Source organism: Mesorhizobium sp. LNHC232B00 (assembly GCF_000502435.1).
GTDB lineage: Bacteria > Pseudomonadota > Alphaproteobacteria > Rhizobiales > Rhizobiaceae > Mesorhizobium > Mesorhizobium opportunistum.
In genome coordinates this window covers 1-55,567 of record NZ_AYWP01000034.1, presented here as the reverse complement: position 1 = coordinate 55,567, position 55,567 = coordinate 1, and the positions used below count along the sequence as shown (strand labels likewise).

Genomic DNA, 55,567 nt, shown 5'->3' with positions numbered 1-55,567 from the left:
CCGCTGCGGCCGCTGGTGCCAGCGGCGATACCGACAAACCTGCTGACGCCATCGACGGTGGCGACGCCGGCGGCGATGCGGGCGCCGCCCAGTAAGACGAAGAAGGCTGGAAGGGCGACAGCCCCGACATTTGAAGCAACGCCACGCGTCCGATTTCAACGTCCCGCGGCGTGATCATTTTTAAGCAGCATTTGCCCTGTCCGGAATGGTTTCGGGGCAATGCGCCAAGGGTGTGCAGGCGACATGAATTTGCAGAGCATGACCGGATTTGCCCGTGCCGTCGCCGAGCATGAAGGGACCTCGGTCGCCTGGGAGGTCAAGTCCGTCAACGGCAAGAGCGTCGAGGTGCGGCTGCGGCTGCCGCAAGGATTCGAGCGGCTGGAGCCGGCGGTCAGGCAAACGCTGCAGAAGCGTTTCGCCCGTGGCAATTTCCAGGCGACGCTGACCATCGGCCGTGCCGCCGGCACGCAGGCGCAGCCAGTTATCAACGAGGCGTTCCTGAAGGATCTGGCGGGGCTTGCCAAGCGGCTGCAGGAACAATTCGGCGTTGCTCCCGCGACGGCCGACGGCCTGCTTTCGTTGCGTGGCGTGCTCGACATTCCCGAAACCGTCGAAACCGAAGAGGTGCGCGCCGCGCTCGATACGGCCATCATGGCGGCGCTAGACGTGGCGCTGAAAGGGCTCGAACAGGCGCGGCACGGCGAGGGTGCTGCACTGGCGCTGCTTTTGTCCGGCCATATCGATGCCATCGAGGCCTTGACGTTGCGCGCCGAGGCGGATCCGTCGCGCGATGCGGCGGCGATCCGTGAACGCATCGCCGAGCAGGTCAGGCTGCTGATGGACCCGTCCGCCAATCTGGATGCGAGCCGGCTGCACATGGAAGCGGCGTTTCTTGCCACCAAGGCCGACATTCGCGAAGAGATCGACCGGTTGAAAACGCATGTCGCGTCTGGCCGGGCGCTGATCGAGGGCGGCGGCGCCGTCGGCCGCAAGCTCGATTTTCTGGCACAGGAATTTAACCGCGAATCGAATACGCTGTGTTCGAAGTCGAACGCCGCGGCCGTCACCGCGATCGGGCTGGAACTGAAGGCCGTGGTCGACCAGTTTCGTGAACAGGTCCAAAATCTGGAGTAGCCGATGGTTGCCAAGGAACCGATGGTTGCCAGGGATTTGGGCTCCCGCATTCGTCGCCGGGGGCTGATGCTCGTCCTGTCGTCGCCGTCCGGCGCCGGCAAGTCGACCATCGCGCGCAACCTTCTGGAAAGCGACTCCAGCCTCGAACTGTCGGTCTCGGTCACCACCAGGCCGCGTCGCGGCAGCGAGATCGAAGGCGTTCACTACCATTTCCGCACGATGCGCGACTTCGAACGGTTGCGCGATTCCGATGCGCTGCTCGAGTGGGCCGAGGTGCATGGCAACTGCTATGCGACACCGCGCGAACCCGCCGAACTGGCGCTGGCGCAAGGTCGCGACATGCTTTTCGACATCGATTGGCAAGGCGCCCAGCAGCTCAAGGAGAAGATGCGCGCCGATATTGTCTCGATCTTCATCCTGCCGCCGTCGATGAAGGAATTGAAGGCACGCCTGAAGCGCCGCGCCGAGGACCAGGAAGCGGTGATCGAGACGCGGCTCAAGAACGCCCGCAACGAGATCGAGCACTGGAAGGAATATGATTTCGTCATCGTCAATGACGATCTGGATCGCGCCTTCGCCGAAGTGCGCGGCATCGTCGTCGCCGAGCGGCTAAGGCGCGATCGCCGGCCTGGTCTGTTCGATTTCGTCTCTGGCCTGTTGGACGAAAAGACCGGCTGACCGGTTTCAGGATGCCACGCCGTCGACCAGGATCAGATTGCGGCTGAGCGCGGCGTCGCGCACGTCCAGTGCAGCCGCATACTCAGCCGAAGCGTACCAACGCCTGGCCCGTTCCATGTCAGGAAATTCGACGACGATCAGCGGCCCGGGATGCCACTTGCCTTCCAGCGCCTCCACCTGGCCGCCACGCACCAGATAGCGCCCGCCGTGCTGTGCGATGGAGGCAGCGGCACGGGTTCGGTAGATCTCGATCGCCTCTTCGTCGCGGGTGGTGACATCGGAAATGATGTAGGCGGGGCATTTGGTTCTCCAGCATGTTTGCCAGATTATCTATGCCGTGAGCGAGGCGTTTCCAGGCCTGCTGATGCTAGAGCATTTCACCGTTTCACGGAAACGGCGAACCGCTCTATCTCTTTGTTTTTACGCAATTCCGGACGGAAAACCGTGTCACACTTTTCCTGGAATTGCTCTAGCCGCNGCGCATCCCGAACAAGATCGGCTAGAGCATTTCACCGTTTCACGGAAACGGCGAACCGCTCTATCTCTTTGTTTTTACGCAATTCCGGACGGAAAACCGTGTCACACTTTTCCTGGAATTGCTCTATACCAAATTGGTCAGCCGCACGAACTCCTCGACGCTGAGCGTTTCGGCACGGCGGGTCGGATCGATGCCTGCGCGCTCGAGCAGGGCCTCGCCACCAAGGCCTTTCACGCTCTGCCGCAACATCTTTCGGCGTTGTCCGAAAGCGGCTTCCGTGACGCGGCCGAGTTTTTTCACGTCGGCGGGCAGGGGTGTCGCGCGCGGCTCCAGATGCACCACCGAAGAGGTGACCTTGGGCGGCGGCGTGAATGCCTGGGGCGGCACGTCGAAGGCGATCCTGGCCTGGGTACGCCAGCCGGCCAGCACGCCAAGCCTGCCATAGGCATCGCTGCCGGGCGCGGCGACGATGCGCTGGGCAACCTCACGCTGGAACATCAGCGTCATCGAGGCATAGAAGGGCGGCCAGTCCGTGACCGTCAGCCAGCGGATCAGCAACTCGGTGCCTATGTTATAGGGCAGGTTGGCCACGATCTTCGTCGGCCCGCCGGCGGCGAGCGCGGCAAAGTCCGTTTTCAGCGCATCGCCGGCAATAATCTCCAGCCGGCCCGGATAATGTTCCGAAACCTCGGCCAACGCCGCCAGGCAGCGTTCGTCGCGCTCGATTGCAATGACCCGTCGGGCGCCGTTGAAAAGCAGCGCCCTAGTTAGGCCGCCGGGCCCCGGCCCAACCTCGATTATCGTGGTGTTTGTCAGGTCGCCCGCGGCACGCGCAATCTTGCTGGTTAGATTGAGGTCGAGCAGGAAATTCTGGCCGAGCGCCTTTTTCGCCTGCAGCTCATAGCGCTCGATGACGTCGCGCAGCGGCGGCAACCCGTCGATACTCATGCCGGAAAGCCAGAAGGGGGAGCACTCATGCGGCCGCGGCCCTTGCGTCGGTGTCAGCCAGCTTCCTGGCCAGCTTCAACGCAGCGATCAGGCTGTCGGGACGCGCAATGCCCTTGCCGGCGATGTCGAAGGCGGTGCCATGGTCGGGCGAGGTGCGGATGAAGGGCAGGCCGAGCGTGACGTTGACCGCCTCGTCGAAGGCCAATGCCTTGGCCGGGATCAAAGCCTGGTCGTGATACATGCACAGCGCCGCGTCGTAGCCCGCCCGCGCCCGGGGATGGAACAATGTGTCGGCCGGCAGGGGGCCGAAAGCGTCGATGCCCTCGGCGCGCAGGATATCGACGGCCGGGCGCACGATACGCTCGTCCTCCAGGCCCATGGAGCCGCCTTCGCCGGCATGCGGATTGAGGCCGGCAATGGCAAGCCTCGGCCTGGCGATGCCGAACCGGCTGGCGAGGTCGGCGGCGGTAATGCGTGCGGTGGCTACGATCAACTCGGTGGTCAGGGCCTTCGGCACCTCGGCCAGCGCGATGTGGATGGTGACGGGGACCGTGCGCAGGTCAGGGCCCGCCAGCATCATCACCGGCAGCGCCTCGACGCCGGTGTGCCGGGCCGCCAGATGCGCCAGATATTCGGTATGGCCGGGAAAGCGGAATCCGGCATCGTAGAGCGGCTTCTTGGCGATGGGGCACGTGACGACGGCGGCGGCGTCACCGGCAAGGCAGGCAGCGACAGCGCGATCGATGGCTTCGACGGTGCCGGCTGCATTGGCCGGATCCGGCCGGCCCGGACTGTCGACGCAGCGCGCCGTCAGCGGAACGATCGGCAGGGCCTGGGCGAATGCCTGTGTCGATTGCGCGGGCGTTGTCTCGATGATCGGCACCGACAGGCCGAGCTGGCCTGCCCGCGTGGCGATCAGTGCCGGATCGGCAAGCAGATAGAAGGCAGGCACGCCAAGAGCTTCACGCGCCATGAAGGCGGCGATGGCGATTTCGGGGCCGATGCCGGATGGATCGCCAGCGCTCAACGCCAGCGCGGTCACCGCATCGTCCAAGTCAGCGCCATTCACGTCAGCGCCGCTCACGTTAGCGCTTGACGATGTGGGCTTTCGCCTTCAACTCTTCGACATATTTCTTGCTGAGCTCGTCGGCATTCTTGTCGCTGGAGCCTTCGCTCTGGAACACCATCTGCGCGGTCTTGTCGTCGGACACTTCACGCGACGAGCAGATGCCGATGAACTCGACGCCGCGCTCGGTCTCGCGCGTGACGGTGGCGCCGCCGACCTTGGTCGCCTTGATCTGCTCGGCCCAGTCCGGCGGCAATTGCGGCGCCAGCACCCGGCCCAGGTCGCGAACGGTGACGTCGATCAAGCCCTTGGCGAACTCGCGCGTCGTGGTGCAGCCGTTGAAACGGGCGCGCATGGCGTCGGCCTCGCGCTTGCGCTTGGCCAGCGTGGCGCTGCGCTCGGACGCCGGCACGACGAAGATGACCTGCTGCAGCATGTATTCGGTGGCGCTTGGCTTGGCGCCACCCTTGTCGAGCATGCGCCTGACCGCATCCTGCTCGGTCACACTGCCGCCCTCACCGGAACGGTAGCGCGCGCTCAAGGCTTGGTTCCAGGCCATCTGGGCGCGGATGAACTCCTTGAAGTGGTCCTTGCCGACGCCGGATTTTTCCATGACGCCGTTAAGCTGGCTGAGTTGCATCTTGTTGCTGGTTGCAAAGCGCTGATAGGCCGCTTCGACCTGGGCGTCGCTGATGCGGATACCAAGCCGTCTGGCTTCCGCGAGGCGCAGCGTCTGGTCGATCATTTCCTGGGCGGCATCGCCCTTCTTGCGCTGCAGTTTCAGGAAGGCGGCACGATGCGCGATATCACCAGTGGTGATCGGTACGTTGTTGACGACGTATTTGATCTCACTGGCGAAAGCCGGCGGCATCATGACGGTCATCGACACGGATGTCGCCGCCACAAGCAGCGCAAACCCTGCTGAAAAGAGGTACTTCCTCATCGTTGGCATCCCAATTTTATCATCCCGGCTCCGCCCGATTTCGTCCTCATCCGGGTGCGCGAATCCGTGCCAGCCCTATGCGGCGAAACGATGTCGCCGACTACTGGATGGTGTCGATGGCGCTGGTCGACGAGCCGAAGTCGCCGAGCGTACGGAACGACAGGTTGAAGCCGATGCTCTGCGTCACCTCCCTGGTGTTCAGGTCGCGCGACTGCGAGTACGTCATCAAATAGGTGAAGCAGGAATCATTATAGGCAAAGCCCACCCCATCCTTGACCAACAGGCTTTCCTGCAGGTCGTAGGTTCCCGTGCCGAAGACGCGCCAGTTCTCGGCAAGATGCGTCGAGGCACCCAGCGTGACTTCGTGACGGTCGGTCGTGAAACCGTAGAGCGGCTGGGCCTGGATGAAGGCGTATTTGGCGCTCAGGGATACCGGCAGCCCCGAATAGGCGGCTTTGAACTCGGCGCGGCGAATCTCGAAGGTCTGTTCGTCGAAGCGACCGCTGACCGAGGCCGCGAAACCATTCGGGCTGTTGATGCCAAACAGGCCGACATAGTCGGACTTGGTTTCCTGAAGACCCGAATAGGCGCCGACATTGACCAGATCCGGCGCCGCGAAGGAGTTCTCGCCGCCAATCTGATAGGACTGGCCGAAAATGGCGTTGGTGCCCCAGCCGTTCATATAGGAGCCGGAATAGCGGAAGCCGACATTGGCCCGCGAGCCGCCTTCCACACGGTCGTAGCCGGAGAACTTGTCGCGTTCGAACAGGGTGGTCGCATCGAACACCATGCTCTGGGCGTCTTCGTTCGGAATGGCGAGGCCGCCGACATACTGTTCGTTCGGACGCACAAAGAGCTGTGCCATCGGCTCGATGACATGGCTGGACCCGCTGGCCATCGAAAACAGCAGCGGCCAGCGCATCTCCAGCCCGGCGGTTGCCATGTAACGGGCAAATGACGAGCGCATATCGTCCTGCTCGCCCAAATTCGTCGCCATCTGGTTGACGGCGGCGAGCGAAGCCGATGACGCATTGAGATAGTCGACGTCGCCCTGCAGCGCCAGCAACGGCGTCAGCACCAGCCCGTCATCGGTAACGAACGACCGTTTCCACTCGGCCTCGGCGGTCAGGCGTCCGGATTCACCTTCGATGCCGCGCACGCGCTGGGTACCCGAGCCGGGCACGTAAGGCGTGAAGTAGGTTTGATCGAGTTCATCGCGACGGAGAACCCGCGCGTTGACATTGAGCGACAACTGGCCGCCGGCGACCGCCACGTCGGGGATGTTTGTATAGTCGAACGACGGCAGCACCCAGGGCTGCTGGTCGCTTCGCGCGGAGATATAGTTGTTGGGCGTGTTCTCCTGCACATCGAAGTGCATGGCGCGCACGTCGAAATAATTGCGGCCGTTGAGACCAGTCAGGTAAACCGTCGACTGGTGGACGGCGGCATTGTACTTGTCGATGTTGTAGGTGCTCGAGAAATTCTTGTCGGTCTGCAGCAGAACGTCCCAGCCGAAATTCCAGCGTTCGTTGATCGCGAACTTGCCCTGCGTGCCCATCATGCCGCGGAACTTGTTCGGATCGCCCGCCGCGCCCGAATCGATGTTGTGGCCGCCGGTCGAAGGGAAAGCGGCGCTATCAAGGAAGGCATCCGGGTCCTGCTGCTGGATCCCGGCGATCTTCAAACTGTATTCGCCGTTGTTGAAACGTTGGCGCCACTCGGCCTCTCCGAGGAAGCCCTGCTTGGTGTAGCCGCTCCCCGACACCGTCAGGTCATAGGTCGGCGACAGTGCGAAATAATAGGGAACCTTGACGCTGTAACCCAGGTGGCTGTTGTAGCTGATGCTGGGGATCAGGAAGCCGCTCTTGCGCTTGACCGTCGGGTCGGCAATCTCGAACGCCGGCAGGTAGGCGAGCGGGAAGCCAAAGAACTCGAAATTCGCGTTCTCGAAGCGAACCGTCTTCTTCTCGCCGTTCCAGATGATCTTCCTGGCCTTCACGCGCCAGGTCGGCGCTTTGTTGGGCTTGTCCTCGCACGGCTCGCAGGCGGTGTAGACGCCATTGTGGAACGTGGTCAGCACGCCGCCCATGCGTTCGGCGCTTTCGGCGGCGAAATAGGCCTTGTCGATGGTCTCGACGCGCAGCGCGTTGACGAAACCGTCGGCGAAATCGTCGGTTATGTCGATATGATCCGAATTGATCTTGGTGCCGTCGCTGTTGATGACTTCGACATTGCCGCTGGCGACCATCCGCTTGGTGTTGCGGTCGTATACGACTTTCTGGGCAACCAGGCGGTTGCCGCCATAATCGATCTGCACGCCGCCGACGGCGGTCACGGTCTGGTTGTCGTTGTTGTAAACCAGCGTGTCGGCGGCCAGCAGCATTTGCGAGCCGGACGGAACCTTGGCCGCAACGTCACCGACCTCCTGCGCGACCGCAGGCAGCGGGACGGCGCAGGCAAACAAGCATGCCAAGGCGCTCGCCGCATAAAGGCGCGCCAAATGGGCCTGCCTGCTGCTGGGCAAAACCGCTTCCCTCACTAGCCGTCTTCCTTGTATAGCAGGAAAGTCACCCCGAAGAACATAGCTACCACGACCGGCACCCAGGCGGCTACGGCAGTCGGCACGAATCCCGCCACGCCGAATGCCTTCACCAGCACCGAAACGACATAAAGCAGAAAGCCGGCAACGACGCCACCCAGAATCATCGTTGCCGATTGTCCCATCCTCGCAAATCGCATTGAAACTGTTGCAGCAATCAGCGTCATGGCGACGAGGAGGAACGGCAACGCCACCAGCGAATCAAACTGCATGGCAAAGGCATTTGCCTTGAGGCCGAAGGAACGGGCAACCTCGATTTTTCCGGGCAGGTCGTAGAAAGGAATGGTTTCCGGGCGCGCCAGCCGCTCCTGCACGAATTCCGGCTTCAGATTGGTCGGCACGCGATCGTTCGCCGCAGACTGGATGACGCCGTTCCTGAAGGTCTTGACGTCCTGCAATTCCCAATACCCGTCCCGCAGGTAGGCACGCGCCGCATCCTTGCGCTCGGCGATATTGCCTTGCTGGTCGAGGATGAAAAAGACGGCGTCGGACATCTCCAGGCCCTGGTTGAGGATAGCCCGCGCGCCGATGATGGTGTCGCCGGAACTGGTTTTCTGGCGTATCCAGGGCGCCGCGTCGGCCGAAACCGTGTTTGATTTTCCGGAGCGCAACTGGGTCTCGATCTGTTCGGACAAAGAGAAGGCGTGCGCGGCGAGCGGGTTGATGATCCCGACCGATACGACGCCGAACAGCAGCGCTCCGATGCAGCACGGCAAAAGGAATTGCCAGGCGGAGACGCCGGCCGAACGCGCAATGACCAGCTCATAGCGCCGGTTGAGCGATACCAGCGTCGCCATCGCCGAGAACAGGCCGACGAAAGGCACCGTCTGCAGCATGATCATCGGCATCCGGAGGCCCGAAATGGCCATCGCCGTCCCATAGGTGAAGCCGGGCAAGCCGGTGGTACGGCCGGACAGTTCGGTGAAATCGATCAGGAACACCAGCGCCAGCAGGCCGAGGAAGAACCAGATCGTGATCGCCACGTAGCGGAAGAAGAAATATCGGCCCAGCGTCCAGCCCATCAGCCGACCCTCTGACCTGAAGTGTCGCGCCTCGACAAACGCAGTTTCAGAGAATTCCAGCCGTCACCGATGCGGCTGGCCAGATTTGTCATCCAGTCCGCCCAGGCCACCGGCAATTCCATGGTCCGGTTGGAGACTATGAACCAGATCGCCACTGCCGAAGCCACGATGGGCACGCCATAGACCATATACCCGTATTGCGGGATCTCATCGGCCTTGCTTGCGGCAAAGAAGCCCAGCCAGCGCACGAACAGCGATATTGCAATGGCCGTGATCAGCGGATTGACGCGCGCCTCCCGGTGCGAGCGCGCGTCGCCCGCGACCGCCAGTGCGATCAATGCGAAGACCATGGAATAGGTCCACTCTGAAAACCTCTGGTCGATCTCGGCCCGGTACTCCTGTGGATTTTGCTGATAGTTCTTGTCGTTGGCGCTGGGATTGAGCAGGTATTGGGTGGTCTGGTCCTTCGGCAGCAGCGTTACTTGATTGGCCGCCGACATGAAGGCCGACATGTCAAAGGCATAGGAGGTGAACCGGATGACACTGAGGTCACCGGTCAGCGTTTTGCGATGGATGACGCCGTCATTCATCATCAGCACCTTTTCGCCGCCGCGTTCGATGATGCTGCCGGTCTTGGCATAATAGACGAGATTGACGCCTTCCTCGCGCGAATCGGCGACGAAGATGCCACCCAGCTTATTGTCGGGAAGCCGCTCGCCGATCTGCAGGAACAGCCCGTCCTCAATCTTTCGGAAGGTGCCTTCCTGGATGATCAGCGACAACAGGTCGGAGCGCGACTCCGCCACCAGGGCGCGGTTTTTCTGCCGCGCATAGGGATCGATGCCGTTGTCCACTGCGAAGGAAAAGACGCTTGCGGCCAGCGCCAGAAGCATGATCGGCCGCACGATCGTCCATCGCGAGGCGCCCGAGGCGTTGACGACCGCGAGCTCCGAATCCGAATTCATGACGCTGAGTGTCTGGGCGACAGCCACAACCAGCGCGAAGGGCACGACGATCGGGATGATCGAGGGCAAGATGAGGGATGCGACCTCGAAGAAGGTCAGGGCGGACTGGCCGCTGTCGGTGACCAGATCGATCTTGGCCAGCACCTGCGTCGTCCACACGATGGCCAGCGTCCAGACCAGCGCCGCCATGAAGACCACGAAAGCGCGGCGCATGATGTAGCGTTCAACGACCGTCATGAAGGCTTTACTCGGTTTTCTCGAACGGCATCATGCCACCAAACTAAGGGTAGCTGTCCGGCGACGACCGCACAACTGGCTCCGATGGGCTCGATCAGGCAGGCGATCCGGTTCCCGTCCCACCTCGCGTGCCGCTGTGGACCGGAGTGTCGGCGGCAATGGATAAGAAAGGGCGAACATCGATGGTTAACAACAGGTTGCGGCATGAAGCGGGGCCGTGCCGCGACGAATCGCCATCGATTCCATGTGTCATATGGGTAGCCATTTTGGCAAAGTCTTGCCAAATGCCGGAAAACGACCAAATGTCGCGGATTGCTTCAAACCGCTTCGCGCACAGTCAAACACTCCCCGAAAGCAGGACATGATGAACCCGAGACCGTCGATCGCCTTTGCAAAATTCGCCGCGCCCCAGACGGCGGCGAGCAGGAAGGGCACCGTCCTCGTGCTGTCGGCGGATGACGGCGGCTTGACCGATGCTGCCAAGGCTTACGATCCCGGCAAGACGCTGGAGCGCGCTTTCCCGGTGGCCGAGTTCACCGGCAAGTTCGCCGGCGTCGTCGAAATTCTGGCGCCGGAGGGATCCTCGCTCGACAGGTTGGTCGCGATCGGCGCCGGCAAGGCGTCGGGGCTCGACGAATATGCCTGGCTGAAACTCGGCGGCACGATTGCGGCGTCGCTGCGCAAGGCAACCGATGTGGCCGTGGTGCTCGACCTGGCGGGCGCCTCGCCCGATGGCAAGGATGCCGCCAGCCTCGCGGCGGGCATTCTCCTGCGCAGCTATTCCTTCGACAAGTACAAGACCAGGAAGGACAAGGATGACGCAAAGGCCGATCCCAGGAAGCCGGCCAAGGTCACCATCCACACCGCCGACCCGGCAGGCGCCAAGAAGGCCTTCGCGGATGCCGAGGCGGTGATCGACGGCGTGCTTCTGGCGCGCGACCTGGTCAACGAGCCGGCAAACGTGCTGGGACCGGTCGAGTTCGCTGCCCGCGCCAAGGAACTCGAGGCGCTCGGCGTCAAGGTCGAGATCCTGGCCGAGAAGGAGATGAAGAAGCTCGGCATGGGCTCGCTGCTCGGCGTCGCGCAAGGCTCGCCTCGCGGTGCCCGCATGGCCGTCATGCAGTGGAACGGCGGCAAGCCCAAGGACAGCCCTGTCGCCTTCGTCGGCAAGGGCGTCACCTTCGACACCGGCGGCAATTCGATCAAGCCGGCGTCGGGCATGGAAGACATGAAGGGCGACATGGGCGGTGCCGCTGCGGTCACCGGCCTGATGCATGCGCTGGCCGCCCGCAAGGCGAAGGCCAATGTCGTCGGCATCATCGGCTTGGTGGAAAACGCCGTCGACGGCCATGCCCAGCGCCCCGGCGACATTGTCACGTCCATGTCGGGGCAGACCATCGAGGTGCTCAATACCGACGCGGAAGGGCGCCTCGTGCTGGCCGACGCGCTGTGGTACTGCAACGACCGCTTCCAGCCGAAATTCATGGTCAATCTGGCGACGCTGACCGGCGCCATCATGGTCGCGCTCGGTGTGCATTACGCCGGCCTGTTCTCCAACAATGACGAGTTGGCGCAAAGGCTGACGGCGGCGGGCCAGTCGACGCAGGAGCGGCTGTGGCGCATGCCGCTCGGCGCCGAATACGACAAGCTGATCGATTCCAAAAACGCCGACATGAAGAACATCGGCGGCCGCTACGGCGGCGCGATCATCGCCGCGCAGTTCCTGCAGCGCTTCGTCAAGGACACGCCCTGGGCGCATCTCGACATCGCCGGCACGGCGATGGGCTCGCCGTCGAACGAGATCAACCAGTCGTGGGCCTCGGGCTTTGGCGTGCGGCTGCTCGACCGCCTGGTGCGCGATCATTACGAGAGCTGACCTCGATTCATGGCCGAAGTGCTGTTCTACCATCTGACCGAATCGACGCTGGAGGATGCGCTGCCGGGTCTGCTCGAGCGCAGCGTCGATCGCGGCTGGCGCGCCGTGGTGCAGACCGGCGCCGAGGAGCGGCGCGACGCGCTAGACCAGCACCTGTGGACCTTCCGGGACGATTCGTTCCTGGCGCACGCGACCGATCGTGAGGCCTATCCCGGCGAACAGCCTATCCTGTTGACCACCGGCGACGGCAATCCCAACGAAGCCAAAATAAGGTTCCTTGTCGATGGCGCGGCGCCGCCCGACCTCAGCAGCTACGAGCGTGCCGTGTTCCTGTTCGACGGCCATGACGCCGCCCAGGTCGATGCGGCCCGGGCGCATTGGAAGACGATGAAGGACGCGGGCCACGCCGTGACCTATTGGCAACAGACGCCGGACCGGCGCTGGGAGCGCAAGGCTTAGCCCTGCGGCTATTGCCCGCCCATTTCCTTCTTGAATGTCGCGAAATCGACCTGCATGCCATTGAAGATGGTGCTCCAGTGGCGGGTCAGCGCGGACATCGCCACCGCTTCCTGGATCTCCTCTTCGGTGGCGCCGGCTCGCTTGGCGTCCCGCGTGTCCGACCATATGCAGTAGTTGCACGGAATCTGCGCCGCCACCGCCAGTGAGATCAGCGACTTGACCTTTGGCGGCAGCGCCGTCTTGTCGCTGAGCTCGATGGCCTTGACCTCGGCCCAGGCACCGGGCAGACCGGCTTTTGGAAACTGCTTCACGAAGCTGGGCACGCCGCCCATGGTCGACTGGATATCCTTTATCGTCACATCATAGTCGTCGGCGTACACTGGCGCCGTGGCGAGCGAGAAGATGCAGGCCGAAGCGGCGAGCGCCTGCGCGACGGCGCCAACGCAAGCTAGTTGTCCGGCAAGGTGCGATTACAAGGTGATTGTCCGAATGCGCTTTCTGTTTGTCCTGATCCTGCTGGCCGGCGCCGGCGTCGGCGTCATCTATCCCTGGGCGATGACCAATTTTTCCGGCCGCGAGATCGGCACCTGGCGGGTCTATGAGCAGGGCCGCTTCAGACCGCTGACCGTGCCACTGAAGAGCCGCGATGCACCGGTGCGGGTGCTTGTCGACCTGACCGCGAGGGCCGAACGCATCGTTTCACAGCAGCGTACGGTGCTGACGCTGACCGCGGCCACCAATGGGCGCACCGTGCTCGCCTCGACGCTGCAGTTCAACCACGTGGACAACCCGCGCCAGGCCAGTCCGCAACTGCCCGACAAGATCTTTCGCGACGAGGCCGGACTGATCCCGGCGGTCAGCACCGGTTCCTACCTCTTCACCGTCGGCCCGGGCGATGCCGAGGACATACCGATGCGGGCGGTCGACCTGATCTTGCGCTCCGGTGTCGGCGAAACCGACAGCCGTGCGCGGCCGGTCGGCTTCTCCCTGATGGCGGTCGGCTTGATCGGCCTCCTGCTGTCCCTGCGCTTCGGCGGCGGCCGGCCGGACAATCCGAACTCGCAGCCGCCACCGCCGCGCTGGGGCAGGGGGGCCACGTGAACTACCGTCACGCCTACCACGCCGGAAATTTTGCCGACGTCGTCAAGCATGTCGTGCTGACGCGCCTGCTCGAATACCTGAAGCAGAAGGACAAGGCGTTTCGCGTCGTCGATACCCATGCCGGCATTGGCCGCTACGATCTGTCGTCAGTCGAAGCCCAGAAGACCGGCGAATGGCAAGACGGCATCGGCCGGCTGATCGACGCCTCGTTCGATGCCGGGGCGGCGGCGCTGCTGGCGCCCTACCTGGAGACGGTGCGGTCGCTCAATCCCGAGGGCGGTGTGAAGAAATATCCAGGCTCACCGCTGCTCGCACGCGATCTCCTGCGCAAGCAGGACCGGTTGTCGGCGATCGAACTCCACCCCAAGGACGCCGGGAGGCTGAAGGCGGAATTCGCCGGCGATTTCCAGGTGAGGGTGATGGAACTCGACGGCTGGCTGGCGCTCGGGGCGCATGTACCGCCGAAGGAAAAGCGCGGCCTCGTGCTCATCGATCCGCCATTCGAGGAAGAGGGCGAGTTCGCCCGCCTCGTCGACGGGCTCATAAGGGCGCACAAGCGCTGGCCCGGCGGCATCTATGCGCTGTGGTACCCGATCAAGGACCGCAAGGCGATCATCGCCTTCAGGAAAGCGCTGAAGCAATCCGGCATCCCGAAAATCCTCGATATAGAATTCGAGATCAGGCCGGCCTCATCGGAACCCAGTCTCGACGGCAGCGGCATGGTGGTGGTCAATCCGCCCTTCACGCTGGAAGCCGAATTGCGAACCGTGTTGCCGGCACTGCACAACTTGCTCGCCGTGGCAAAGCCGGCGCACTGGACGCTGGAGTGGCTGGCCGGGGAATAGGTCAAGGTTTCAAACTGGGAAACCATTGTTTCGGCAACCGCTTGACCGACGCCAAGCGAATCCGCACAGTGCGCGCAATCGACCTTGAGAGGCTGTCATGACTCGCTTCGCCAAATCCGCACTTGCTGCCCTGATTTCGCTCTGCACTTCGCTCGCCGCGCCCCTCGGTGTCACCCAGGCTGTGCAGGCGGCCGACCTTGTCGGCGTCTATCCCGATGACGATGGCGGCGTCTGCGGCGAGCCCTGGGTGCTGAACAAGATCACCCACCGCTTCTCCTACCAGGTGCATCACGTGCCGCACCTGCCGGATGTGCAGATCACCGATTTCCGGCGCATCCACCAGCACCGCTATCTGCCCGCCAACGACACCTGGCCGATCGGTCGCCGCTATTGCGGCGCCACCGTCAGCCTCTCCGACGGCCGTGACCGGACCATCTGGTATCTGATCGAGGAAGGCCAGGGCTTCGCTTCGATCGGCGACAATGTCGAATTCTGCGTTTCGGGCTTCGACCGCTGGATGGTCTACAACGGCCGCTGCCGCGTCCTGCGCTGAACGCAGCCTTCCTTTCGCGATCCCTTTTCGCGCCCGCAGCCTGATCGGCTGCGGGCGCTTTCGCGTACTGTGTTGACAGGCTGTGCGATCCATCTCGCCATCGTTGCGCTCGGCGCCGTCTGCCCCGGCTACCAACCATGACGACAAGGGACGTGCCGATCGAACCGGGCGGCAGCAGCGCCACGATCGACAAAGGATTGCTTGCCATACTCGCCGTCACGATGCTCGGTCCCCCTAGCGCGCCAGTTCACCCTGGCGGCCGGCGCGGTGCCGGTGCCTCCCGTCGTGACTCGGTTGGCAGTACCGTCGAGGCCGTGGTGATTGGCGGACGCGTCATGCTTGCCGGTCGAGCCCGCAAACTGTTGCGCACGCCAGGCATCGTGCGTCGCGTCGACCGCGCGGCTGGCGGCGTGATGATTGGCGCCGGCGTCGCCGTGGTCGCCACACACTGAAAGCGTTGCCGGCCGCGACCGATGGCCAATGATCTACGAAGAGCGCCGCCGCGTTCTGGGCTGAGGGCGATCCGCCGCCGGTTCCGCTTCATCGAGGATGGCCCGAAGCCAGGCGGCATGACTGCGAAAGGCGCGCCGCCCCATCGTTGTTGCCCAGACCCGCGTTTGCGGCCGCCGCTCGACGAAAAGCTTTTCGACATCGACGTAGCCGGCCCTTGCAAGCGTCTCGATGTGCGCGCCGAGATTGCCGTGCGTGGCTTCGACCATGTCCTTTAATCGGGTGAATTCAAGCGCTTCGCGCCTGTCCAGCGTGTGCAGGATGGCCATGATCCTGAGCCGCGTGCTTTGATGGATGACCTCGTCGGCGCTCATGAATTGGCTCCGGCATGAAAAGGCCGCGGGTGATCGACGGCGATGCCGTCGCCATGGAGCGTCACCCCCGCGTTTCCCCACAGCGACGGCGTCCTTTCCTCTTCTGCGATCGGCATCGAAACAGCCCTTTGTTTTGCACAGAATACTCTGTCATGCAGAGTAGTCTGTCAACTGGTCAAAAGGTGAGACGATGGAATCAAGCTTGACAAGGTGATGGACAGATCGGTCATCGCATTGCTCTCACGGTCTGCGTAGATCGTGCAGCCACCAAAGATGATTGTATCGACGAAGCATTGGCTCGTGATGTTCGCGGCTGACGATCGATGCGCGAGGCTGGTTGTTGATCTTCGAAGCTTCACGCCACGAATGGTCTCGCTGCACGCGAAGAATGCCGATATCAAATTGCTGGCGATGTCTGAAGATCAGCGGCGAATTTTTGCGATGACGAGTGAGATCGTGTGTGGATCTCAACCAAAATTTAAGCTGACAAAATCATACCATTGCTTCGCTGGCTAGCGAGCCGCGAGTCAGATATGCATTGCGCGCCGGGGTCATTCACGGCCATCGGCATAACGTGAAGGGGCATGACATGGCTAAGCAGTCATCTAAAGCGCCGGCATCCAAGGCACCGGCAAAGAAAGCACCCGCAAAAGCAGTCGCGGCGAAGGCCGCAACGGCAGTGAAAAAAGCAGCGCCTGCGAAGGCGGCGGCAAAGCCCGCAGCGAAGGCACCGGCGAAGAAGCCCGTGGCCAAGGCTGCGGCGAAACCGGCAGTGAAGAAGGCAGCGCCGGCCAAGGCAGCGGCAAAGCCGGCAGCCAAGGCAGCACCGGCGAAGAAGCCTGCGGCCAAGGCGGCGGCGAAACCCGCGGCCAAGGCAGCGGCAAAACCCGCGGCCAAGAAGCCGGCACCGGCGAAGAAGCCTGTGGCCAAGGCCGCGGCAAAGCCTGCTATGAAAGCCGCGGCAGCCTCGACCAAGCCCGCGGTGAAGAAAGCCGCGCCGAAGGCCAAGGCAGCGCCTGCGAAGGCGAAGGCTCCGGCCAAGAAGTAGACCGGCCGTTGGGGCGTCGCGCGTCCTTCGGGACTCGGCAAGGACGCTCTGACGCTCTGGATCGAACTATCTCGGCAACGGCTTCGGCCCCGGTGGCTGAACGTCGGGGAAGGGCAGAGGGCAAGCAAAGCGAGGCGCCGGTTGGCTGCCTCGCTCGCCTGCCTGATTGTCTCCTTGCCGCGCTTGGCGGAGGGTCCCGATGCAATGCTCGGGACCTATGAAACGCGAACGCAGGTATGAGTCCCATCAGCCTGCCGTCGACGTCCGCCCGTGTTTTCCAACGTACCAATCCGTAGCTTGTCGAGATGCTTTGGGCAGGAACCGCAATCGGTTCCTGGCTGCTATTTTTTCGCGTTCTGGCGGTTGATCGCAAGAACCTGTCAGTCGACAGTGGACGTCTGCAAACAGGAAACCGATCATGCCGAAACTGCTCTACGCATCCACCTCTCCTTACAGCTCCAAGGTAAGGATGGCCGCGGCCTATGCCGGGATCGCGATCGAGCAGGTTCCGGTCAAGACCGAGGACCGGCCGGCCGACCTGATCGGCGCCAATCCGCTTGGCAAGATTCCGGTGCTGGTGCTCGACGACGGCCGTTCCATTCACGATAGCCGCGCCATCACCCAGCATCTCAACCGGATTTCGAAGAACGTGCTGTTCCCGCGCAATCCCGACAAGCGGTTGGAGGCCGAGGTGCTGGAGGCGCTGGCCGACGGCATTTGCGACTGCGCGCTGTCGATGGTCTATGAGCGCCGCACCCGGCCTGAGGAGATGGTCTATCAGCCCTGGCTCGACCGCCAGTGGGCGAAGATCACGGCTGCTCTCGATCAGCTCAATGCCAACCCGCCCAAACTGCCGAAGAAGATCACCGCCGGGCAGATGGCCTTGCGGGCCTGCCTTGGCTATCTCTCCTTGCGCTTTGCCGGGAAGTGGGAAAAGGGCCGTGGCCGGCTCACCCGCTGGGCCGCGCGCTTCGACGAAAAATTCCCGGAACTGAAACCTGCGGTTCCGGGCTGACGGGGCGGGCTTGTCGTCGACAATGGAGATTAGCGAAGCCGAGGCGACGAACCAATCTCCCCCCTTGCGGGGAAGATGCCCGGCAGGGCAGAGGGGTGCTGGCGCGGCAGCGTGGACAATAAAAAAGCCGGGCACGAGGCCCGGCTTTTTCGTGTCGTGGCTTGAACGACTTAGAACTTCATACCGAGGCCGAAGGTCACGCGGTTGTCGGTGGCCTTGACCTTGCCAATACCGCCGTCGAAGCTCTTGCTGCCGAAGTCGGTGTAGCGGTACTCGACGCGGCCGAACACGTTGTCGGTCAGCTTGATGTCGGTACCGACGCCGGCGGTCCAGCCGAGCATGGTGGCGGTATCGCTGGTGGCGAGGACGCTGTCCTCAACCTTCAGGCTTCTGCCGGCGAGACCGCCGGTGCCATAGAGCAGGATTTCCGGGGTCACAGCGTAGCCGAGACGGGCACGCAGCGAGCCTTCGAAGCCGCCCTTGGAGTGGATGCCGTTGTCGTCACCCTTGACGCCGTTATAGCCGAGTTCGGCTTCACCGCCGTACACGAAGTTCTCCTGCTGCCACTGATAGCCGCCGAAGACGCTGCCGACGAAGCCCTTGGTGTCGGTCGAAACGCCGAAATCCTTTTCCTTGGTACGGCCGCTGAAGCCATAACCAAGATTGATACCGGCATAGGGGCCGGCCCAGGAGGCGACGGGCAGTTCGGCAACCGGGGCGGGTGCCGGCGGCTCTTCCTGGACGACGTCTGCGGCATAGGCAGTTCCGCCGAGGGCGAAGAGCCCGAGCGCGACGGCCAGCGGCCGTGCGAATTTGAGATTGGCTTGCATTGTTCTTTACTCCTTAAGCCACAGGACACAGGCTTGTTTCTCACGATCGCCATCAACCCGTCCGGGGGGTGAAACGGATCTGGCGTTCGTCGGTTCCAAATGTCGTGTCAAAATGCGGCTGAACCGAACCTGAACTTGGGTCATTCCCCGGCACGAATGAGGCAGAACCTTGACGTTGCATCTTCGCAACAGCGAAATGTCAGCAGCCCGGTCATGTTGCGCTGCACACCGCTTGGTGCAAGGAGTCCAGCGCCCTATATTGGAGTGCTGCCGGCCTCGGGAACACGGCGAGTCGGAATACCCGCCGGGCGGTTTCGCCACAATGCTGCCCCAGGTGCAAACGCTGTTTAACGGATGGCAGGCCATATTTTGCCGGGCACCGTTTTTCGTGCCGAAATTGAGGATTGACAGAAGATGAGCAAAGCCACCGCGGCGCTGGTGACCGGCGGGGCGAAACGGATCGGCAAGGCGATCGTCGAGGATCTCGCCGGCCATGGTTTTGCAGTCGCCATCCACTCCAACCGCTCGCACGACGAGGCGGACGCGTTGGCCGCGGGGATTAACCGGTCTGGCGGCCGCGCCGCCGTGGTCGCGGCGGACTTGACCGACATGGACGCCGTCAGCGACCTCGTCGGCCAGGCGGAAGCAGCGCTTGGCCCGATCTCGCTGCTGGTCAACAACGCGTCGCTCTTCGTCAACGATTCGGTTGAGGATTTCGACTGGCAGGCCTGGGACCGCCACTTCGCCATTCACGTGAAAACCCCGGCGCTGCTGGCGCGGAATTTCGCCCGCGCCTTGCCGGAAGGGCGCGAGGGGCTGATCGTCAACATCATCGATCAGCGGGTCTGGCGGCCGACCCCGCGTTATTTTTCCTATGCGCTGTCGAAGTCGGCACTATGGACCCAGACCCAGATGCTGGCACAGGCGCTCGGCCCCCGCATCCGTGTCAACGCGATCGGTCCGGGCCCAACGCTGAAGAACCTGCGCCAGGACGATTCCGATTTCGATGCGCAGGTCGCCGGCCTGATCCTGAAGCGCGGCCCGGAATTGCCGGAATTTGGCGCCACAATACGCTATCTCTGGGAGGCGCGCTCGGTCACCGGCCAGATGATCGCGCTCGATGGCGGCCAGCACCTTGCGTGGCAGACGCCCGATGTGACAGGCATGACGGAATGAGTCCTTTGGATCACAAGAACAAGGCGCGCGGCGGCGCCGAAGATATTCCTCCCGAAATCGACATCGAGGACGAAGCGCTCGAGGAGATCGTCGAACCCGCCGGCCCGGATGTCGCCTTCACGGCGATCGACTGGACGCCACATGCCGGCGACGCCGAAGGCATGGTCGGTGCCGAGGTGATCCAGACGCTGGTCAAGCGGTTGCCCAATGCGCCAGGCGTTTATCGCATGATGAACGCCGCCGGCGACGTGCTCTATGTCGGCAAGGCGCGCAGCCTGAAGAAGCGCGTCACCAACTACGCGCAAGGCAGGTTCCACACCAACCGCATCGGCCGCATGGTGCGCGAAACGTCGACGATGGAGTTCGTCGTCACCCGCACCGAGATCGAGGCGCTGCTGCTTGAAGCCAATCTTATCAAGCGCTTGCGGCCGCGATTCAACGTTCTGATGCGGGACGACAAGTCGTTTCCCTATATCCTTTTGACCGGCGACCATGTCTCGCCGGGCATCTACAAGCATCGCGGCGCGCGCTCGCGCAAGGGCGACTATTTCGGGCCCTTTGCCTCGGCGGGCGCTGTCGGCCGCACCATCAATTCGCTGCAGCGCGCCTTCCTGCTGCGCAGCTGCACCAACTCCTTCTACGAGAACCGGACGCGGCCCTGCCTGCTCTACCAGATCAAGCGCTGCGCCGGTCCGTGTACGGGAGAAATCTCGCATGAGGGCTATGCCGAACTGGTCGAGGAGGCGAAGGATTTTCTCTCCGGCCGCAGCCAGAAGGTGAAGACCGAGATTTCGGCCGCCATGCAGCAGGCTTCGGAAGCTCTCGATTTCGAGCGCGCGGCCATCTATCGCGACCGGCTGGCCGCGCTGTCGCACGTGCAGAGCCATCAGGGCATCAACCCGGCGACGGTCGACGAGGCCGACGTCTTCGCCATCCACCAGGAGGGCGGCCAGATCTGCATCCAGGTGTTCTTCTTCCGCACCGGCCAGAACTGGGGCAACCGCGCCTATTTCCCGAAGGCCGATCCGGCGCTGGAAGGATCGGAAGTGCTGGGCTCGTTCCTGGCGCAGTTCTATGACGACAAGCCGACACCGCGTGCCATTCTTCTGTCGCAGGCTGTCGAGGACCAGGAACTGTTAGCGGAGGCGCTGTCGACCCGGGCCGGCCGCAAGGTGGCGATCTCGGTGCCGCAGCGCGGCGAGAAGAAGGACCTGACCGACAATGCCTTGCAGAATGCGCGCGAGGCGCTTGGCCGCCGGCTGGCCGAAACCTCGACGCAAGGCCGATTGCTTGCCGGTTTCGCCGAGACATTCGGCCTGGCCAAGCCACCCGTGCGCATCGAGGTCTACGACAACTCGCATATCATGGGCACGAATGCGGTCGGCGCGATGGTTGTAGCAGGGCCGGAAGGCTTTGTGAAAAACCAGTACCGGAAATTCAACATCCGCTCGACCGAGATCACGCCGGGTGACGATTTCGGCATGATGCGCGAAGTGATGGAGCGGCGCTTTTCGCGGCTGCTCAAGGAACATGGCGATGTCACACCGGATGACGGTACGACAGCAGGTGACGATATCGAAGACGATATCTCCGGCAGCTTCCCGGCATGGCCCGACGTCATCCTGATCGATGGCGGTCAGGGCCAGATGACAGCGGTGCGCAAGATCCTCTCGGATCTCGGCATCGAGGACCGCGTCGTGGCCATCGGCATCGCCAAGGGCCAGGACCGCGATGCCGGGCGCGAGCGCTTCTTCGTCAAGGGCAGGGACTCGTTTTCGCTGCCCGTGCGCGACCCCGTGCTCTATTTCGTCCAGCGCCTGCGCGACGAGGTCCACCGCTTCGCCATCGGTTCGCACCGGGCCCGCCGCAAGAAGGAAATGGTCAAGAGCCCGCTCGACGAGATCAGCGGCATCGGCCCGGGCCGCAAGCGCGCTCTGCTTTTGCATTTCGGCACCGCCAAGGCGGTCAGCCGTGCCGCCATCGAGGATCTGAGGAAGGTCGACGGTATTTCCGAACAGGTGGCGAAACTGGTCTACAATCACTTCCATGAAAGTTGAAAATTCGGCACTTTCATCTGGCCAGTCGAATCTGGCCTGTTGACCCCCTACATTCGCTTCTGATTTGAGTACGCAGGCAGAAAGAGTCTCCCAGACATGGCCCAGCGCGCGTTCAACCTGCCCAACATGCTCACCTATGCCCGCATCATCGCGGTGCCGCTGGTCGTGCTATGCTTTTTTCTCGAGGGGCATCTGAAGTCGAGCGACTTCGCCCGCTGGTCGGCGCTGGTCATATTCCTGCTGGCCTCCATCACCGATTACTTCGACGGCTATTTCGCACGCGCCTGGCAGCAGACCTCCAACATCGGCAAGATGCTCGATCCGATCGCCGACAAACTGCTGGTCGCCACCTGTCTCCTGCTCTTGGCGGCCGACACCGACCGCCATGCCGGTATCGCCGGATGGTCGCTGTGGGCCGCGATCATCATCCTGTGCCGCGAGATCCTGGTTTCGGGCCTGCGCGAATATCTGGCGGCACTCAAGGTCTCGGTGCCGGTGACGCAGCTTGCCAAGTGGAAGACCACCATCCAGATGGTCGCCATCGCCTTCCTGCTGGCGGGGCCGGCCGGCGACAAGATCTTCCCGCTGACCACGCAGACCGGCCTGGTGCTGTTGTGGATCGCCGCACTCGTGACGCTTTACACCGGCTATGACTATTTCCGTGCCGGCCTCAAACACATCATGGACGAGTGAGATGCGGCTCATCTATTTCGCCTGGGTCCGCGAGCGGATCGGCACATCGGAGGAAGACGTCGAATTGCCCGACGGCATCGACACTGTCGCCGACCTGTTGCGCTGGCTTCAGTCGCGCGGCGAGGGCTACGAGCAGGCGCTGCAGTTTCCCGACGTGATCCGCGTTGCCATCAACCAGGAGCATGTGGATCACCGTGAGAAGATATCCGGCGCGCGTGAGATCGCGCTGTTCCCGCCGATGACCGGGGGCTGACACATGTCTGCCGCCGTGTTGCCGACGGTGCGCATTCAGCGCCAGGATTTCGACGTTGCCGCCGAGATCGCCGCATTGACACAAGGCCGCGCCGACATTGGCGCCGTGGTCACCTTCTCTGGTCTCTGCCGCGACGAGCAAGGTGCGCTCTCGGCGCTTGAGCTCGAGCACTATCCCGGCATGGCGGAGGCCGAAATCGGCCGTATCGCGGCCGAGGCTGCCGAACGCTGGCCGCTGCAAGGCCTCACCGTCATCCACCGCCATGGCAAGATCGCGCCGGGAGAGAACATCGTGCTGGTGATGGCCGCGTCGGCGCATCGCCAGGCCGCGTTCGAGGCGGCCGATTTCCTCATGGACTATCTCAAGTCGCGCGCACCCTTCTGGAAGAAGGAGCACCGCGCCGATGGTTCCGAGGGCGGCTGGGTCGAGGCCAAGGAAACCGACGCCCGGGCGGCGGGACGCTGGAAGTCGCCGGAATAAATCCCGCAGCAGTCATGCCCCGCAGCAGTCATGCATTGACCGCATTCCTTCGGCCAATTGGCGGAAGTCATGGGCAAGGGAGATGGTCATGCTGGACAGGCTCGCGGAATTCTTCGTCTTCGGTTTCGTGCCTCTGGTGGTCGGCATCCTGGCGGTGCCGGAGCTGTCCGTGGCCGCCGAGAAGGCGGTGAGGGGCGAGGTGATCTATCGCGAGCGCATCGCCTTGCCGCCCAATGCCGTGCTCTCCGTCCAGCTTGCCGACGTCTCGTTGGCCGACGCGCCCGCCAGGATCATCGGCGAGCAGAAGATCAAGCCGGCCGGCCAGGTGCCGATCAGTTTCGAGATCAAATTCGACCCCTCCGTCATCCAGCCGCGGATGACCTACGCGCTGCAGGCCCGGATTACCGTCGACGACAAGCTGATGTTCATCTCCGATGTGCGCCATCAGCTCGATCCGCTGGCGGACGCGCCGCAGACCATCCTGCTCAAGATGGTCAAGCAGCGCGCCGAGCCGAAAGCTTTCGTCTTTGGCCAGCTGTGGGTCGTCGATTATGTCGATGGCATCGGCGCCGTCGCCGCGCCGCAAGCGACCTTCCAGGTCAGCGAGGCCGGCAAGGCAGGCGGCAGCGGCCCCTGCAACAGCTATTTCGCCACCGCCAAGATAGAGGGCGAGGCGATCACGATCAGCGGCATCGGCTCGACCTACAAGGCCTGTGCGCCGGAGGTGATGGCAGAGGAAAAGGCACTGTTCGACGCCCTGGCCAGGGCGGCGTCATACAATGTCGAAGCCGGCAAACTCACCATATCAGACAAGGTCGGCCGCGAAATCCTGCGCTTCAGCGCCGCGAGCTAGCCCGTATTTCGATCGCCACGCTTTTCGGCGGGAATAATGCTTTTCGGCGGGAATAATTCGGGCAGGGGAAGCGTTTCTCTCCCAGACATGGCGGGTAAGGCAAAAGGGATATTTTCGAATATTCCCTTCGTTGAAGCCGCCAGACCTGCTGCGGCTCGTTCTGGCCTAACTCCAAGGAGTCCAGATATGAAAACGCACGCGCTTATCCTTGCTGCCACAGGCGCATCGCTTTTTGCCCTCACCGGCATTGCGAAGGCGGACGACCATCTGGTCAATGCCCTTCAGCATGGCCTCAGCGCCGATGGCCACCCGTTCCAGACCAACAAGGCCGGCCACAGCGGCGACCTCGCGCCTGGACAGGGTAGTCCGTTTGCGGGTGCCGATACCCAGACACCGGCCACCGACACGGCAGCAGCGAACGCTCATGCGAACGTGAAAGATCGCCAGCCGAAGTGACCAGAACCCGCCGCGGGGGGCGGCGGGCGTCTCATGGCATGGTCCGTTCGAACAGGCGCCGTAGTGATAAGGCGGCACCTCGACCAATTCGGCAAACCTGAGGCCACCCGCTTCGGCGGCTGCTAAGGTCTGTTCCGGCGACAGCCTCAATTCGGTTTCGGTCGGCGAGGCGCGCCCTGGACGGTCGCTGCGTTTCGCGCGCGAGACCTGACCGCCCCCAACGAAAAAGGCCGGCGAAACGCCAGCCCCTTCGCATTGGATGTGGCGGTGTCGGCTCAGCCGACGATCTCGGTGTCGGAGAACCAGTATTTGATTTCCTGCGCGGCGGTTTCGGGCGCATCGGAGCCGTGCACCGAATTTTCGCCGATCGACAGCGCATGCACCTTGCGGATGGTGCCTTCGGCGGCATTGGCCGGGTTGGTGGCGCCCATCACTTCGCGGTTCTTGGCAATGGCATTCTCGCCTTCCAGCACCTGGACGATCGTCGGCGCCGACGACATGAACTCGACCAGTTCGCCGAAGAACGGGCGGTCCTTGTGGACGGCATAGAAGCCTTCCGCCTCGCGGCGGCTCATCCACACACGGCGCGAGGCAATGACGCGAAGGCCGGCATCTTCGAGCATCTTGGTGATGGCGCCGGTGAGGTTGCGCCGGGTTGCGTCCGGCTTGATCATGGAAAAGGTGCGTTCGAGCGCCATGGGTCGTCCTTGTCTGAGAATGGAATTGAGAGTGGCGGGCTCTATACAAGCCGCCCGGCCCATTGCCAAGGGGTGAGGAACGGTCCGCGAAGCGGACGGAAAGCCAATTGCTTGGCTTTCCGAGTGACGAACGCCCGGAGCGCCAGCGAAGGGCTGGCCCGGTCCTCGAAGCGGACGGAAAGCCAATTGCTTGGCTTTCCGTGTGATGAACTGTGAAAGCCTCGTTCGCCTTCGAGCCGATTGAAAGGTCTGGTGGCGTTTCCGTGTCCGGCCGGTACCGCGAACGTGCGGCGCTGGATGACATCGGATGGCTGCACAGCAACGCTTTGCTTGCTATAGTCGCGTGTCGGCGCCGCGCTGAAGTCGGCCCGCATGGAGACAATATGACCATGGCAGACGATCGTCAGGAACGCATTCGCAACCGGGCACATCAGATCTGGCAGCAGGAAGGGCAACCGGCCGGTCAGCACGAACGCCATTGGCACCAGGCGGCAGCCGACGTGGATGCCGAGCATGCCACGGGGACGTCATCGGTCACCAAGAAGCCGGCCAAGAAGGCTGCTGGCGCCGACAAGGCAAAAGCCGCGCCCAAGGAGGCGAAGGCGGCCAAGAAACCCAGCAAGCCAAAAAGCTGACGGCCAAGTAGGCCGCTGTTCATCGCCTGCCGTGTCATCGCGGGCGGGTGATGATTCATCGCCGGCAACAGGGCGTCACGCCGCGGCTTCAACCTTTCGTCCCAGCCCGCCATGCAGGTCGAGGCAGCGGTCGAACCACTGCGCCACCACGTCGCTGCTTTCGAGCAATCGATAGGGCGAAGCCACGCGCGCCCATTGCAGCGCGCCAAAGACGATATAGTCGGCAAACAGCGGCGAGGCCCCGCCGATGAACGGCTGGTAGCTCAACATCGAGCGCAGCGGCTCCAGGGCCGCCCGGAAGGCCGTCAGCCCGGCGTCGCGTGCGGCGACCACATCCTCCAGCCGCCTGCCGAAGCGTTGCTCCCGGCTCTGGCGGAAATACGCGGCGTTCTCCTCGTCCTGCATGCCATGGAGGTCGACAATCGCCGCGGTGGTGACATAGGGGTGGATGGTCAGTTGTGACCAGCGCTCGATGAAGCGAGCCATCGCCTTGCCGCCTTCGCCGCCAAACAGCATCGGCCGATCCGGGTAGGCCTCATCGAGATAGAGCGCGATAGCAAAGGAATCGGCGACGATCTTGTCGCCGTCGCGGATCACCGGCACGGTCTTTGAGACACCGCCTTCGATGGCGGGCACCTCGAGGAAGCGCGTCGGCGCGGTCGAGATATCGAGCCCCTTGTGGGCCAGCGCCATCGTCGCCTTCCAGCAATGCGGGCTGAACGGACGCTTCTCGTCATGCCCGACGAGATCATAAAGCAGAATGGTCATTGGCGTCGGCTCCCTCGCGGTCTAGGTATCGCTCCCGATACCCGAAACAGGCCCGGCGGGAAAAGAGATGAAACAACACTTCATGATGTTTGCGGCATACAATCAATGGGCCAATGGCCGCATCTACGATGCCGCCGCCGATCTCGACGAGGAAGAATTCAATCGCGATGTCGGCGCCTTCTTCCGCTCGCTGATGGGCACGCTCAACCACCTGCTCGCCGCCGATCGCATCTGGATGAAGCGCTTCACCGGCGAAGGCGACGCTCCGACGGCGCTCGACGTCATCCTTCACCGGGCCTTGCCCGGCCTTCGGGCGGCGCGCGAGGCGGAAGACCGGCGGATCGTCGACTGGGTTGGCGGCTTGAGCGACAAGGCGCTGTCGGGCCGCTTCACCTACATGACCGTATCGGACATGCGCACCGTTTCGCAGCGCCTGGCGCCGGCGCTGGATCATGTCTTCAACCACCAGACCCATCACCGCGGCCAGGCGCATATGATCCTGACGGTTCTGGGCCGCCCTTCCGTATCGCTCGATCTGACGCATTTCCAGCGCACCGAGGAGGGCAGGGCCTTCGCCTGATTTCCAGATCGTTCCGGATTCGAAGGCGAGCGGCAAGCGCCGGCTATCGTCGCATTTTTGCCGCAGCATGGCCTTCACTTCAGGCCACTCGGAATGCTCCGGCTCAAGGGGCTGGAGCTCGACAATTTCACCGACCAGCGCGGGTTGCTTGGATTGGGCGTCCACTAACCGATGGTCCCGAATTTCTGGCCGGCGGTCATCGGGAATAGTACAAGCTGATCTGAATTTCAGGCGGTCTCAAAAGCCAAGTCGCTGATTTCGCTGTCCAACTGGCTCTGCGTCAGAGCTGCTTCCGCCATCACCCATTGTTTGAACAGCAGCACCTTGCGTGTGGCGAGGCTCTTGTGGGGGGAAACAAAATACCAGCCGGCCGTGTTCGGATGATGCACGGCAAAGGGAGCGATCAGCCTCGCGGCTCGGATATCGCTGGCCATATAGGCGCGGTTGGCGACGGCAAAACCCATTCCGGCATTGGCCGCCTCGTAGGACATCATGCAGGAATCGAAATAGATGCCCTTGGTCTCGCTGAGCACGAAGCTGGCGCCCGCGAAACCAAGCCAGGATTGCCAGTTCTGGGTGCAGGTGTCGGAATGCAGAAGCGTGAAGTGCTTGAGGTCATCCGGCGTCACCGTCGACCGCGGCCTGTTGCCGAGAACCTCATGGAACAGCTTGCGGCTGCAGACCGGCGTCAGGTCCTCCCGGAACAGCAGATCGGACTGCAACCCGTGAAAGTGGCCGTCGCCATAGCGGATTTCGAGATCGAAATCGGACGTCGTGAACTCATGTGTCGCGTAGGAGGTCGAAACCCGCATCACGATATCGGGATGTTGATGCTGGAACACCGGCAGGCGCGGAAACAGCCAGCGTGCGGCAAAGGTCGGCAGCACCGATATCTTCAGCACATGCTCCTGTGACTGCCCGGTCGCTTCCATGCTGGCGGCGACGATACGCTCCAGCGCCTCGCGAACGCGCGAGACATAGGTTTCGCCTTCGGGCGTCAGTGACACCGCATTGCCGCCGCGCTGGAAAATCTTGAAGCGGAGTTGATCCTCCAGGCTTTTGACGCGCTGGCTGACCGCCGAGGCGGTGATAAACTGTTCTTCGCCGGCGCGCGTGAAGTTCCCGTGCCTCGCAGCACTCTCCACAATCTTGAGCGAATTTAGGTTGACCTGACTGAGCAGACGCACGGTTTCGACCTTAAGCTGGGCTTACACTAGCACCAGCATTCCTAATTTTACAGGGGTGGGTGAATTAATCGACTATTTACCAAGTGTTGCCCCCATCCTGGAGAAGTAGAATGAACGCCCATACGATCCCCGAACTGCGTTATGCGATGAGTCGAGAAGCCATCATCGGCCACGAAACCGCCTGGAAAGTGTCGAGCTTCGGCGTCGCGCAATATCTGCACGGCTATGACCCGGCACTGCTTGCGGCGATCGAAGAGGCGGCGCTCAAACTCAAGGCCAGCCATGCCGTGCACAAGCACCTCGATCTGACCTTCATCACCGGCGCCGACCGTTATATTCCGGAGATCAAGGAGCTTTTGCACGACAAGCTGCGGCTGGAGCGTCTGTCCGACATGATGGGCACCAAGCTTGAGCCCTATCCACTGTCGATCGTCGGCTCGACCGTCACTTTCATGAATCCCAGGGATGGCGCCGTGGACTGGCATTGCGACGGCGTCCCGGTCACCGAGCTCATCCCGCTGTCGATCAGCAATCCGTTGGTTGGCGGCCATCTCGAAATCTATTGCGACGACTCGGAAACCGGCCGTGCCATCCTCGAATCCGGCCACGAGATCCCGCGCAACCGCATCATGCGTATCGATCACAAGATGAACTACGCCACGCTCGGGCAGTTTCTGGGCGTCCTGCATCGCACGGCGCCGATCCAGTTCGGCGAGCGCGTGACGCTGGTGCTCAACCAGCGCTCGGTGGCCAAGCCCTATGTCGACGACAACCGCATGTTCTATCTCGCCGCCGACAACGACCAAGACCGCGAATGGGTCAACGAACTGGCCGAGGATGTCTGGACGAACCAGCTGCCGGCCTATCGCCGGTTCGAGGCGGAACATCCGGCGCCGGCTCCCGCCGAAGCACCGGTACCGGGAGGAGCCAGGGAATCATGGTAGACAACCTTGATCCCGAAAAGTGGGAACCGGTTCTCGGACGAGATCATGGTCAAGCACGGAGATAGAGCCCCATACCGGTTCTTTCCGCATGGATCAGGTTCGATATCCGCGCTGGTCTTTGCCGCCGGCGCGGTGGCTTTGTGGTCCACCAATGCCCTTGTCGGCAAATCCCTGCTGGCGAACCACTCGGTGTCGCAGGTGCAGTTCCTGCAATTCGCGGGGGCCGCACTGGTCTTTGCCCTGATCCGGTTCACGAGCCGGGAGAGCGCTCCGCCGGCCGGCGCGAGGGCCGCGCTGCTTCCGCTCGCGGTCGGTTTCATCGGTCTTGTCGGCACCATGGTGCTGCAATACATCGCCTTCGCTTCGATGCCGGTGATCGAGGCCAACCTTGTGGCCTACACCTGGCCTTTGATGGTTGCCGCGGTGGTGATCATCTTTGAAAACCCACGGCGTCCAGCCCTGTTGGGCCTCGCCGCGACCCTTGGCTTCATAGGTGTCGCGCTGGTGATTTCAGGCGGGCGCGACAGAACCTGGTTCCAGGGCGATCTCGTCGGCTATTGCGCGGCATTCGGGTCCGCGCTGTGCATGGCATTCTATTCGGTGATGGTGGGACGGGTCGCCACCTCGCCGGATCGCCTTTTGCTGCCGTCGTCGCTGATCGGCGTCGCCCTGACGCTTGCGTGGTGCGCGCGCGATGGCGTTGCCTTGCCCACCGGCACGGACCTTGCTCTCGGGCTCTATCTCGGCGCCGGTCCGATGGGGCTGGGCTACTATTTCTGGTCGCGCGCCCTGAAACTCGAAGGCAGCGGCAAGGTTGCTGTCGTCGCCTATCTCACGCCGATTGCTTCGACGCTGCTGCTGACCCTGTCCGGCGAACGACTGACGATGACGGCCGTTGCCGGAGCCGTCCTTGTCATCGGCAGTTGTGTCGCGGTCGGCCTGGAACGCTCGGAGGCGGAAAACTATGTTTGATGAAAATGAGCGCCTCGCCAGGCGGGAAGCGCATTGGCTGCTTAAGGAATTCGGCGCCGAGGCGCCCTTATACGCGGCGATGAAGGCCGAAAAGGCGATTGAACAGAAGGATTTTGGGCGTTGTGCCCGTTGGAAGCGTATTCTTGAGATATTGGCCGACAGCCGGACAGCCAAGTCTGTCGCTACCAAGTATTAGATTTTCTAATTTGCGCGGCGCCCATTTTCCATAAAGATAGTTGGTGGCAAGTCTTGATTCGTTTTGGGGCTTGGTAGTCCGTTGGGGGCGCGGTTAGAAGGATACATAGACAAAAGTCTTCACTGGGGTAGATGGTTTTGTCGCAAATAAGGTGAAAGCATTGTCAAATATCGAGGATAAGACCGTTATCGAGCTCACGGCCGATATTGTCTCGGCCTATGTTGGCAACAATCCACTTCCAGCTTCCGGCTTGCCTGACCTGATTGCCAGCGTCAGCGCCTCGGTTCGAAAGCTGGCCGGTGCGGCTGTCGTTGAAAGCCCGAGTCTGGTTCCTGCCGTAAATCCGAAAAAGTCGGTATTTCCCGACTACATCGTCTGCCTGGAGGATGGAAAGAAATTCAAGTCGCTCAAGCGACACCTCAGGACAGACTATGGCTTGAGCCCGGACGACTATCGGGCCAAGTGGAGCCTGCCGCCGGACTATCCAATGGTCGCCCCGAATTACTCGGCGACCCGGTCGGCGCTGGCGAAGTCAACGGGACTTGGCCGTAAGCCGGCCGTGGCACCGGCCGCGGTGGCCAAGACGGCAAAGCGCGGCAAGGCCACTGCCTGAGGGCGGTGGCTCGACCGGCACGAAAGCCGCCGATCTGCGATACTGACGGGCACTTGCGGGTGCCCGTTTTGAGGCCTTGCGCGACCAACTGGTCCGCAAGGCCTTGCGAAGCACTGATCTCCCGTGCAAAAGCGCGGCCATGCTTATCATCAATGACCTCTCGCTGCGCATGGCGGGGCGCCTGCTTCTCGACCATGCCTCCCTGACCCTGCCGGCCGGTACCAAAGCAGGCCTTGTCGGCCGCAACGGCACCGGCAAGACGACGCTGTTCAAGACCATCACCGGCGATTTTCCCTCCGAGACCGGCTCGATCAGCCTGCCGAAGAACACGCGCATCGGCCAGGTGGCGCAGGAAGCGCCTGGCACCGAGGAACCGCTGATCGAGATCGTGCTCAAGGCCGACCTCGAACGCACGGCGCTGCTCGAAGAAGAAAAGACCGCCACCGATCCGCACCGCATCGCCGACATCCACATGCGGCTGGCCGACATCGACGCGCATTCGGCCGAGTCCCGCGCCGCCACCATCCTGGCCGGCCTCGGCTTCGACGATGTAGCGCAGCGCCGGCCGGCCTCGTCCTTCTCTGGCGGCTGGCGCATGCGCGTGGCGCTTGCCGCCGTGCTGTTTTCGGAACCGGATCTGCTGCTGCTCGACGAGCCGACGAACTATCTCGACCTCGAAGGCACGTTGTGGCTGGAAAACTACGTCTCGAAATACCCGCACACCGTGCTTCTGATCTCGCATGATCGCGACCTGCTCAACCGCGCCGTCAATTCGATCGTCCATCTCGACCAGAAGAAACTGACCTTCTGGCGTGGCGGCTACGACCAGTTCGAGCGCCAGTATACCGAGCAGAAGGAATTGCAGGAGAAGGGCCGCGTCAAACAGGAAGCCGCCCGCAAGCATATGGAATCCTTCGTCGAACGCTTCCGCGCCAAGGCTTCGAAGGCCAGGCAGGCGCAGTCGCGCATCAAGGCGCTGGAGAAGATGAAGCCGATCGCGGCCATCGTGAACGATTCGGTGCGGCCGTTCTCTTTTCCCGAACCGGTGAAGACGGTGGCCTCGCCGATCGTTGCCTTGAACAACGTCAATGTCGGCTACACCGAGGGCCAGCCGATCCTGAAGAAGATGACGCTGCGCATCGACGCCGACGACCGCATCGCGCTGCTCGGCGCCAACGGCAACGGCAAGTCGACCTTCGCCAAATTGCTCTCCGGCCGGCTCAAGCAGGAAACCGGCACGATGACGGTGGCGCCCGGGCTGAAAGTGGCGATCTTTGCCCAGCACCAGCTCGACGATCTGCGCCCGGAGGAAAACGCCTATGAGCATGTTCGCCGGCTGATGCCGGAAGCGCCGGAATCCAAGGTGCGCGGCCGCGTTGCCCAGTTCGGCCTCACCACCGAGAAGATGAACACGCCCGCCAAGGACCTGTCCGGCGGCGAGAAGGCGCGTTTGTTGATGGGCCTGTCGGCCTTCGAGGGCCCGAACCTGTTCATCCTCGACGAGCCGACCAACCACCTCGACATCGACAGCCGTGAATCGCTGATCCATGCGCTCAACGAGTTTCCCGGCGCCGTCATCCTGATCTCGCACGACCGCCACCTGCTCGAAGCGACCGCCGACCGGCTGTGGCTGGTCAAGGACGGCGCGGTCAACCCGTATGATGGCGATTTGGAGGACTACAAGACGCTGGTCACCGGCGTGTCCGGCGACCGCCGTGGCAAGCGCGAGGCCGACAAGGCGTCGAAAGCCGACCGCCGCCGCGACGCGGCCGCACGCCGCGCCGCCTTCGAACCGCTGGCCAAGGAAATTCGCGCCACCGAGGCGTTGATGGACCGCATCCGCAAGCGCATCGACGGCATTGAGGATGAGCTGGCCAACCCGGCGATCTACGAAAAGGACCCGTCTACTGCGACGCGGCTAGCCAAGGAACGCTCGCAACTCGCCCAGACGCTGGCCGGCCATGAGGAAAAATGGCTGACCATGTCGGCGGAGTACGAGGAAGGCACGGCGGAGTGAGTGCGTAATCTCCCCCCTTGTGGGGGAGATTGGCTAGTCATCTGGCCCTACACGCAGCCCCCAAAACCCGCTAACGTCACCCCCATGAACCAGCACGCGAAGCTCCGCATCGGCCATTCGGCCTGTCCGCATGATTGCCCATCGACCTGCGTGCTCGAGGTCGAGCTGCTCGACGGCAACCGCATCGGCCGTGTCCACGGCGCCAAGGCCAACACCTACACGGCCGGCGTCGTCTGCGCCAAGGTCGCGCGCTATGCGGACCGCGTGCATCATCCGGACCGGCTGCTGAAGCCACTGATCCGCGCCGGCGCCAAGGGCGATGGCGTCTGGAAGGAAGCGAGCTGGGAGGCAGCCCTCGACCTCGTCGCCGAAAAATTCATCGCGGCCGAGGCAAGATACGGCTCGGAGACGGTCTGGCCCTATTTCTATGCCGGCACGATGGGTCTGGTGCAGCGCGACGGCATCGACCGGCTGCGCCACGCGAAAAAGTATTCAGGCTTCTTCGGATCGATCTGCACCAATCTAGCCTGGACCGGCTGGATGATGGGCGCGGGCGCCTTGCGTGGGCCGGACCCGCGCGAGATGGCGAAGTCCGATTGCGTGGTGATCTGGGGCACCAATGCCGTGGTCACGCAGGTCAATGTGATGACCCATGCCATCAAGGCGCGCAAGGAACGTGGGGCGAAGATCGTCGTCGTAGACGTCTATGAAAACGCTACGATGAAGCAGGCCGACATGGGTCTTGTGCTCAAGCCCGGCACCGATGGCGCGCTGGCTTGCGCGGTCATGCATGTGCTGTTCAGGGAAGGCATGGCCGACCGCGCCTATCTCGAAAAATACACCGACGACCCGAAGGGGCTCGAAGCGCATCTCAAGACACGCACGCCGGAGTGGGCGGCTGGCGTCACGGGTTTGACCATTGGCGAGATCGAGGCCTTCGCCCGCCTCGTCGGCACGACCAAAAAAACCTATTTCCGCCTCGGCTACGGCTTTGCCCGCCAGCGCAATGGCGCCGTCAACATGCATGCCGCCTCTTGCATAGCCGCGGTCACCGGCAGCTGGCAATATGAGGGCGGCGGCGCCTTCCATTCCAATTCCGGCATCTTCAAGCTCAACCAGGAGGTGCTGGAGGGCACCAGGATGCGCGATCCCTCGATCCGTCATCTCGACCATTCGCGTATCGGCCCGGTGCTGACCGGCGCGGCGGACGCGCTCTATGGCGGACCGCCGGTGACGGCCATGTTGATCCAGAACACCAATCCGGTGAATGTCGCGCCCGAGCAGCGGCTGGTGAAGCAGGGTTTTCTGCGCGACGACCTGTTCACTTGCGTGCACGAGCAGTTCATGACCGACACGGCAAAACTCGCGGATGTCGTGCTGCCGGCGACGATGTTCCTCGAGCATGACGATCTCTACAAGGGTGGCGGCAACCAGCACATCACGCTCGGACCCAAGCTGATCGAGCCGCCGGAAGGGCCGCGCACCAACCATTTCGTCATCGAGCAGCTGGCCGAGCGCCTGGGGGTCGCCGACCGCCCAGGCTTTGGTCTCACCGAACAGCAGCATATCGACATCATCTTGGGGAAGCGCGGGCTGGGCAGCTTCGACAGCCTGAAGGAGCAAAAATGGGTCGACCTGCAGCCGGATTTCGAGACCGCGCATTTCATCAAGGGGTTTGGCCATGCGGATGGAAAATTCCGCTTCCGCGCCGACTGGACCGGACAGGCGGCCCCCAACAGGCCGCCGAAGAGCATGGGCCTGTTCGGCCCGGTGGACCGGCTGCCGGAATTTCCCGACCATGTCGACCTGATCGAGGTGGTCGACGAGGCGCATCCGTTCCGGCTGGCGACCTCGCCGGCCCGCAATTTCCTCAACTCGACCTTTGCCGAGACGCCGGTGTCCAAGGAAAAGGAAGGCAGGCCGGTGCTGCTCCTGCACCGCGAGGATGCGGCAGACCTTGGGCTGGCCGACGGCGACCGTGTCGAGATCGGCAACCAGCGTGGCGAGGTGGTGCTGCACGCCAAGCTGTTCGACGGCATCAAGCGCGGCGTCGTCATCGCCGAAGGCATCTGGCCGAACAGCGCGCATGAGCGCGGCGAGGGCATCAACGTGCTGACCGGCGCCGATGCGCCGGCGCCCTATGGCGGCGCTGCCTTCCACGACAACAAGGTCTGGCTGCGCAAGCCAAGTTGAGGCCGAACGGAGCTTCGCTCCACTCGCACCCAATCACACCGGCAGGATTTCTGCCGCCTTCTTCCTGTTCAGCCGGTAACGGATGTCGTCGGCGATCGCCTGGGCTTCGATCCCGATTTCGCGCAGCAAGCCGGTCACGGCGTTGTGGAAACCAACAAGGTAGAGGCTGAGATCCGAAGCTTGCGCGGTAACGCCGCTGCGGTCCGGCTGGATGCCCGGCTCAAGGAATTTGGCATAGCCCGGCCGGTAACCTGTCGCGAAGACGATCGCGTCGAATTCGCCGTTTTTGCCGTCGGCAAAACGGATGCAGCGCCCCGATATCTCGGCAATATCGGGCGCAACCTTGATCGTGCCTTCGCGGATCTTGCCGATGGTGCCGACGTCGATCACCGGAATGCGTGATGCAATCGCGATCTGTTCCAGCAGCCCCTGTCCCGGCCGTTTGAGCCCATATTTTTCCAGCCTGCCCAGCACCAGGTCGAGGATGATGGGGAAGAGAACATCGTTGAAGCGTTGCGGTCCCAGCCGCGCCGCCATGCCGACAATCTGGATCGGCACGCCGAACAGTTCGCGCGGCACGATATGAACGCCGCCGCGCACGGAAATCGTCGGTTTTGCGCCGCTTTCCGCCAGATCGAGCGCGATCTCGGCACCGGTGTTGCCCATGCCGATGACCAGCACCGACTGACCGGCAAAAGCCGTGGCATTGCGATAGTCGGCACTGTGCAGCGTCTTGCCCGTGAAGGTGTCGATGCCCGCAAATTCGGGTCGCAAGGGCTCCGCATTGTAGCCTGACGCGATCACCACATGCTTGGCGCGCAACGGACCGGATGTCGCTTCGACCCGCCAGCCGCGACCGTCCCGAGTGACCGCTTTTACCGTTTCTCCGAACCGAGGCCGCAGCTCGAAGCGTTGCGCATAGGCATCGAGATAGTCGACGAAGAGAGCGCGCGGCACGTAGCGTGGATAATGCTTGGGAAAGGGCACGAAGGGCAGGGACGAATAGCGCTTCGTCGTGTGCAGGTGGACGCGCTCGTAATGGCGCCGCCAGGCGGGTGCGGCCTGCTGCTCTTTTTCGATGATGGTGAAGTCGACGCCGGCCTGCCTCAGACAAGCGGCAACAGCCAGACCCGCAGGCCCGGCGCCGATGATCGCTACTGGTGTGGTGTCGTCCAAGTGCACCTCCATCACTCAATTCGCGTCCGGAGAATGTCAAAAGCATGGCAGGCCGGACTGGAGCCTCCCTGCCGCAAGACTCAACTTGGCAACGGCACCGTCAGCCCGACCTTGACGCGGTCCATGGCGACGAAGGTGCGGAATTTTCTAACATTGTTGCTGCCGAAAAACAGTTTTCGCGTCAGTGCCTCATAGGCGCTCATGTCGGCCACGGTGATGATCAGAATGAAGTCGGCCGCGCCGGTGACGTAGTAGCATTGCTGCACTTCGGGCGTCGCCGAGAATTGCCGCTTGGCCGCGTCGATCAGTTCGGTCCGCTCGCTCTCCAGCTCCACCTCGACGAAGATGGTGATGGGCTGGCCGACGGCCGCCGGTTCGACTAGGGCGACATTGCCCGCGATGACCCCGGCCTGCTCCATGCGCTTGATGCGGCGCTGCACCGCCGGCGCCGACAGGTTCACCGCTTCGCCGATCAGCCGCTGCGGCGTGGTGTTGTCTCGCTGCAGGATGGCAAGGATGGCGAGATCGAAACTGTCGAGTGACGGTTGAGGCAATGGCGATGTCCGGCGAAACAAACTTGCATTTCAAGGGCCCAAATACAGCGCTTTTTGCGCCGGTCTTGCAATATATTCTCGGCGATCGCCAAGGAGGCCACCAGTGTTCCTGCCCAACCGCAATGCCCTGCATCGCCAGCCGCTTGACGCGGCCGATGCCGAGACCCTCGGGATTGCCGGGGCGGACACGGTCGAGCGCTTTCTTGCCCATCGCGACAATCACAGGATGACGCCGCTGCACGCGCTGCCGGCGCTGGCGCGCGAACTCGGGCTCGGTGCGCTGCATGTCAAGGACGAGGGCTTTCGTCTCGGCCTCGGCAGCTTCAAGGCGCTCGGCGGCGCCTATGCGGTCTTCCGCCTCGTTCTGGAGGAGGCAGGAAAGCGGCTCGGCCGCCCTCTCGATGTCTGTGATCTCGACCGGCCTGATGTCCGCTCGGTCGCCGCGACGATGACGGTCGCTTGCGCCACCGACGGCAATCACGGCCGCTCCGTTGCGCAAGGTGCCGAGCTCACCGGCGCCAAGGCCGTGATCTTTGTCCATGCCGGCGTCAGCGACGAGCGGGTCGCGGCAATAGCCCGCTATGGTGCGGAGATGGTTCGTGTCGAGGGCAATTATGACGATTCGGTCAGGCAAGCCGCAAAGGTCGCCGCCGAGAAGGGCTGGACCGTGGTGTCGGACACGTCATGGCCGGGCTATGAGCGTATTCCCGGCCTGGTGATGCAAGGCTATACCGCGATCGTGCGCGAGGCGCTGCGCCAGCTCCGCGAACCGCCGACCCACGTCTTTGTCCAGGCAGGCGTCGGCGGCGTTGCCGCCGCGGTTGCCGGCCATCTAGCCATCGTGCTCGGCAATGCCAGGCCGACCTTCATTGTCGTCGAGCCGGCCCGTGCCGCCTGCGTTGTCGCAGCTGCCCGGGCAGGGCGCGTGGTCAAGGTGCCGCATGACGAGCCGACGGTGATGGCCATGCTTGAATGCTACGAGGCCTCGTCAGTCGCCTGGCGCGTGCTGGCGCGCGTTGCCGACGCCTTCATGACCGTGGACGAGGATGACGCCGTCGCGGTGATGCGGCGGCTGGCGCGGCCGTCCGGCGGCGACCCGGTGATCGTCGCCGGTGAAAGCGGCGGCGTCGGCCTTGCCGGGCTGATCCGGGCGGTGGCCGAAAACAAGGCCGAACTCGGGCTCGACGGCAAATCCCGCGTGCTGGTGATCAACACCGAAGGCGCCACCGACCCAAGCCGTTATGCCGGTCTCGTCGGCATGAGCCCCGCCGAGGTGCTGGCCGGCAAGCTTGCTGTCGAGGCCAAGCTTGCTGTCGAGGCCATGCCATGATCGCGATCGACGCACAGCGCCTGCTTGGCCGTATCCGTGAACTCGGCGCCGTCGGCCGCGACGCGGAGGGCAGGCTGATCCGTCTGGCCGCTTCCGACACCGACAAGCTCGGTCGCGACCTCTTCGTCGGCTGGCTGCGGCAGGCCGGGCTCGAAGTCGCTATCGACCGCATCGGCAACATCTTCGGCATCTGGCAAGACGCGAACAATAACGGGCAGGCGCCGGTGCTCATCGGCTCGCACATCGACACGGTCATCGACGCCGGCATCTATGACGGCTGCTACGGCGTGCTTGCCGGGCTGGAGGTGATCGAGACGCTGAAATCATCAGGCCTTTCGCCGTCGCGCCCAATTGCCGTCGCAGCCTTCACCAACGAGGAAGGCGTGCGCTTCTCTCCCGACATGATGGGATCGCTGGTCCATGCCGGCGGCGTTGAAGTTGAAGCGGCACTCGCCGCCGTCGGCACGGACGGCAGCACGCTCGGCCAGGAACTCGCCCGCATCGGCTATGCGGGCGATCGCGAACCTGGCTTTCTCAAGCCGCACATCTATGTCGAGCTGCATATCGAGCAGGGGCCGGTCCTGGAGCGCGAGGGCATCCCCATCGGCGCGGTGGAGAGCCTGCAAGGCATCTCCTGGCAGCGCATCACCATCGACGGCGTCGCCAACCACGCCGGCACCACGCCGATGTCGATGCGCTGCGATGCCGGATATGCGGCTGCATGCGTGGTCACCTTCCTACATGACCGGGCAGCGGCCTCCAATTCGCCAACCGTTGCCACCGTCGGCACGATGCGCTTCGAGCCGAACGCCATCAACGTCATTCCATCGCGCGCCGTCTTCACCGTTGACCTGCGCGATCCCGACGAACAGCATTTGCAGGCGGAGGAGGCGGCGCTGGCCGCCTTTCTGGAACGGCTCGCCGACGAGGGCATTACCGTGACGGTCGAGAGGCTGGCGCGCTTCGAGCCCGTCATTTTCGACGGCCGGGTCGTCGAACTGATCGAGGCCGCCGCGAGCAAGCGCGGGCTCGTCTCGAGGCGCATGACCTCGGGCGCCGGCCATGACGCGCAGATGATCGCGCGCATCGCGCCGGCGGCGATGATTTTCGTGCCGAGCGCCGGAGGCATCAGCCACAGTCCCCGCGAGCACACCGAAGATGCCGAGCTTGTCGCCGGCGCCAACATCCTGCTTGATGTGGTCGCCGACCTTGCGGGGATGGGGGAGCGCGGGAATGGCTGAACTCGATTCCGAAACGCTGCAGCTGGAAATGACCGGGTGGCGGCGTGACCTGCACGCGCATCCCGAATTCGGCTTTGAGGAGAAGCGCACCGCGGCCTTCGTCGCCGCCAAGCTGCGCGAATTCGGCCTGGACAATGTCACCGAGGGCGTCGGCGGGACTGGTGTCGTCGGCACGCTGAAGCGCGGCAGCGGCAACCGTGCCATCGCGCTGCGAGCCGACATGGATGCGCTGCGCATCGCCGAGCAGTCGACCGCCTCGTACCGGTCCGGCAATCCCGGTGTCATGCATGCCTGCGGCCATGATGGCCACACCGCCATGCTGCTCGGCGCGGCAAAGCGGCTGGCTGCGGAGGGCGGTTTCGATGGCACCGTGCGCTTCATCTTCCAGCCGGCGGAGGAATGGGGCAGGGGCGCGCTGGCCATGCTCGACGATGGCCTGATGCGGCGTTTCCCCTTCGACGAGATATTTGGGCTGCACAACATGCCCGGCCTGCCCATCGGGCATTTCGAGACCCGCGCCGGCCCGATCATGTCGGCCGAGGACATCTTCGAGATCGTACTGAGCGGGCTCGGCGGCCACGCGGCGCGTCCGCATTCGGGCAACGAAACGCTGGTCGCCGCCTGCGCGCTGGTCACCAATCTGCAGACCATCGTCTCGCGCCGGCTGAGCCCGGCCGACATATCGGTGGTTTCGGTGACCGAACTGATCACCGATGGTACCCGCAATGCGCTGCCCGGCCTGGCTCGCATCCTTGGCGACGCACGCAGCTTCCGCCCCGAGGTCAGCGCCGGGATCGAACGCCAGATGCGTATAATTGCCGAAGGCACCGCCGCCGCTTACAACGTCACCGCCGAAGTGAACTATAGCCGCGAATTCGTGCCGCTGCGCAACGATGCCGAACTGGTCGACGCTGCTTTCGCCGCCGCTAGGACCGTCTTCGAACCCGGCAACATCGCGGTGGCGGGTGAGCCGATGACAGCCTCGGAGGATTTTGCCCGTTTCCTCGACCACGTGCCGGGCTGTTTTGTCTTCCTCGGCAATGGCGAGGCCTCGGCGCCACTCCATAATTCCAGCTATGATTTCAATGATGAGGGATTGCTGTTCGGTGCCAACTTCCATGTCGCCATCGCCAGGCGGCGCCTTGGGATTTGAAGGGCGAGGACTCGTTTGGTGCGTTTTGCGGGGGAAAACGCCCGGAAAGAGCCAAAATCCTCGATCCTGCATGACGTAGCGGCAAGACTCAGCTAGCCTCTTCCTTGCGGCGGACCTCTTATCCGCTTGGCCGGCGCCTTTCTCCTCCCAAGCGGCGCCGGCCTTCTTCTCCGTGGCGCCGCCTTGCTAAATTAGCACTCATTAAATTTGGAATATTCGCACTTGCGGGAAGTTAGTGTGTTGCTGGCATAAAGCGGCTGGTCTTTGGGGGACTTGCGGGAAGACAGATGCGCGGGCGGAACTGGATAAAGGCGTTGCGTCAGGACGAAGCGCGGCAGGTGCGTGCGCGTATCGCCGAGCTCGAACGAAACCTGACCGCGGCGTCAGCGTCCCCAAGCCGTCAGCAACGGCACGAAGCCGGGCACGAACTGCGCAACGCCAAGTTCCGCCTCGATCGGCTCAAGGAATGCATCGCGGCGATGCCCTAAAACCGACGGGAACCTGTTGCACGAGGATTGGCTCACTTGCCGACGGTGTCCGTGTTCACAACCGGATTGCTGGCGAGGCTTTGTTCGCCGCCGGGAGCTGTCGTTGGCGGCAGTTTGTTGTCGCAGGCCGAAGCCAATGCCACCAGGACGAGGCCCAATCTTAGCTTTTTCATCGCTATCGCCTCCTGTCTCAAAACGAGGCGATGTCGGTTTGGTTGCGAATTTCCGTGAGGGAACAAAACGCCATTCCTTTGGTTGATCCCAATCACGGGAGAACCGCTCCATGATCCGTTTGCTTCTGGCAGCCAGCCTTGCCCTTCTCGCATACCGCCTCGCTCGCAAGATGATCGATGAGGTGCCCGACAATTTCGACCCGCTGTTGCTGCCGGCGCCAAGAAGCGACCGCGAGGCTCTGCGCCGTCAATCGGCGGCGATGGGCGTCGATCCGAAACGGTAGTCCCCCAAGCGATAGTCCCCAAGCCGTCGTCCCCTATCGCGCCGCTTCTGTGTTGCGAACAAAGCGGAAACGATGCTTGATGGGCGATGAACCTCGCCGCCCATGATTCGACCTTTGTGGAATCGACCGTCCCGCCCGCCTATCTCGCCCGGCTGAACGACGCCCAGCGCCAGGCCGTCGAGCATGGCGACGGCAAGATCGCGGGGCCTTTGCTGGTCATTGCCGGCGCCGGCTCGGGCAAGACCAACACGCTGGCGCATCGCGTCGCGCACCTGATCGTCAAGGGCGCCGACCCGCGCCGCATCCTGCTGATGACCTTTTCGCGGCGCGCCGCGTCCGAAATGGCGAGACGCGTCGAGCGCATCGCCGGCGAGGTGCTCGGCCGCGACGCGGCAGTGATCACGGATGCGTTGACCTGGGCCGGCACCTTTCATGGCATCGGCGCCCGGCTGCTGCGCGACTATGCGCTGGAGATCGGCCTAGATCCGGCCTTCACCATCCATGACCGCGAGGATTCCGCCGATCTGATGAACCTTGTCCGGCACGAACTCGGCCTCTCGAAGACGGAGGCGCGCTTTCCGACCAAGGGCACCTGCCTCGCCATCTATTCGCGCGCCGTCAACGCGCAGGCTCCGCTGGGCGAAGTATTGGGTTCGGCCTTTCCGTGGTGCGCCGGCTGGGCCGAGCAGCTGAAGCAGCTGTTCGCGGGCTATGTCGAAGCCAAGCAAGCGCAGAACGTGCTCGATTATGACGATCTGCTGCTCTACTGGGCGCAGATGGCGGCCGAGCCTGAAATCGCAGCGCATCTGGGCGGGCGTTTCGACCATGTGCTCGTCGATGAATACCAGGACACAAACCGGCTGCAGGCTTCGATCCTGATGGCGCTGAAGCCCGACGGTGCCGGGCTGACGGTGGTCGGCGACGATGCGCAGTCGATCTATTCGTTCCGCGCCGCCGAGGTGCGCAACATTCTCGATTTCCCCAAGCAGTTCGCGCAAGCCGCCGATGTGGTGATGCTGGAGCGCAACTACCGCTCGACCGAGACCATTCTCGCCGCCGCCAACGCGGTGATCGGCGAGGCCTCGGAACGCTTCACCAAGAACCTGTGGTCGGAGCGCAAATCCACGGGCAAGCCGAGACTGGTAAGCGTGCGCGACGAGGTCGAGCAGGCGAACTTCGTCTGCGACACCATCCTGGCCGAGCGCGAGGCCGGCACCGCGCTGAAATCCCAGGCGGTGCTGTTTCGCGCCTCGCACCACAGCGGGCCGCTCGAGATTGAGTTGACGCGGCGCAACATTCCCTTCGTCAAATTCGGCGGGCTGAAATTCCTCGATGCCGCTCATGTCAAGGATGTGCTGGCGGTGCTGCGCTTCGCCGAAAACCCGCGCGATCGCGTCGCCGGCTTTCGGGTGCTGCAGCTTTTGCCGGGGATTGGCCCTTCGGCCGCCGCGCAGGTCGTCGAGACGATGACATCCGCGTTGGACGAGGCTATGGGCCTGGCCGGCTGGCGTCCGCCGCAGCGCGCGGCGGACGACTGGCCAAGCTTCGTCGCGCTCTATTCGGGCTTGCGGGCCGGCGCCAAATGGCCTGCCGATCTCGAACAGGTCAGGCTCTGGTACGAGCCGCATCTGGAGCGCATCCATGAGGACGCGATCACGCGCCGCGCCGACCTGTTGCAGCTCGAGCAGATCGGCTCGGCTTATGCCTCCCGCGAACGCTTCCTGACCGAGCTGACGCTCGACCCGCCGGACGCGACCAGCGACCAGGCCGGGCCGCCGCATCGCGACGAGGATTATCTGATCCTGTCGACCATCCACTCGGCCAAGGGCCAGGAGTGGAAAAATGTCTTCGTGCTCAATACCGTCGATGGCTGCATCCCGGCCGATCTCGGCGTCGGCACCAAGGAGGACATCGAGGAGGAGCGCCGGCTGCTCTACGTCGCGATGACGCGGGCCAAGGACAACCTCAACCTGGTCATGCCGCAGCGCTTCTTCCCCCACGGCCAGGCGGCACGCGGGGACCGCCATCTCTATGCCTCGCGCACCCGCTTCATCCCGGCCTCGATCCTCGCCGCGTTCGAACAGGTGTCGTGGCCAAGCGCGCAGGCCGCGCAGGGCAGGGCGCCCCGGCCGGACGTGCGGGTCGACATCGGCGCACGCATGCGCGGCATGTGGAAATAGCCGAGGCCATGCCGCAGCCGCCGATTAGGATCGCCATCGCCGGCGCGCTCGGCCGCATGGGCCGCCAGATGACCGACGCCGTGCGGGCCGATCCACGGTTGGCGCTCGCCGCTCGCTTCCACCGGCCCGGCGCTGTCGGCAATGGGCTGGTCAGCCGCGAGGAGGCGCTTGCCACGGCCGATGTGGTCATCGACTTCACCACGCCGGCGGCCTCCACTGACCTGGCAAGGTTTTGCGCCGCCCGCGGCGGGCCGGCTTTGGTCATAGGCTCGACAGGTTTCGATGCCGCTGAATTGGCGACCATCGCCGATGCCGCGAAAGGCCTCGCCATCGTCCGCTCAGGCAGCTATTCGCTGGGGCTGAACATGCTGGTCGGATTGGTCGAACAGGCGGCGACAGCGCTCGATCCCGAAGACTGGGACGCCGAGGTCTTCGAGGCGCATCACCGCCACAAGATCGACGCGCCATCGGGCACCGCCTTGATGCTTGGTCAAGCCGTGGCCGGCGGACGCAAGGTAGAATTCGACGCGGTGGCGCGGCGTGTTCGCGATGGCGTCACGGGCCCGCGGCCCGCAGGCGAGATCGGCTTTGCGGTGATGCGCGGCGGCAGCATCGTCGGCGAGCACAGTGTCAGCTTCTGCACCGAGGGCGAAACCGTCACCTTGTCGCATGCGGCCGGCGACCGCATCATGTTCGCTCGTGGCGCCATCGCCGCCGCGCTCTGGGTGGCGGGGCGCCACCCCGGCGAATACGACATGCGCGACGTTCTCGGTTTTGGCGCTTCGTGACCAGCAGCTACAACCGATTCCATTTCAACGGCCGCTAAAACGACTGAAAGCCAGCTGAAAGCTTGGGCGTGCCATGAAGTCATTGCGGCGTTCGCCGTGTGACCGGTGCGGGAGCGGCCGGTAAGGAGGAATGCGGCGCAGCCTAAAGGCGCACCGCCCAAGTGGAGGAAGTTTCGTGACCGGTTTCATCTCGAAGTGCGCCCTGCGCACAGCGGCGCTAACCCTTGCCATCGCGGCCACAGGCGCCACGGTGGCTTCGGCTGCCGACAAGATCACCATCATCGTCGGCGGCATGGAAAAGCAGATCTATCTGCCTGCCATGCTCACCCAGCAGCTCGGCTACTTCAAGGACCAGGGGCTCGATGTCGAACTGCTCAACTCGCGCGCCGGGGTCGAGGCCGAAAATGAACTGCTGGCCGGTGCCGTCCAGGGCGTTGTCGGCTTCTACGATCACACCGTCGACCTGCAATCGAAGGGCAAATACATCCAGTCGATCGTCCAGTTCAGCCAGGCGCCTGGCGAGGTCGAGCTGGTCTCCGCCAAGCACCCGGAGATCAAGTCGCCCGCCGACTTCAAGGGCGCCACGCTCGGCGTCACCGGTCTCGGCTCGTCGACCGATTTCCTGACCCAGTATCTTGCCGTGCGCGGCGGCCTGAAGCCCGGCGACTACACGCTGCTGCCGGTCGGCGCCGGCAACACCTTCATCGCCGCCGTCAAGCAGGACCAGATCCAGGCCGGCATGACCACCGAGCCGACCATCGCCAAACTGCTCAAGACCGGCGAGGCAAGCATCCTGGTCGACATGCGCACGCCCGAAAAGACCAAGGAAGCGCTGGGCGGCGACTATCCGGCAGCATCCTTCTATGTCCAGTCCTCCTGGCTGGAAGGCCACAAGGATGAGGCACAGAAGCTTGCCAATGCCTTCGTCAAGACGATGAAATTCATCGCCACGCATTCGGCCGAAGAGATCGCCGACAAGATGCCGAAAGATTATTATGCCGGCAACCGCGACCTCTACGTGCAGGGGCTGGCCGGCGGCAAGGCGATGTTCACGCCGGATGGCCGCATGCCGGCCGATGGCCCGCCGACCGTGCTCAAGGTTCTCTCGACATTCTCGAAGAGCCTGCAAGGCAAGCAGATCGACCTGTCGAAGACCTATACGACGGAATTCGTCGACGCCGCCAAATAGCGGCGCCAGCCTACCACTCGTTGAATAACAACGGTTTGCGCCGGCTGCTTGAATCAAGAAGGCAGCGGCGCAGCCTCCCCGAACACGCAAGATGTCCGTGGCACTGCCGCGGGCTCCCTTGCCCATTGCGACAGGAGTGCGCCATGCAAGTGCAACCTATGGCGGCCGAGAAGCTGTCTCAGGCCGCGCCACAAGCCGACGCCGCGATCGCCATCGATGATGTGACCTTGCGTTTCGTCACGCCCGACGGGCACATGATGACGGCGATCCGCGATTTCACGATGACCGTGGCGCGCGGCGAGTTCGCCTGCGTCGTCGGGCCGACCGGCTGCGGCAAGTCGACGACGCTCAACCTGGTCACCGGCCTGCTGCGGCCGACGACCGGCAATGTCCGCGTCATGGGCAATCCGGTCACCGATATCAGCCGGGACATCGGCTTTGTCTTCCAGGCGGATGCGCTGTTTCCCTGGCGCAGTGTCATCGACAATGTCGCCGCCGGTCCACTCTATCGCGGCACGCCGAAGGCGCAGGCCTACGACCGCGCCCGCGACTGGATCGCCCGCGTCGGCCTCGGCCGCTTCGAAAAACACTATCCGCACCAGCTTTCGGGCGGCATGCGCAAGCGCGTCGCGCTGGCGCAGACCTTCATCAACCAGCCCAAGATCCTTTTGATGGACGAGCCGTTCAGCGCGCTCGACATGCAGACGCGCACCGCCATGCAGGACGAATTGCTGGGTCTGTGGTCGGAGCAGAAATCCTCGGTTGTCTTCGTCACCCACGACCTCGAGGAGGCGGTGGCGCTGGCCGACAAGGTCTATGTGCTCACCGCTGGGCCGGGCACGGTCAAGAGCGTCTACCGCATCGACCTGCCGCGCCCGCGCGTCATGGCCGACATCCGCTACGACCCGAACTTCGTCGAGATCGCCAAGGTGATCTGGAACGATCTGCGCGAGGAAGTGCAGCTCGGCCAGAGCCGGACCTTGCAGACCGGACATTGAGGAGAAACAGCATGACCGCAATCTCTCCGACCGCCAACCGGGCCGCCGTCCGCGATGCTTCCATCGCCGTTGCCGAAGCCCGGGCGAGGGCGAGGCTGCGGCGCCGCCATGCGCTGGTCATCGGCCTGCGCCTTGCCATCCTGGTCGTCTTCCTTGGCCTGTGGGAACTCGGCGCCGACTACAACATCATCGACCCGTTCTTCTTCGCCAGCCCGTCTGGCATCTGGCAGCAGATCTGGTCGTGGATCACCGAAGGCACTTCGCAAGGCCCACTCTGGCTGCAGATCTACGTGACGCTGGAGGAAACCTTCCTCGGCTTTGTCATCGGTGCCCTTGGCGGCATCGCCGCCGGCATCATCCTCGGCCGCAATCGGCTGTTGGCGGATGTCTTTTCGATCTACATCAAGATCGCCAATTCGGTGCCGCGCGTCGTGCTCGGCTCGGTGTTCATCATCGCGCTCGGCCTCGGCATGGCGTCCAAGGTGGCGCTTGCCGTGGTGATGGTGTTCTTCGTTGTTTTCGCCAACGCCTTCCAGGGCGTGCGCGAGGCCGACAGGGCAATGATCGCAAATGCCCAGATCCTTGGCGCCTCGCCGTTCCAGATCACCCGCACCGTCATCATTCCTTCGGCGATGAGCTGGATCCTCGCCAGCCTGCATGTCAGCTTCGGCTTCGCGCTGGTCGGCGCGGTGGTCGGCGAGTTCCTCGGCGCCAAGCAAGGCATGGGCCTGCTGATCTCGACCGCGCAGGGCGCCTTCAACGCCAATGGCGTGTTCGCCGCCATGATCATCCTGGCTGTCATGGCGCTGGTGGTGGAGTTCATCATCACCCGCTTCGAGAACTATGTCGTCAAGTGGCGGCCGGCGCCGTTCAACGAGCAGGGAACGTGATCGGTCAGGCCAAGGGCAGCCTGACCTCGACCACCAGACCGCCGGCTGCGCCATCCCCGAGGGTGACGCGGCCGCCGGCGTTCTCGACCACCTCGCGCACGATGGCGAGCCCAAGCCCGCTGCCTTGCTCGCTCGAACCGGCGACGCGATAGAAGCGTTCGAACACATGCTCGCGTTCGTCCGCCGGGATGCCGGGTCCGTTGTCGGCGACGGTCAGCACGGCCTCGCCATCGAGGGCCGCCAGGCTGACCGTGACACGCCCCCCGACCGGGGAGTAACGCAGCGCGTTGTCGACGAGGTTGACGATCATCTCACGCAGCATGGTGCCGTCGCCGGTGACCGGCACGGGACCGGCCTCCTCGAGGCCGAGATCGATGTTGCGGGCGATCGCTGCCGGGGCCTGCGTTTCCAGCACGTGGCGGGCGGCTTCGGCCAGGTCGATGCGGTCGGCGCGCGGCCGCCGGCTGCCTGGCTCGGCGCGTGACAGGGTCAAGAGCTGTTCGGCCAGCCGTGCCAGTTTGCCGGAACTCGCCTGCAGCGCCACCAGCGCCTCATGGCGAGCATCGGCGGCACTTTCGCGAAGCGCATAGCTTGCCTGTGTGGAGAGCAGCGCCAGAGGCGTGCGCAATTGGTGCGCCGCATTGGCGATGAAGCGGCGTTGCGCCGCCATCTGCGCCCGCACGCGTTCCATATAGGCGTTGAGCGCGTCGATCAGCGGGCGAATCTCGCTTTGCGCACCGGGCACTTCGACGGGATCGAGGTCGCTGCGGTTTGGCGAGCGTACCGCATCGCGCAGCCGCATCAACGGCGCCAGGCCGCGACGCAAGCCGAGCAGCACGAACACGCCGGCAATCGCCACCAGCGCCAGTTGCTGGGCAAAGGCGCTGAACCATAGCCGTTTGACCATCGCGTCATGGCCGGCAAGGGTAACGCCCACGGTGACCGTTATCGGCGAGTCGTTGCCGGCGCCGATCACCGCATGGCCAAGGGTCAGGAGTCGCAATTGATGATCGCGATAGGGGGCCTCGACGCTGGCATGCCGCGGCGCTTCGGGCAGGTCGGGGTATCCGGTCAGCAGCCGCCCGGCGGCTGTCTCGACGCGATAATAGACGCTGTCCCGGTCGCCGGTGTCGAACATCTCGATCGCCGCCGGGGGCACCGTGGCATCGAGCACGCCGTCGACCATGGCGACCTGCTCGGCTATCGCGCGCGCCGAGCCGACCAGCATCCGGTCGGTGACCAGGTCCGCGGTCGCCAGTGCGTTGCGCTGGCTGGTCCACAGGTTGATGGTCGCGAGCCCGGCAAGCGGCAGCACCACCCATGCCAGCAATTGCAGGCGGAGGCTGTTGATCCTCATGGCGCCAGGGTCGTCACGGCGCCAAATCGTCTTGGCGCAAGAGATAGCCGAGGCCACGCAGGGTGGCGATCTGGACCCGCGACCCTTCGAGCTTCTTGCGCACGCGGTGCACGTAGATTTCGATGGCGCTGGGATCGGCGTCGGTCTCGAAATCATAGATCGCGGCCGACAATGCCGCCTTGCTCACGGTGCGCCCGGCCTTGACCATCAACTGTTCCAGCACTGCGTGTTCGCGCGGTGTCAGCGCCAGCGTTTCGCCCGCGAGCGAAAACAGCCTTGTGTTGGTGTCGAAGACGAGGTCGCCGCAGGTGATCATCGGCGCGGTGCGGTCATTGGCGCGGCGCAACTGCACGCGGATACGTGCCTCGAGTTCCTCGATCTGGAAAGGCTTGGCCAGATAGTCGTCCGCGCCTTCGTTGAGGCCTTTGACGCGGCCGTCGAGGCTGGCATTTGCGGTGAGCACGATCACCGGCACCCGGTTGCCGCGCGCCCGCAGCATGCGCAGCACCTCCATTCCGCCCATGCGCGGCAGCGCGAGGTCGAGGATGATGAGCGCGTGTTCGCCGGCCGCCAGCGCATGCTCGACATCCTCGCCGTCATGCACGATGTCGACGACATAATGCGCCTGGCGCAGGGTCTTGCCCAGCCAGTCCGCCAGTTCGTGGTTGTCCTCGACAAGCAGCAATCGCATGTCTGTTGCTGTTCCTGCGTCCGTCTTTTCTCGGTCTCGGCGGCTGCCCCGGGCTCGAACGGCCGCCGCGTCCGACAATCAGACCTGAAATGAGCGATAGTGTCGATCTCGACGCAAGGCAAATGCGGGCAGGTGGCCGGCGGCGAAAGGTTTTACGCACGCTCGATCCATCCATTTCCGCATCCATTTCCCCATTAGATCGAACCGAACGGTTCGGTTCTGATTAACGGATTGTATCGCAAACGGTGAACAATAGCTCGCGAACTGGTGTCGCTTTCGTCGAAGGCGAAAACTTAAGCTGCTGAAAATATTGAAGAAATAATGTCGCATTTGCTGCGGTGCAATATGCATTGTTCATAATATAACGGAAGACTGTAAAACCGATCCGACTGGCAATCCAAAAAGGCACTCACTACTTCGGGGTGGTCCGAGCGACGCGAAATTCCTCCCAAGGGCACGCCACTAGACCGGACAGGACTAGCAAACTGGAGTAACCAAAATGACCAAGATCGCTCTTACCGTCGCCGCCATCCTCGTTGCCACGGGCACCGCTTTCGCCGGCAGCGACAATTATGGCTCCAACAATGCCAACCAGCCGGTCGCCAAGCAGTCGACTTCCAACGTCGACACGCTCCGCACCGGTTCGATCCTGAAGATCGACAAGACGCAGGCCGACGCCAATGCGAAGATTCCTGCCCAGTCGGGCCAGGGCATCTGGGGCCGCTAACAGCTTCAAACCCTTGCATGACGACAAAGAGCGGTGGGCTTGGCCCGCCGCTCTTGTTTTTGTGCCCATGGCGCAGGCACTGACGGGCACCGTCTTGGGCCGTCGGTCTTCGCACTCGCCAGAAAAAAGCTTCCACCTCCAGGAATAAAACCCGTTGGCCCTAGGTCTTGTCCATAGAGCCGGATGATTTCAGGTCGAATGATTTGAAATCTGAATTCGGCTCTAAATCAAAGAGTTAGAGCATGATCGCGTCCGAAAACCGCTTCACATTTTTCGGCATCATGCACTAGCGGAACCGTCCTCCCAAGACGCCGCCCAACGGATGAAACAGGAGATTGAAATGAACAGGATCGCTCTCGCTACCGCCGCCATTCTCGTTATGGTCGGCGCTGCCTTTGCCGGCAGCGAGCACTATGGCTCCGATGGTGCCAACCAGCCGGTCGCCTCGGTTGCCGGCGTCGATCACGCCGTTACCGGCGCGGTCAAAAACACGGACATGGCCGGGCACAAGGCAGCCGACATCAACGTGAAACCCACCAAGGAATGGCCCGAACCCGGCCAGGGCATCTGGGGGAACTGATGTCCGTGGGCAGATATGCGGAGGGTTCGCCCCGCCGTTCCTGCCAACATCAGCTTACTGGCTCAGATCCCTCGGCCGCAGGAAATGCGTCAGCCGCGCGGACGTCAGGCCGAACCAGTCGCCGTCGAAGACAAAGCGTGCAAGGGCTGCCGTTGGGAACTTTTCCTCGAGCCGCTTGCGCGCTTTCGCTTCCGATCCTGAACCGGCAAGCTGTTTTGCCAGATCCTCCAGGCCCGGATTGTGGCCGGCCACCAGCAGGCAACCGTTCCACGGGCCGGCCAGGCGAATCTGGCTCAGAATATCCGCCGCCGAAGCGTCATAGAGCGCCTCGGCAAACACGGATCGAGGATGCATGGGCAACTCCGCCGCCACCAGCCGCCAGGTGTCGCGTGTGCGCAGCGCCGGCGACAGCAGCGCCAGATCCGGCAGCCATTCGCGCGCCGCAAGCTCGCGCCCGATCAGCGGCGCAGTCGTCAGCCCGCGCTCGGCGAGCGGCCGGTCGAAATCGTCGAGACCAGGGTCGTCTCGGCTCGATTTTGCGTGACGAAGGAGAAGCAGCTGTCTCATCGCCACGTCCTCAACTCAAGGCGTAATGCGCGCCAGGTGCTCCAGATCGGCTTCTTCGCGCAGCGGGTCGGGCGCCATCACCACCGACGTGCCGTTGTCGGCATCGTCGGCAAAATGGGCAAGCACGGTGCGGCCGGCCTCCATGCGCGCCTTGCCTTCGGCGACCAGCCCCAGTGCCAGCGCATAGAGCCGGTGCTCGGCCTTCAGCACCCGGGCGGCCAGCGTGTCGGCATTGTCGCCGACCATCACCGGCACGGCCGCCTGCGCGATGATCGGGCCGTCATCCATTTCGGTCGTGACGAAATGCACCGTGCAGCCGTGGATGCGTATGCCGGCGGCAAGTGCGCGCGCATGCGTATCAAGCCCCTTGAAGGCGGGCAGCAGGGCAGGGTGGATGTTGATCATGCGGCCCTGCCATTTCTGCACGAAGCCGGGGGTGAGGATGCGCATATAGCCGGCCAGCGCCACGATATCGGCGTTGAAGGCCGTGAGTGCGGCGTCGATCGTGGCGTCATGCGCCTGCTTGCTGCCATGGTCGGCACGGGAAATGACCCGGGTGGCGATACCGCGTGCTTTGGCGATGCCGAGGCCGGCGGCATCCGCCTTGTCGGAGATGACGCCGACGATCTCCGCCGGGAAGGCCGGATCGCTGGCAGCAGCGATCAGCGCGGTCATGTTCGATCCACGTCCCGAGATCAGGACGGCGGTGCGTTTCTTCTGCATATTCATAGGCCGATCGAGCCCCGATAGATGACGCCGGCGTCGCGGCGCGGCACGATGCGGCCGATCGGCGTCACCGTCTCGCCGGCTTCCTGCAGCACGGCGGCGACCTGCGCCGCCTGGCCGGAGGCGACCGCCAGGATCATGCCGATGCCGCAATTGAAGGTGCGCATCATCTCTTCCGGCGCAACGCCGCCGATCTTGGCCAGCCAGGAGAACACCGCGGGCACGTCGATCGCCTCGAGGTCGAGTTCGGCCGAAAAGTCCTTGGGCAGCACGCGCGGAATGTTTTCCGGGAAGCCGCCGCCGGTGATGTGGGCCAGCGCCTTGATGCCATGCGTGTTGCGGATCGCCTTGAGGATCGACTTGACGTAGATGCGGGTCGGTTCGAGCAGCGCCTCGGCCAGCGTCACCTCGTCGTTGAATGGCGCCGGATCGCTCCAGGCGAGGCCGCTGACACCGACGATGCGGCGCACCAGCGAAAACCCGTTCGAATGCAGGCCCGAGGAGGCAAGACCCAACAGCACGTCACCTTCGACGATATCGTCGGTCGGCAGCAACTGGCCGCGTTCGGCCGCGCCCACCGCAAAGCCGGCAAGGTCGTAGTCGTTGCCGTGGTACATGCCGGGCATTTCCGCGGTCTCGCCGCCGATCAGCGCGCACCCGGCCTGGCGGCAGCCCAGGGCGATGCCGCCGACGATCGCCGCACCCTGGTCGGGGTCGAGTTTGCCGGTGGCGAAATAGTCGAGGAAGAACAGCGGCTCGGCACCTTGCACGACGATGTCGTTGACGCACATGGCGACGAGGTCGATGCCGATCGTGTCGTGTTTGCCGGCTTCGATGGCGATCTTGAGCTTGGTTCCAACGCCGTCATTGGCGGCGACCAGCACCGGATCGGTGAAGCCCGCCGCCTTGAGGTCGAACAGGCCGCCGAACCCGCCGATCTCGCCATCGGCGCCCGGCCGGCGCGTCGCGCGCACCAGCGGCTTGATCTTCTCGACCATCAGATTGCCGGCATCGATATCGACACCGGCCTCGGCATAAGTGAGCCCGTTACTGCGCTTGCCCGTTTTGTCCTGGCCCGTTTCGCGCTTGCTCATCGCAATTTCCCTGTTTGCGGGCTCTTCGCATGAATGGTTTCGGGGGGCAAGGATAACGGCGGCGGAGGCGCGGTTCAAAGTGACAAAATCGTGGACAGCGGACCCCCACCGGCCAGTCCGCGCGGCAAAGGGGATTGGCGGTTCTCCCTTGCACCCCGCTTTCGTCTCCATCATCTATCAGCAAGCAAACTGGCAGGCACGCATTTTGACGATCCCCAACCTGATCACCATCCTGCGGCTTCTCCTGGTGCCTGCCGTGGTGCTGGCCATGCTGCAGGAGCGCTGGGACTGGGCCTTCGTCGGTTTCGTCGTCGCCGGCGTCTCCGACGGTGTCGACGGCTTCATCGCCCGCCGTTTCAACCAGCCGTCCAGGCTCGGCGCCTATCTCGATCCGATTGCCGACAAGCTGCTTTTGGTTTCGGTGTTCATCGTCATGGGCTTCATCGGACAGTTGCCGCTATGGCTGGTCGTCACCATGGTGGCGCGCGATGCGCTGATCGTTTGCGCGGTTCTGTTGTCTTCCGTCATGGCCCAGCCGGTCGAGATGAAGCCGCTGTTCGTCTCGAAGGCCAACACCGCCATCCAGATCGTCCTGGCGGCGGTCGTGCTGGGCGAGCTGGCTCTTGCCGTGCGACTCGACCCTTTGCGGCCGGCCCTCATATTGCTGTCCGGGGTCTTGACCGTGGCTTCGGCCGCGGCCTATCTCGTGGCTTGGCTGAGGCATATGAGCGGCTATGGCGAAAGCTCCAAACCGGACACCTGACCAAGGATCCATCGAAGCGGCCGCTGAGGCTGCGGCGGCAGGCGAAACTGCGTCTCTGGCGTTCCGCCGGCAGATATTCTTCTGGCTGGCCGGATTGGCGGTGCTTGCGCTGTTCCTCTATGTCTTCAGCGACATCCTGCTGCCCTTCGTCGCCGGCATGGTGCTTGCCTATTTTCTCGATCCGGTCGCCGACCGGCTGCAGCGGCTCGGCCTGTCGCGCTTCATGGCGACGGTGGTCATCCTCATCACCTTCCTGATCGTGCTGGTGCTGGCATTCGTCATTCTGATACCGGTGCTGGCGACGCAGATGGCCGACTTCGCCGGCAAACTGCCGGAGTACCTGACCCGGCTGCAGAGCCTGATCACGTCATTCGACCCGAAATGGCTGGAAGAGAAATTCGGCGTCAACGCCAATGGCTTGCGCGACGGGCTGAATTCGCTGCTGACTTCCGGCTTTGGCCTGATCACCACCGTGTTCACCTCGCTGTGGACTTCCGGCATGGCGCTGGTCTCGGTGGTCAGCCTGTTCGTGGTGACGCCGGTGGTTGCCTTCTACATGCTGCTCGACTGGGACCGTATGGTCGCGGTCATCGACAGCTGGGTGCCGCGCGACAACGTCGCCACGGTGCGCGCCATCGCGCGCGACATCAACACCGCCACCGCCGGCTTCGTGCGTGGCCAGGGCACGCTCTGCCTGGTGCTTGGCGCTATGTACGCCACCGGCCTGACGCTGACCGGCTTGAATTTCGCCATCCTCATCGGCCTCTTCGCCGGGCTGATCTCCTTCATTCCCTATGTCGGTTCACTGACCGGCCTGGTGCTGGCCGTCGGCGTTGCCTTCGTCCAGTTCTGGCCGGACTGGACCATGATCGTCGCCGTCGCCGTGGTGTTCTTCATCGGCCAGTTCATCGAAGGCAACATCCTGCAGCCCCGGCTGGTCGGCAAAAGCGTCGGCCTGCATCCGGTATGGCTGATGTTCGCGCTGTTTGCCTTCGGCGCGCTGTTCGGTTTCGTGGGCCTGCTGATCGCCGTGCCGGCTTCGGCGGCCGTCGCCGTGCTGGTGCGCTTTGCCATCGCTCGCTATCTCGAATCGCCGCTCTACAAGGGCCACGCGAAAGAGCCCGTGCCGCCGCTGCCCGCCGATCGCGGCGGCGGTCGCCGCACGCAGCCGCGTCGCTGACGTGACTGCCCAGCGCACCGATCCGCCACGCCAGCTGCCGCTCGAT

At 63.5% G+C, this 55,567-nt stretch carries 60 protein-coding genes and 1 pseudogene (1 of these 61 cut by a window edge); 40 read left to right on the top strand and 21 right to left on the bottom strand.

Annotated elements, in window-relative coordinates:
• The 3 genes from mltG to gmk all read left to right on the top strand — a co-directional run.
• A protein-coding gene (gene mltG / locus X743_RS142220) for an endolytic transglycosylase MltG (protein WP_245264320.1) crosses the window boundary here: on the top strand, positions 1-95 show its 3' end. It extends 988 nt beyond the left edge of the window; the window shows 95 of its 1,083 coding nt (coding positions 989-1,083); the start codon falls outside the window, past its left edge; it ends in the stop codon at positions 93-95.
• A gap of 148 nt (positions 96-243) precedes the next feature.
• Positions 244-1,134 (top strand): YicC/YloC family endoribonuclease, encoded by an 891-nt coding sequence (locus tag X743_RS142225; protein WP_023768546.1) that lies wholly within the window; start codon positions 244-246, stop codon positions 1,132-1,134.
• Between the two features lie 21 nt (positions 1,135-1,155).
• Positions 1,156-1,812 (top strand): guanylate kinase, encoded by a 657-nt coding sequence (gene gmk / locus X743_RS142230; RefSeq protein ID WP_049802478.1) that lies wholly within the window; start codon positions 1,156-1,158, stop codon positions 1,810-1,812.
• A gap of 6 nt (positions 1,813-1,818) precedes the next feature.
• Here gmk and X743_RS0137115 read toward each other — a convergent pair whose 3' ends face one another.
• The 7 genes from X743_RS0137115 to lptF all read right to left on the bottom strand — a co-directional run bounded on the left by X743_RS0137115 (position 1,819) and on the right by lptF (position 10,070).
• Entirely contained in the window at positions 1,819-2,139 is a 321-nt protein-coding gene (locus X743_RS0137115; RefSeq protein ID WP_031258548.1) for a DUF1330 domain-containing protein, read from the bottom strand.
• Positions 2,140-2,413: 274 nt separating this feature from the next.
• A complete protein-coding gene (gene rsmA, locus X743_RS142235) occupies positions 2,414-3,238 on the bottom strand; it encodes a 16S rRNA (adenine(1518)-N(6)/adenine(1519)-N(6))-dimethyltransferase RsmA (protein WP_023768544.1) in 825 nt (274 codons plus the stop codon).
• Positions 3,239-3,263: 25 nt separating this feature from the next.
• Positions 3,264-4,292, bottom strand: a complete 1,029-nt coding sequence (gene pdxA / locus X743_RS142240) for a 4-hydroxythreonine-4-phosphate dehydrogenase PdxA (RefSeq protein WP_031258546.1) — start codon at positions 4,290-4,292, stop codon at positions 3,264-3,266.
• Positions 4,293-4,323: 31 nt separating this feature from the next.
• Entirely contained in the window at positions 4,324-5,256 is a 933-nt protein-coding gene (locus X743_RS142245; protein ID WP_023768542.1) for a peptidylprolyl isomerase, read from the bottom strand.
• Between the two features lie 91 nt (positions 5,257-5,347).
• Positions 5,348-7,786 carry an LPS-assembly protein LptD gene (locus X743_RS142250; protein WP_023768541.1) on the bottom strand — a complete coding sequence of 813 codons (2,439 nt, stop codon included), beginning with the start codon at positions 7,784-7,786 and terminating at the stop codon, positions 5,348-5,350.
• Positions 7,786-8,871: an LPS export ABC transporter permease LptG gene (gene lptG, locus X743_RS142255; RefSeq protein WP_031258544.1), complete on the bottom strand. Its 1,086-nt coding sequence runs from the start codon at positions 8,869-8,871 to the stop codon at positions 7,786-7,788. Before lptG ends, X743_RS142250 begins: the two co-directional genes overlap by 1 nt.
• A complete protein-coding gene (lptF, locus tag X743_RS142260; RefSeq protein ID WP_013896289.1) occupies positions 8,868-10,070 on the bottom strand; it encodes an LPS export ABC transporter permease LptF in 1,203 nt (400 codons plus the stop codon). The genes lptG and lptF overlap by 4 nt, the downstream gene beginning before the upstream one ends.
• A 364-nt stretch (positions 10,071-10,434) precedes the next feature.
• Here lptF and X743_RS142265 point away from each other — a divergent pair, with 364 nt between their 5' ends.
• Complete coding sequence (locus X743_RS142265) at positions 10,435-11,946, top strand: leucyl aminopeptidase (RefSeq protein WP_031258543.1); 1,512 nt, start codon at positions 10,435-10,437, stop codon at positions 11,944-11,946.
• A 9-nt stretch (positions 11,947-11,955) separates the two neighbouring features.
• On the top strand, positions 11,956-12,405 hold the full coding sequence (locus tag X743_RS142270; protein ID WP_023768538.1) for a DNA polymerase III subunit chi: 450 nt from the start codon (positions 11,956-11,958) through the stop codon (positions 12,403-12,405).
• 8 nt (positions 12,406-12,413) lie between these two features.
• Here the strand turns inward: X743_RS142270 and X743_RS142275 are convergent, their stop codons facing one another.
• Positions 12,414-12,764, bottom strand: a complete 351-nt coding sequence (locus X743_RS142275) for a carboxymuconolactone decarboxylase family protein (protein WP_245264319.1) — start codon at positions 12,762-12,764, stop codon at positions 12,414-12,416.
• A 130-nt stretch (positions 12,765-12,894) separates the two neighbouring features.
• Between X743_RS142275 and X743_RS142280 the strand changes: the two genes are divergently transcribed.
• The 4 genes and pseudogenes from X743_RS142280 to X743_RS1000000174165 all read left to right on the top strand — a co-directional run.
• Positions 12,895-13,506: a hypothetical protein gene (locus X743_RS142280; RefSeq protein ID WP_023768536.1), complete on the top strand. Its 612-nt coding sequence runs from the start codon at positions 12,895-12,897 to the stop codon at positions 13,504-13,506.
• Positions 13,503-14,351 (top strand): 23S rRNA (adenine(2030)-N(6))-methyltransferase RlmJ, encoded by an 849-nt coding sequence (locus X743_RS142285; protein ID WP_023768535.1) that lies wholly within the window; start codon positions 13,503-13,505, stop codon positions 14,349-14,351. The genes X743_RS142280 and X743_RS142285 overlap by 4 nt, the downstream gene beginning before the upstream one ends.
• Before the next feature lie 97 nt (positions 14,352-14,448).
• Complete coding sequence (locus tag X743_RS142290; protein WP_023768534.1) at positions 14,449-14,904, top strand: hypothetical protein; 456 nt, start codon at positions 14,449-14,451, stop codon at positions 14,902-14,904.
• A 305-nt stretch (positions 14,905-15,209) separates the two neighbouring features.
• Positions 15,210-15,356: pseudogene (locus X743_RS1000000174165) on the top strand (LysE family translocator); the annotation flags it as partial.
• 33 nt (positions 15,357-15,389) lie between these two features.
• Here the strand turns inward: X743_RS1000000174165 and X743_RS142300 are convergent.
• On the bottom strand, positions 15,390-15,728 hold the full coding sequence (locus X743_RS142300) for a transcriptional regulator (RefSeq protein ID WP_023768532.1): 339 nt from the start codon (positions 15,726-15,728) through the stop codon (positions 15,390-15,392).
• Positions 15,729-16,407: 679 nt separating this feature from the next.
• Between X743_RS142300 and X743_RS1000000171330 the strand changes: the two genes are divergently transcribed.
• Both X743_RS1000000171330 and X743_RS142305 read left to right on the top strand, forming a co-directional pair.
• Positions 16,408-16,776 (top strand): hypothetical protein, encoded by a 369-nt coding sequence (locus X743_RS1000000171330; RefSeq protein ID WP_198028500.1) that lies wholly within the window; start codon positions 16,408-16,410, stop codon positions 16,774-16,776.
• Between the two features lie 418 nt (positions 16,777-17,194).
• A complete protein-coding gene (locus X743_RS142305) occupies positions 17,195-17,791 on the top strand; it encodes a glutathione S-transferase (protein WP_031258539.1) in 597 nt (198 codons plus the stop codon).
• Positions 17,792-17,961: 170 nt separating this feature from the next.
• Here the strand turns inward: X743_RS142305 and X743_RS142310 are convergent, their stop codons facing one another.
• Positions 17,962-18,621 carry an outer membrane protein gene (locus tag X743_RS142310; protein WP_023768528.1) on the bottom strand — a complete coding sequence of 220 codons (660 nt, stop codon included), beginning with the start codon at positions 18,619-18,621 and terminating at the stop codon, positions 17,962-17,964.
• Positions 18,622-19,035: 414 nt separating this feature from the next.
• On the opposite strand from X743_RS142310, the gene X743_RS142315 reads away from it, so the two are divergent.
• The 7 genes from X743_RS142315 to X743_RS142345 all read left to right on the top strand — a co-directional run bounded on the left by X743_RS142315 (position 19,036) and on the right by X743_RS142345 (position 24,589).
• The gene (locus X743_RS142315) at positions 19,036-19,797 is read left to right on the top strand and encodes an SDR family oxidoreductase (RefSeq protein ID WP_023768527.1); all 762 of its coding nucleotides are present in this window, start codon (positions 19,036-19,038) and stop codon (positions 19,795-19,797) included.
• On the top strand, positions 19,794-21,854 hold the full coding sequence (gene uvrC, locus X743_RS142320; RefSeq protein WP_031258538.1) for an excinuclease ABC subunit UvrC: 2,061 nt from the start codon (positions 19,794-19,796) through the stop codon (positions 21,852-21,854). The genes X743_RS142315 and uvrC overlap by 4 nt, the downstream gene beginning before the upstream one ends.
• Before the next feature lie 96 nt (positions 21,855-21,950).
• Positions 21,951-22,547: a CDP-diacylglycerol--glycerol-3-phosphate 3-phosphatidyltransferase gene (gene pgsA, locus X743_RS142325; RefSeq protein ID WP_013896263.1), complete on the top strand. Its 597-nt coding sequence runs from the start codon at positions 21,951-21,953 to the stop codon at positions 22,545-22,547.
• Position 22,548: 1 nt separating this feature from the next.
• Positions 22,549-22,800 (top strand): molybdopterin converting factor subunit 1, encoded by a 252-nt coding sequence (moaD, locus tag X743_RS142330; RefSeq protein ID WP_013896262.1) that lies wholly within the window; start codon positions 22,549-22,551, stop codon positions 22,798-22,800.
• Positions 22,801-22,803: 3 nt separating this feature from the next.
• Positions 22,804-23,280, top strand: coding sequence for a molybdenum cofactor biosynthesis protein MoaE (locus tag X743_RS142335; protein WP_023768525.1), 477 nt, complete (start codon positions 22,804-22,806; stop codon positions 23,278-23,280).
• An 88-nt stretch (positions 23,281-23,368) separates the two neighbouring features.
• Positions 23,369-24,133 carry a YbaY family lipoprotein gene (locus tag X743_RS142340; RefSeq protein ID WP_031258537.1) on the top strand — a complete coding sequence of 255 codons (765 nt, stop codon included), beginning with the start codon at positions 23,369-23,371 and terminating at the stop codon, positions 24,131-24,133.
• A gap of 186 nt (positions 24,134-24,319) precedes the next feature.
• A complete protein-coding gene (locus X743_RS142345) occupies positions 24,320-24,589 on the top strand; it encodes a hypothetical protein (RefSeq protein ID WP_023768523.1) in 270 nt (89 codons plus the stop codon).
• A 275-nt stretch (positions 24,590-24,864) separates the two neighbouring features.
• Here the strand turns inward: X743_RS142345 and ndk are convergent, their stop codons facing one another.
• Complete coding sequence (gene ndk / locus X743_RS142350; protein WP_008875017.1) at positions 24,865-25,287, bottom strand: nucleoside-diphosphate kinase; 423 nt, start codon at positions 25,285-25,287, stop codon at positions 24,865-24,867.
• Positions 25,288-25,499: 212 nt separating this feature from the next.
• On the opposite strand from ndk, the gene X743_RS1000000173645 reads away from it, so the two are divergent.
• A complete protein-coding gene (locus tag X743_RS1000000173645; protein ID WP_023768522.1) occupies positions 25,500-25,922 on the top strand; it encodes a DUF2934 domain-containing protein in 423 nt (140 codons plus the stop codon).
• A 75-nt stretch (positions 25,923-25,997) separates the two neighbouring features.
• On the opposite strand, the gene X743_RS142355 is transcribed toward X743_RS1000000173645, so the two are convergent.
• Positions 25,998-26,690 (bottom strand): glutathione S-transferase family protein, encoded by a 693-nt coding sequence (locus tag X743_RS142355; protein ID WP_023768521.1) that lies wholly within the window; start codon positions 26,688-26,690, stop codon positions 25,998-26,000.
• Positions 26,691-26,757: 67 nt separating this feature from the next.
• Between X743_RS142355 and X743_RS142360 the strand changes: the two genes are divergently transcribed.
• Positions 26,758-27,270, top strand: coding sequence for a DinB family protein (locus X743_RS142360; RefSeq protein ID WP_013896257.1), 513 nt, complete (start codon positions 26,758-26,760; stop codon positions 27,268-27,270).
• A gap of 227 nt (positions 27,271-27,497) precedes the next feature.
• On the opposite strand, the gene X743_RS142365 is transcribed toward X743_RS142360, so the two are convergent.
• A complete protein-coding gene (locus tag X743_RS142365) occupies positions 27,498-28,457 on the bottom strand; it encodes a LysR substrate-binding domain-containing protein (RefSeq protein WP_031258535.1) in 960 nt (319 codons plus the stop codon).
• A gap of 110 nt (positions 28,458-28,567) precedes the next feature.
• On the opposite strand from X743_RS142365, the gene X743_RS1000000173000 reads away from it, so the two are divergent.
• The 6 genes from X743_RS1000000173000 to X743_RS142395 all read left to right on the top strand — a co-directional run bounded on the left by X743_RS1000000173000 (position 28,568) and on the right by X743_RS142395 (position 35,392).
• Positions 28,568-29,401 (top strand): hypothetical protein, encoded by an 834-nt coding sequence (locus X743_RS1000000173000; protein WP_023768517.1) that lies wholly within the window; start codon positions 28,568-28,570, stop codon positions 29,399-29,401.
• A gap of 45 nt (positions 29,402-29,446) precedes the next feature.
• The gene (locus X743_RS142375) at positions 29,447-30,373 is read left to right on the top strand and encodes a DMT family transporter (RefSeq protein ID WP_031258534.1); all 927 of its coding nucleotides are present in this window, start codon (positions 29,447-29,449) and stop codon (positions 30,371-30,373) included.
• Positions 30,366-30,569: a hypothetical protein gene (locus X743_RS142380; RefSeq protein ID WP_013896253.1), complete on the top strand. Its 204-nt coding sequence runs from the start codon at positions 30,366-30,368 to the stop codon at positions 30,567-30,569. Before X743_RS142375 ends, X743_RS142380 begins: the two co-directional genes overlap by 8 nt.
• A gap of 160 nt (positions 30,570-30,729) precedes the next feature.
• The gene (locus X743_RS142385) at positions 30,730-31,182 is read left to right on the top strand and encodes a MucR family transcriptional regulator (RefSeq protein WP_013896252.1); all 453 of its coding nucleotides are present in this window, start codon (positions 30,730-30,732) and stop codon (positions 31,180-31,182) included.
• A 139-nt stretch (positions 31,183-31,321) separates the two neighbouring features.
• On the top strand, positions 31,322-33,199 hold the full coding sequence (locus X743_RS142390) for an ABC-F family ATP-binding cassette domain-containing protein (RefSeq protein WP_023768515.1): 1,878 nt from the start codon (positions 31,322-31,324) through the stop codon (positions 33,197-33,199).
• An 84-nt stretch (positions 33,200-33,283) separates the two neighbouring features.
• Entirely contained in the window at positions 33,284-35,392 is a 2,109-nt protein-coding gene (locus X743_RS142395; protein WP_023768514.1) for a molybdopterin oxidoreductase family protein, read from the top strand.
• Between the two features lie 33 nt (positions 35,393-35,425).
• On the opposite strand, the gene X743_RS142400 is transcribed toward X743_RS142395, so the two are convergent.
• Entirely contained in the window at positions 35,426-36,574 is a 1,149-nt protein-coding gene (locus X743_RS142400) for an NAD(P)/FAD-dependent oxidoreductase (RefSeq protein ID WP_245264321.1), read from the bottom strand.
• Between the two features lie 74 nt (positions 36,575-36,648).
• Positions 36,649-37,122 carry an Lrp/AsnC family transcriptional regulator gene (locus tag X743_RS142405; RefSeq protein ID WP_023768512.1) on the bottom strand — a complete coding sequence of 158 codons (474 nt, stop codon included), beginning with the start codon at positions 37,120-37,122 and terminating at the stop codon, positions 36,649-36,651.
• A gap of 103 nt (positions 37,123-37,225) precedes the next feature.
• Here X743_RS142405 and X743_RS142410 point away from each other — a divergent pair, with 103 nt between their 5' ends.
• From X743_RS142410 to X743_RS142425, 4 genes are all read left to right on the top strand, one after another.
• Entirely contained in the window at positions 37,226-38,452 is a 1,227-nt protein-coding gene (locus tag X743_RS142410; protein WP_023768511.1) for a diaminopropionate ammonia-lyase, read from the top strand.
• Complete coding sequence (locus X743_RS142415; protein WP_023768510.1) at positions 38,449-39,693, top strand: Zn-dependent hydrolase; 1,245 nt, start codon at positions 38,449-38,451, stop codon at positions 39,691-39,693. Before X743_RS142410 ends, X743_RS142415 begins: the two co-directional genes overlap by 4 nt.
• A complete protein-coding gene (locus X743_RS142420; RefSeq protein ID WP_023768509.1) occupies positions 39,686-40,846 on the top strand; it encodes a M20 aminoacylase family protein in 1,161 nt (386 codons plus the stop codon). Before X743_RS142415 ends, X743_RS142420 begins: the two co-directional genes overlap by 8 nt.
• Before the next feature lie 287 nt (positions 40,847-41,133).
• Entirely contained in the window at positions 41,134-41,334 is a 201-nt protein-coding gene (locus X743_RS142425; protein ID WP_023768508.1) for a hypothetical protein, read from the top strand.
• Positions 41,335-41,366: 32 nt separating this feature from the next.
• Here X743_RS142425 and X743_RS1000000172995 read toward each other — a convergent pair whose 3' ends face one another.
• Complete coding sequence (locus tag X743_RS1000000172995; protein WP_023768507.1) at positions 41,367-41,507, bottom strand: hypothetical protein; 141 nt, start codon at positions 41,505-41,507, stop codon at positions 41,367-41,369.
• Positions 41,508-41,617: 110 nt separating this feature from the next.
• On the opposite strand from X743_RS1000000172995, the gene X743_RS1000000172990 reads away from it, so the two are divergent.
• The 6 genes from X743_RS1000000172990 (at position 41,618) to X743_RS142450 (ending at position 47,836) form a co-directional block, all read left to right on the top strand.
• Positions 41,618-41,791 (top strand): hypothetical protein, encoded by a 174-nt coding sequence (locus X743_RS1000000172990; protein ID WP_023768506.1) that lies wholly within the window; start codon positions 41,618-41,620, stop codon positions 41,789-41,791.
• Between the two features lie 86 nt (positions 41,792-41,877).
• Positions 41,878-43,971: an ATP-dependent helicase gene (locus tag X743_RS142430; protein ID WP_023768505.1), complete on the top strand. Its 2,094-nt coding sequence runs from the start codon at positions 41,878-41,880 to the stop codon at positions 43,969-43,971.
• A gap of 8 nt (positions 43,972-43,979) precedes the next feature.
• On the top strand, positions 43,980-44,759 hold the full coding sequence (gene dapB, locus X743_RS142435; protein ID WP_031258532.1) for a 4-hydroxy-tetrahydrodipicolinate reductase: 780 nt from the start codon (positions 43,980-43,982) through the stop codon (positions 44,757-44,759).
• 175 nt (positions 44,760-44,934) lie between these two features.
• Positions 44,935-45,948, top strand: coding sequence for an ABC transporter substrate-binding protein (locus X743_RS142440; protein ID WP_023768503.1), 1,014 nt, complete (start codon positions 44,935-44,937; stop codon positions 45,946-45,948).
• Between the two features lie 143 nt (positions 45,949-46,091).
• Positions 46,092-46,946: an ABC transporter ATP-binding protein gene (locus X743_RS142445; protein WP_051410503.1), complete on the top strand. Its 855-nt coding sequence runs from the start codon at positions 46,092-46,094 to the stop codon at positions 46,944-46,946.
• An 11-nt stretch (positions 46,947-46,957) separates the two neighbouring features.
• Positions 46,958-47,836, top strand: coding sequence for an ABC transporter permease (locus X743_RS142450; RefSeq protein ID WP_023768501.1), 879 nt, complete (start codon positions 46,958-46,960; stop codon positions 47,834-47,836).
• A 4-nt stretch (positions 47,837-47,840) separates the two neighbouring features.
• Here X743_RS142450 and X743_RS142455 read toward each other — a convergent pair whose 3' ends face one another.
• Together X743_RS142455 and X743_RS142460 are read right to left on the bottom strand one after the other, a co-directional pair.
• Positions 47,841-49,193, bottom strand: a complete 1,353-nt coding sequence (locus tag X743_RS142455) for a sensor histidine kinase (RefSeq protein WP_023768500.1) — start codon at positions 49,191-49,193, stop codon at positions 47,841-47,843.
• Between the two features lie 13 nt (positions 49,194-49,206).
• On the bottom strand, positions 49,207-49,884 hold the full coding sequence (locus X743_RS142460) for a response regulator (protein WP_031258531.1): 678 nt from the start codon (positions 49,882-49,884) through the stop codon (positions 49,207-49,209).
• Between the two features lie 499 nt (positions 49,885-50,383).
• On the opposite strand from X743_RS142460, the gene X743_RS142465 reads away from it, so the two are divergent.
• Together X743_RS142465 and X743_RS142470 are read left to right on the top strand one after the other, a co-directional pair.
• Positions 50,384-50,611: a DUF680 domain-containing protein gene (locus tag X743_RS142465; RefSeq protein ID WP_023768498.1), complete on the top strand. Its 228-nt coding sequence runs from the start codon at positions 50,384-50,386 to the stop codon at positions 50,609-50,611.
• Between the two features lie 340 nt (positions 50,612-50,951).
• The gene (locus X743_RS142470) at positions 50,952-51,191 is read left to right on the top strand and encodes a DUF680 domain-containing protein (protein WP_023768497.1); all 240 of its coding nucleotides are present in this window, start codon (positions 50,952-50,954) and stop codon (positions 51,189-51,191) included.
• A gap of 54 nt (positions 51,192-51,245) precedes the next feature.
• On the opposite strand, the gene X743_RS142475 is transcribed toward X743_RS142470, so the two are convergent.
• The 3 genes from X743_RS142475 to purM are packed head-to-tail and all read right to left on the bottom strand — an operon-like array spanning position 51,246 to position 53,578.
• A complete protein-coding gene (locus X743_RS142475) occupies positions 51,246-51,758 on the bottom strand; it encodes a histidine phosphatase family protein (protein WP_023768496.1) in 513 nt (170 codons plus the stop codon).
• 15 nt (positions 51,759-51,773) lie between these two features.
• On the bottom strand, positions 51,774-52,487 hold the full coding sequence (gene purN, locus X743_RS142480; protein WP_023768495.1) for a phosphoribosylglycinamide formyltransferase: 714 nt from the start codon (positions 52,485-52,487) through the stop codon (positions 51,774-51,776).
• Positions 52,484-53,578, bottom strand: a complete 1,095-nt coding sequence (purM, locus tag X743_RS142485; RefSeq protein ID WP_023768494.1) for a phosphoribosylformylglycinamidine cyclo-ligase — start codon at positions 53,576-53,578, stop codon at positions 52,484-52,486. Before purM ends, purN begins: the two co-directional genes overlap by 4 nt.
• A 205-nt stretch (positions 53,579-53,783) precedes the next feature.
• Between purM and X743_RS142490 the strand changes: the two genes are divergently transcribed.
• Together X743_RS142490 and X743_RS142495 are read left to right on the top strand one after the other, a co-directional pair.
• Positions 53,784-54,341: a CDP-alcohol phosphatidyltransferase family protein gene (locus X743_RS142490; protein ID WP_031258529.1), complete on the top strand. Its 558-nt coding sequence runs from the start codon at positions 53,784-53,786 to the stop codon at positions 54,339-54,341.
• Positions 54,313-55,521, top strand: coding sequence for an AI-2E family transporter (locus X743_RS142495; protein WP_023768492.1), 1,209 nt, complete (start codon positions 54,313-54,315; stop codon positions 55,519-55,521). Before X743_RS142490 ends, X743_RS142495 begins: the two co-directional genes overlap by 29 nt.
• Positions 55,522-55,567: the final 46 nt, after the last annotated feature.

Coding starts and splice junctions, on each gene's coding strand:
- X743_RS142225 (WP_023768546.1), top strand. CDS start 244: ATGAATTTGCAGAGCATGACCGGATTTGCCCGTGCCGTCGCCGAGCAT.
- gmk (WP_049802478.1), top strand. CDS start 1,156: ATGGTTGCCAGGGATTTGGGCTCCCGCATTCGTCGCCGGGGGCTGATG.
- rsmA (WP_023768544.1), bottom strand. CDS start 3,238: ATGAGTATCGACGGGTTGCCGCCGCTGCGCGACGTCATCGAGCGCTAT.
- X743_RS142245 (WP_023768542.1), bottom strand. CDS start 5,256: ATGCCAACGATGAGGAAGTACCTCTTTTCAGCAGGGTTTGCGCTGCTT.
- lptF (WP_013896289.1), bottom strand. CDS start 10,070: ATGACGGTCGTTGAACGCTACATCATGCGCCGCGCTTTCGTGGTCTTC.
- X743_RS142265 (WP_031258543.1), top strand. CDS start 10,435: ATGAACCCGAGACCGTCGATCGCCTTTGCAAAATTCGCCGCGCCCCAG.
- X743_RS142270 (WP_023768538.1), top strand. CDS start 11,956: ATGGCCGAAGTGCTGTTCTACCATCTGACCGAATCGACGCTGGAGGAT.
- X743_RS142280 (WP_023768536.1), top strand. CDS start 12,895: ATGCGCTTTCTGTTTGTCCTGATCCTGCTGGCCGGCGCCGGCGTCGGC.
- X743_RS142290 (WP_023768534.1), top strand. CDS start 14,449: ATGACTCGCTTCGCCAAATCCGCACTTGCTGCCCTGATTTCGCTCTGC.
- X743_RS142300 (WP_023768532.1), bottom strand. CDS start 15,728: ATGAGCGCCGACGAGGTCATCCATCAAAGCACGCGGCTCAGGATCATG.
- X743_RS142305 (WP_031258539.1), top strand. CDS start 17,195: ATGCCGAAACTGCTCTACGCATCCACCTCTCCTTACAGCTCCAAGGTA.
- X743_RS142310 (WP_023768528.1), bottom strand. CDS start 18,621: ATGCAAGCCAATCTCAAATTCGCACGGCCGCTGGCCGTCGCGCTCGGG.
- X743_RS142315 (WP_023768527.1), top strand. CDS start 19,036: ATGAGCAAAGCCACCGCGGCGCTGGTGACCGGCGGGGCGAAACGGATC.
- uvrC (WP_031258538.1), top strand. CDS start 19,794: ATGAGTCCTTTGGATCACAAGAACAAGGCGCGCGGCGGCGCCGAAGAT.
- pgsA (WP_013896263.1), top strand. CDS start 21,951: ATGGCCCAGCGCGCGTTCAACCTGCCCAACATGCTCACCTATGCCCGC.
- moaD (WP_013896262.1), top strand. CDS start 22,549: ATGCGGCTCATCTATTTCGCCTGGGTCCGCGAGCGGATCGGCACATCG.
- X743_RS142335 (WP_023768525.1), top strand. CDS start 22,804: ATGTCTGCCGCCGTGTTGCCGACGGTGCGCATTCAGCGCCAGGATTTC.
- X743_RS142340 (WP_031258537.1), top strand. CDS start 23,369: ATGCTGGACAGGCTCGCGGAATTCTTCGTCTTCGGTTTCGTGCCTCTG.
- X743_RS142345 (WP_023768523.1), top strand. CDS start 24,320: ATGAAAACGCACGCGCTTATCCTTGCTGCCACAGGCGCATCGCTTTTT.
- ndk (WP_008875017.1), bottom strand. CDS start 25,287: ATGGCGCTCGAACGCACCTTTTCCATGATCAAGCCGGACGCAACCCGG.
- X743_RS142355 (WP_023768521.1), bottom strand. CDS start 26,690: ATGACCATTCTGCTTTATGATCTCGTCGGGCATGACGAGAAGCGTCCG.
- X743_RS142360 (WP_013896257.1), top strand. CDS start 26,758: ATGAAACAACACTTCATGATGTTTGCGGCATACAATCAATGGGCCAAT.
- X743_RS1000000173000 (WP_023768517.1), top strand. CDS start 28,568: ATGAACGCCCATACGATCCCCGAACTGCGTTATGCGATGAGTCGAGAA.
- X743_RS142375 (WP_031258534.1), top strand. CDS start 29,447: ATGGTCAAGCACGGAGATAGAGCCCCATACCGGTTCTTTCCGCATGGA.
- X743_RS142380 (WP_013896253.1), top strand. CDS start 30,366: ATGTTTGATGAAAATGAGCGCCTCGCCAGGCGGGAAGCGCATTGGCTG.
- X743_RS142390 (WP_023768515.1), top strand. CDS start 31,322: ATGCTTATCATCAATGACCTCTCGCTGCGCATGGCGGGGCGCCTGCTT.
- X743_RS142395 (WP_023768514.1), top strand. CDS start 33,284: ATGAACCAGCACGCGAAGCTCCGCATCGGCCATTCGGCCTGTCCGCAT.
- X743_RS142415 (WP_023768510.1), top strand. CDS start 38,449: ATGATCGCGATCGACGCACAGCGCCTGCTTGGCCGTATCCGTGAACTC.
- X743_RS142420 (WP_023768509.1), top strand. CDS start 39,686: ATGGCTGAACTCGATTCCGAAACGCTGCAGCTGGAAATGACCGGGTGG.
- X743_RS142425 (WP_023768508.1), top strand. CDS start 41,134: ATGCGCGGGCGGAACTGGATAAAGGCGTTGCGTCAGGACGAAGCGCGG.
- X743_RS1000000172995 (WP_023768507.1), bottom strand. CDS start 41,507: ATGAAAAAGCTAAGATTGGGCCTCGTCCTGGTGGCATTGGCTTCGGCC.
- X743_RS1000000172990 (WP_023768506.1), top strand. CDS start 41,618: ATGATCCGTTTGCTTCTGGCAGCCAGCCTTGCCCTTCTCGCATACCGC.
- X743_RS142430 (WP_023768505.1), top strand. CDS start 41,878: ATGAACCTCGCCGCCCATGATTCGACCTTTGTGGAATCGACCGTCCCG.
- dapB (WP_031258532.1), top strand. CDS start 43,980: ATGCCGCAGCCGCCGATTAGGATCGCCATCGCCGGCGCGCTCGGCCGC.
- X743_RS142445 (WP_051410503.1), top strand. CDS start 46,092: ATGCAAGTGCAACCTATGGCGGCCGAGAAGCTGTCTCAGGCCGCGCCA.
- X743_RS142450 (WP_023768501.1), top strand. CDS start 46,958: ATGACCGCAATCTCTCCGACCGCCAACCGGGCCGCCGTCCGCGATGCT.
- X743_RS142455 (WP_023768500.1), bottom strand. CDS start 49,193: ATGAGGATCAACAGCCTCCGCCTGCAATTGCTGGCATGGGTGGTGCTG.
- X743_RS142460 (WP_031258531.1), bottom strand. CDS start 49,884: ATGCGATTGCTGCTTGTCGAGGACAACCACGAACTGGCGGACTGGCTG.
- X743_RS142465 (WP_023768498.1), top strand. CDS start 50,384: ATGACCAAGATCGCTCTTACCGTCGCCGCCATCCTCGTTGCCACGGGC.
- X743_RS142470 (WP_023768497.1), top strand. CDS start 50,952: ATGAACAGGATCGCTCTCGCTACCGCCGCCATTCTCGTTATGGTCGGC.
- X743_RS142475 (WP_023768496.1), bottom strand. CDS start 51,758: ATGAGACAGCTGCTTCTCCTTCGTCACGCAAAATCGAGCCGAGACGAC.
- purN (WP_023768495.1), bottom strand. CDS start 52,487: ATGAATATGCAGAAGAAACGCACCGCCGTCCTGATCTCGGGACGTGGA.
- purM (WP_023768494.1), bottom strand. CDS start 53,578: ATGAGCAAGCGCGAAACGGGCCAGGACAAAACGGGCAAGCGCAGTAAC.
- X743_RS142495 (WP_023768492.1), top strand. CDS start 54,313: ATGGCGAAAGCTCCAAACCGGACACCTGACCAAGGATCCATCGAAGCG.